The 57,671-nt window shown below is 41.9% G+C and carries 56 protein-coding genes and 1 pseudogene (2 of these 57 cut by a window edge); 18 read left to right on the top strand and 39 right to left on the bottom strand.

Annotation, left to right across the window (positions count from 1 at the left end; all coding sequences use genetic code 11):
* From M5F03_RS12050 to M5F03_RS12040, 3 genes are all read right to left on the bottom strand, one after another.
* On the bottom strand, positions 1 to 6 hold the start of the coding sequence (locus M5F03_RS12050) for a 2-oxo acid dehydrogenase subunit E2 (RefSeq protein WP_249708437.1). 1,986 nt of this gene lie to the left of the window's left edge; the window shows 6 of its 1,992 coding nt (coding positions 1-6); it begins with the start codon at positions 4 to 6; its stop codon lies beyond the left edge, outside the window.
* A gap of 2 nt (positions 7 to 8) precedes the next feature.
* Positions 9 to 2,711, bottom strand: coding sequence for a pyruvate dehydrogenase (acetyl-transferring), homodimeric type (gene aceE, locus M5F03_RS12045; protein ID WP_249680355.1), 2,703 nt, complete (start codon positions 2,709 to 2,711; stop codon positions 9 to 11).
* 281 nt (positions 2,712 to 2,992) lie between these two features.
* Complete coding sequence (locus tag M5F03_RS12040; protein ID WP_078193213.1) at positions 2,993 to 3,688, bottom strand: M23 family metallopeptidase; 696 nt, start codon at positions 3,686 to 3,688, stop codon at positions 2,993 to 2,995.
* Between the two features lie 106 nt (positions 3,689 to 3,794).
* On the opposite strand from M5F03_RS12040, the gene M5F03_RS12035 reads away from it, so the two are divergent.
* The gene (locus M5F03_RS12035) at positions 3,795 to 4,235 is read left to right on the top strand and encodes a DciA family protein (protein WP_111884464.1); all 441 of its coding nucleotides are present in this window, start codon (positions 3,795 to 3,797) and stop codon (positions 4,233 to 4,235) included.
* Between the two features lie 97 nt (positions 4,236 to 4,332).
* On the opposite strand, the gene lpxC is transcribed toward M5F03_RS12035, so the two are convergent.
* The 8 genes from lpxC to gshB form a co-directional block, all read right to left on the bottom strand.
* On the bottom strand, positions 4,333 to 5,235 hold the full coding sequence (gene lpxC / locus M5F03_RS12030) for a UDP-3-O-acyl-N-acetylglucosamine deacetylase (protein ID WP_078193215.1): 903 nt from the start codon (positions 5,233 to 5,235) through the stop codon (positions 4,333 to 4,335).
* A gap of 125 nt (positions 5,236 to 5,360) precedes the next feature.
* On the bottom strand, positions 5,361 to 6,551 hold the full coding sequence (ftsZ, locus tag M5F03_RS12025) for a cell division protein FtsZ (RefSeq protein ID WP_078193216.1): 1,191 nt from the start codon (positions 6,549 to 6,551) through the stop codon (positions 5,361 to 5,363).
* 159 nt (positions 6,552 to 6,710) lie between these two features.
* Positions 6,711 to 7,973, bottom strand: coding sequence for a cell division protein FtsA (gene ftsA, locus M5F03_RS12020; protein WP_111884462.1), 1,263 nt, complete (start codon positions 7,971 to 7,973; stop codon positions 6,711 to 6,713).
* A gap of 68 nt (positions 7,974 to 8,041) precedes the next feature.
* The gene (locus tag M5F03_RS12015; RefSeq protein WP_078193218.1) at positions 8,042 to 8,896 is read right to left on the bottom strand and encodes a cell division protein FtsQ/DivIB; all 855 of its coding nucleotides are present in this window, start codon (positions 8,894 to 8,896) and stop codon (positions 8,042 to 8,044) included.
* Positions 8,897 to 8,899: 3 nt separating this feature from the next.
* Positions 8,900 to 9,829, bottom strand: coding sequence for a D-alanine--D-alanine ligase (locus tag M5F03_RS12010; RefSeq protein WP_249708436.1), 930 nt, complete (start codon positions 9,827 to 9,829; stop codon positions 8,900 to 8,902).
* Between the two features lie 59 nt (positions 9,830 to 9,888).
* The gene (murC, locus tag M5F03_RS12005; RefSeq protein ID WP_078190576.1) at positions 9,889 to 11,337 is read right to left on the bottom strand and encodes a UDP-N-acetylmuramate--L-alanine ligase; all 1,449 of its coding nucleotides are present in this window, start codon (positions 11,335 to 11,337) and stop codon (positions 9,889 to 9,891) included.
* Positions 11,338 to 11,351: 14 nt separating this feature from the next.
* Positions 11,352 to 12,449 carry an undecaprenyldiphospho-muramoylpentapeptide beta-N-acetylglucosaminyltransferase gene (murG, locus tag M5F03_RS12000; RefSeq protein ID WP_249708435.1) on the bottom strand — a complete coding sequence of 366 codons (1,098 nt, stop codon included), beginning with the start codon at positions 12,447 to 12,449 and terminating at the stop codon, positions 11,352 to 11,354.
* A gap of 301 nt (positions 12,450 to 12,750) precedes the next feature.
* Entirely contained in the window at positions 12,751 to 13,695 is a 945-nt protein-coding gene (gene gshB, locus M5F03_RS11995) for a glutathione synthase (RefSeq protein WP_078190578.1), read from the bottom strand.
* Positions 13,696 to 14,021: 326 nt separating this feature from the next.
* Between gshB and M5F03_RS11990 the strand changes: the two genes are divergently transcribed.
* Entirely contained in the window at positions 14,022 to 14,924 is a 903-nt protein-coding gene (locus M5F03_RS11990; RefSeq protein WP_249708434.1) for a GGDEF domain-containing protein, read from the top strand.
* Between the two features lie 125 nt (positions 14,925 to 15,049).
* A complete protein-coding gene (locus tag M5F03_RS11985; protein WP_180022337.1) occupies positions 15,050 to 15,247 on the top strand; it encodes a DUF3565 domain-containing protein in 198 nt (65 codons plus the stop codon).
* Positions 15,248 to 15,288: 41 nt separating this feature from the next.
* Here the strand turns inward: M5F03_RS11985 and M5F03_RS11980 are convergent, their stop codons facing one another.
* The 3 genes and pseudogenes from M5F03_RS11980 to M5F03_RS11970 form a co-directional block, all read right to left on the bottom strand.
* Positions 15,289 to 15,753 (bottom strand): SMI1/KNR4 family protein, encoded by a 465-nt coding sequence (locus tag M5F03_RS11980; protein WP_076753373.1) that lies wholly within the window; start codon positions 15,751 to 15,753, stop codon positions 15,289 to 15,291.
* 85 nt (positions 15,754 to 15,838) lie between these two features.
* Positions 15,839 to 16,561 (bottom strand): Hint domain-containing protein, encoded by a 723-nt coding sequence (locus tag M5F03_RS11975; protein ID WP_249708433.1) that lies wholly within the window; start codon positions 16,559 to 16,561, stop codon positions 15,839 to 15,841.
* Between the two features lie 420 nt (positions 16,562 to 16,981).
* A pseudogene (locus M5F03_RS11970) lies at positions 16,982 to 17,914 on the bottom strand (IS5 family transposase).
* A gap of 155 nt (positions 17,915 to 18,069) precedes the next feature.
* On the opposite strand from M5F03_RS11970, the gene M5F03_RS11965 reads away from it, so the two are divergent.
* The gene (locus M5F03_RS11965; protein WP_180025034.1) at positions 18,070 to 18,426 is read left to right on the top strand and encodes a hypothetical protein; all 357 of its coding nucleotides are present in this window, start codon (positions 18,070 to 18,072) and stop codon (positions 18,424 to 18,426) included.
* Between the two features lie 517 nt (positions 18,427 to 18,943).
* Here M5F03_RS11965 and pyrE read toward each other — a convergent pair.
* Positions 18,944 to 19,594: an orotate phosphoribosyltransferase gene (gene pyrE, locus M5F03_RS11960; RefSeq protein WP_111885133.1), complete on the bottom strand. Its 651-nt coding sequence runs from the start codon at positions 19,592 to 19,594 to the stop codon at positions 18,944 to 18,946.
* A gap of 40 nt (positions 19,595 to 19,634) precedes the next feature.
* On the opposite strand from pyrE, the gene M5F03_RS11955 reads away from it, so the two are divergent.
* Together M5F03_RS11955 and M5F03_RS11950 are read left to right on the top strand one after the other, a co-directional pair.
* Entirely contained in the window at positions 19,635 to 20,453 is an 819-nt protein-coding gene (locus M5F03_RS11955; protein WP_249708432.1) for an exodeoxyribonuclease III, read from the top strand.
* Between the two features lie 629 nt (positions 20,454 to 21,082).
* Positions 21,083 to 21,430, top strand: a complete 348-nt coding sequence (locus M5F03_RS11950) for a Spx/MgsR family RNA polymerase-binding regulatory protein (protein ID WP_249708431.1) — start codon at positions 21,083 to 21,085, stop codon at positions 21,428 to 21,430.
* Between the two features lie 104 nt (positions 21,431 to 21,534).
* On the opposite strand, the gene M5F03_RS11945 is transcribed toward M5F03_RS11950, so the two are convergent.
* Positions 21,535 to 21,972 (bottom strand): DUF2147 domain-containing protein, encoded by a 438-nt coding sequence (locus tag M5F03_RS11945; protein WP_078193227.1) that lies wholly within the window; start codon positions 21,970 to 21,972, stop codon positions 21,535 to 21,537.
* Positions 21,973 to 22,127: 155 nt separating this feature from the next.
* On the opposite strand from M5F03_RS11945, the gene M5F03_RS11940 reads away from it, so the two are divergent.
* Complete coding sequence (locus M5F03_RS11940; protein ID WP_249708430.1) at positions 22,128 to 23,039, top strand: alpha/beta hydrolase; 912 nt, start codon at positions 22,128 to 22,130, stop codon at positions 23,037 to 23,039.
* 85 nt (positions 23,040 to 23,124) lie between these two features.
* Here the strand turns inward: M5F03_RS11940 and M5F03_RS11935 are convergent, their stop codons facing one another.
* Positions 23,125 to 23,694, bottom strand: a complete 570-nt coding sequence (locus M5F03_RS11935) for an FMN-dependent NADH-azoreductase (RefSeq protein WP_180078552.1) — start codon at positions 23,692 to 23,694, stop codon at positions 23,125 to 23,127.
* A gap of 281 nt (positions 23,695 to 23,975) precedes the next feature.
* Here M5F03_RS11935 and M5F03_RS11930 point away from each other — a divergent pair, with 281 nt between their 5' ends.
* Positions 23,976 to 25,142, top strand: coding sequence for a GGDEF domain-containing protein (locus M5F03_RS11930; protein WP_372491144.1), 1,167 nt, complete (start codon positions 23,976 to 23,978; stop codon positions 25,140 to 25,142).
* Positions 25,143 to 25,176: 34 nt separating this feature from the next.
* On the opposite strand, the gene M5F03_RS11925 is transcribed toward M5F03_RS11930, so the two are convergent.
* The 5 genes from M5F03_RS11925 to M5F03_RS11905 all read right to left on the bottom strand — a co-directional run bounded on the left by M5F03_RS11925 (position 25,177) and on the right by M5F03_RS11905 (position 29,520).
* Positions 25,177 to 25,845 (bottom strand): glutathione S-transferase family protein, encoded by a 669-nt coding sequence (locus tag M5F03_RS11925; protein ID WP_249708428.1) that lies wholly within the window; start codon positions 25,843 to 25,845, stop codon positions 25,177 to 25,179.
* A 2-nt stretch (positions 25,846 to 25,847) separates the two neighbouring features.
* Positions 25,848 to 27,644, bottom strand: coding sequence for a protein-disulfide reductase DsbD (dsbD, locus tag M5F03_RS11920; protein WP_249708426.1), 1,797 nt, complete (start codon positions 27,642 to 27,644; stop codon positions 25,848 to 25,850).
* Positions 27,645 to 27,698: 54 nt separating this feature from the next.
* On the bottom strand, positions 27,699 to 28,469 hold the full coding sequence (locus M5F03_RS11915; RefSeq protein ID WP_249708424.1) for a transporter: 771 nt from the start codon (positions 28,467 to 28,469) through the stop codon (positions 27,699 to 27,701).
* Positions 28,470 to 28,483: 14 nt separating this feature from the next.
* On the bottom strand, positions 28,484 to 29,026 hold the full coding sequence (locus M5F03_RS11910) for an ankyrin repeat domain-containing protein (RefSeq protein WP_111885128.1): 543 nt from the start codon (positions 29,024 to 29,026) through the stop codon (positions 28,484 to 28,486).
* Between the two features lie 128 nt (positions 29,027 to 29,154).
* Entirely contained in the window at positions 29,155 to 29,520 is a 366-nt protein-coding gene (locus M5F03_RS11905) for an HPF/RaiA family ribosome-associated protein (RefSeq protein WP_111885127.1), read from the bottom strand.
* Between the two features lie 496 nt (positions 29,521 to 30,016).
* Here M5F03_RS11905 and M5F03_RS11900 point away from each other — a divergent pair, with 496 nt between their 5' ends.
* Both M5F03_RS11900 and M5F03_RS11895 read left to right on the top strand, forming a co-directional pair.
* Positions 30,017 to 30,754: an outer membrane protein OmpK gene (locus M5F03_RS11900; RefSeq protein ID WP_078190594.1), complete on the top strand. Its 738-nt coding sequence runs from the start codon at positions 30,017 to 30,019 to the stop codon at positions 30,752 to 30,754.
* A 101-nt stretch (positions 30,755 to 30,855) separates the two neighbouring features.
* Positions 30,856 to 31,356, top strand: coding sequence for a GNAT family N-acetyltransferase (locus M5F03_RS11895; protein ID WP_249708422.1), 501 nt, complete (start codon positions 30,856 to 30,858; stop codon positions 31,354 to 31,356).
* Between the two features lie 17 nt (positions 31,357 to 31,373).
* Here M5F03_RS11895 and M5F03_RS11890 read toward each other — a convergent pair whose 3' ends face one another.
* The 8 genes from M5F03_RS11890 to M5F03_RS11855 form a co-directional block, all read right to left on the bottom strand.
* On the bottom strand, positions 31,374 to 31,856 hold the full coding sequence (locus M5F03_RS11890) for a DUF1877 family protein (protein ID WP_249708420.1): 483 nt from the start codon (positions 31,854 to 31,856) through the stop codon (positions 31,374 to 31,376).
* A gap of 356 nt (positions 31,857 to 32,212) precedes the next feature.
* Positions 32,213 to 32,911, bottom strand: a complete 699-nt coding sequence (gene urtE, locus M5F03_RS11885; protein ID WP_068532840.1) for an urea ABC transporter ATP-binding subunit UrtE — start codon at positions 32,909 to 32,911, stop codon at positions 32,213 to 32,215.
* A 10-nt stretch (positions 32,912 to 32,921) separates the two neighbouring features.
* A complete protein-coding gene (gene urtD / locus M5F03_RS11880; RefSeq protein ID WP_180174003.1) occupies positions 32,922 to 33,743 on the bottom strand; it encodes an urea ABC transporter ATP-binding protein UrtD in 822 nt (273 codons plus the stop codon).
* The gene (urtC, locus tag M5F03_RS11875; protein WP_249708419.1) at positions 33,740 to 34,813 is read right to left on the bottom strand and encodes an urea ABC transporter permease subunit UrtC; all 1,074 of its coding nucleotides are present in this window, start codon (positions 34,811 to 34,813) and stop codon (positions 33,740 to 33,742) included. Before urtC ends, urtD begins: the two co-directional genes overlap by 4 nt.
* 4 nt (positions 34,814 to 34,817) lie before the next feature.
* Positions 34,818 to 36,452 (bottom strand): urea ABC transporter permease subunit UrtB, encoded by a 1,635-nt coding sequence (gene urtB / locus M5F03_RS11870; RefSeq protein ID WP_249708418.1) that lies wholly within the window; start codon positions 36,450 to 36,452, stop codon positions 34,818 to 34,820.
* 95 nt (positions 36,453 to 36,547) lie between these two features.
* Entirely contained in the window at positions 36,548 to 37,834 is a 1,287-nt protein-coding gene (urtA, locus tag M5F03_RS11865; RefSeq protein ID WP_249708417.1) for an urea ABC transporter substrate-binding protein, read from the bottom strand.
* A 374-nt stretch (positions 37,835 to 38,208) separates the two neighbouring features.
* Positions 38,209 to 40,089 carry a DNA topoisomerase IV subunit B gene (parE, locus tag M5F03_RS11860; RefSeq protein ID WP_111885120.1) on the bottom strand — a complete coding sequence of 627 codons (1,881 nt, stop codon included), beginning with the start codon at positions 40,087 to 40,089 and terminating at the stop codon, positions 38,209 to 38,211.
* A gap of 172 nt (positions 40,090 to 40,261) precedes the next feature.
* Positions 40,262 to 40,861, bottom strand: coding sequence for a YqiA/YcfP family alpha/beta fold hydrolase (locus M5F03_RS11855; protein ID WP_249708488.1), 600 nt, complete (start codon positions 40,859 to 40,861; stop codon positions 40,262 to 40,264).
* Between the two features lie 243 nt (positions 40,862 to 41,104).
* Here M5F03_RS11855 and M5F03_RS11850 point away from each other — a divergent pair, with 243 nt between their 5' ends.
* A complete protein-coding gene (locus tag M5F03_RS11850; RefSeq protein WP_078193243.1) occupies positions 41,105 to 42,436 on the top strand; it encodes a PGAP1-like alpha/beta domain-containing protein in 1,332 nt (443 codons plus the stop codon).
* A gap of 69 nt (positions 42,437 to 42,505) precedes the next feature.
* On the opposite strand, the gene M5F03_RS11845 is transcribed toward M5F03_RS11850, so the two are convergent.
* On the bottom strand, positions 42,506 to 43,033 hold the full coding sequence (locus M5F03_RS11845) for a disulfide bond formation protein B (protein ID WP_078190602.1): 528 nt from the start codon (positions 43,031 to 43,033) through the stop codon (positions 42,506 to 42,508).
* 20 nt (positions 43,034 to 43,053) lie between these two features.
* Positions 43,054 to 44,631 carry a glutamate--cysteine ligase gene (gene gshA, locus M5F03_RS11840; RefSeq protein WP_249708416.1) on the bottom strand — a complete coding sequence of 526 codons (1,578 nt, stop codon included), beginning with the start codon at positions 44,629 to 44,631 and terminating at the stop codon, positions 43,054 to 43,056.
* A 210-nt stretch (positions 44,632 to 44,841) separates the two neighbouring features.
* Between gshA and M5F03_RS11835 the strand changes: the two genes are divergently transcribed.
* The 4 genes from M5F03_RS11835 (at position 44,842) to M5F03_RS11820 (ending at position 48,035) form a co-directional block, all read left to right on the top strand.
* The gene (locus M5F03_RS11835; protein ID WP_180008629.1) at positions 44,842 to 45,381 is read left to right on the top strand and encodes a DUF924 family protein; all 540 of its coding nucleotides are present in this window, start codon (positions 44,842 to 44,844) and stop codon (positions 45,379 to 45,381) included.
* 59 nt (positions 45,382 to 45,440) lie between these two features.
* Positions 45,441 to 45,998: a CC0125/CC1285 family lipoprotein gene (locus tag M5F03_RS11830; protein ID WP_249708415.1), complete on the top strand. Its 558-nt coding sequence runs from the start codon at positions 45,441 to 45,443 to the stop codon at positions 45,996 to 45,998.
* A 26-nt stretch (positions 45,999 to 46,024) separates the two neighbouring features.
* Positions 46,025 to 47,335 carry a DUF445 domain-containing protein gene (locus M5F03_RS11825; protein WP_249708414.1) on the top strand — a complete coding sequence of 437 codons (1,311 nt, stop codon included), beginning with the start codon at positions 46,025 to 46,027 and terminating at the stop codon, positions 47,333 to 47,335.
* A 106-nt stretch (positions 47,336 to 47,441) separates the two neighbouring features.
* Positions 47,442 to 48,035: a YfjT/YkfB family phage-associated protein gene (locus M5F03_RS11820; protein WP_111885114.1), complete on the top strand. Its 594-nt coding sequence runs from the start codon at positions 47,442 to 47,444 to the stop codon at positions 48,033 to 48,035.
* Positions 48,036 to 48,094: 59 nt separating this feature from the next.
* On the opposite strand, the gene M5F03_RS11815 is transcribed toward M5F03_RS11820, so the two are convergent.
* Positions 48,095 to 48,382: a DUF2798 domain-containing protein gene (locus M5F03_RS11815; RefSeq protein WP_372491143.1), complete on the bottom strand. Its 288-nt coding sequence runs from the start codon at positions 48,380 to 48,382 to the stop codon at positions 48,095 to 48,097.
* Positions 48,383 to 48,559: 177 nt separating this feature from the next.
* On the opposite strand from M5F03_RS11815, the gene argS reads away from it, so the two are divergent.
* Positions 48,560 to 50,350 (top strand): arginine--tRNA ligase, encoded by a 1,791-nt coding sequence (gene argS, locus M5F03_RS11810; protein ID WP_180092675.1) that lies wholly within the window; start codon positions 48,560 to 48,562, stop codon positions 50,348 to 50,350.
* 244 nt (positions 50,351 to 50,594) lie between these two features.
* The gene (locus M5F03_RS11805; protein ID WP_078193250.1) at positions 50,595 to 51,194 is read left to right on the top strand and encodes an SPOR domain-containing protein; all 600 of its coding nucleotides are present in this window, start codon (positions 50,595 to 50,597) and stop codon (positions 51,192 to 51,194) included.
* A 145-nt stretch (positions 51,195 to 51,339) separates the two neighbouring features.
* On the opposite strand, the gene asd is transcribed toward M5F03_RS11805, so the two are convergent.
* From asd to M5F03_RS11780, 5 genes are all read right to left on the bottom strand, one after another.
* Entirely contained in the window at positions 51,340 to 52,191 is an 852-nt protein-coding gene (gene asd / locus M5F03_RS11800) for an archaetidylserine decarboxylase (protein ID WP_180022320.1), read from the bottom strand.
* Positions 52,188 to 53,036: a sulfurtransferase gene (locus M5F03_RS11795; protein ID WP_180008663.1), complete on the bottom strand. Its 849-nt coding sequence runs from the start codon at positions 53,034 to 53,036 to the stop codon at positions 52,188 to 52,190. Before M5F03_RS11795 ends, asd begins: the two co-directional genes overlap by 4 nt.
* 153 nt (positions 53,037 to 53,189) lie before the next feature.
* The gene (pncB, locus tag M5F03_RS11790) at positions 53,190 to 54,398 is read right to left on the bottom strand and encodes a nicotinate phosphoribosyltransferase (RefSeq protein ID WP_180036025.1); all 1,209 of its coding nucleotides are present in this window, start codon (positions 54,396 to 54,398) and stop codon (positions 53,190 to 53,192) included.
* Positions 54,399 to 54,544: 146 nt separating this feature from the next.
* Complete coding sequence (locus tag M5F03_RS11785; RefSeq protein WP_249708413.1) at positions 54,545 to 55,045, bottom strand: ankyrin repeat domain-containing protein; 501 nt, start codon at positions 55,043 to 55,045, stop codon at positions 54,545 to 54,547.
* A gap of 181 nt (positions 55,046 to 55,226) precedes the next feature.
* The gene (locus M5F03_RS11780) at positions 55,227 to 56,744 is read right to left on the bottom strand and encodes a catalase (protein ID WP_180121105.1); all 1,518 of its coding nucleotides are present in this window, start codon (positions 56,742 to 56,744) and stop codon (positions 55,227 to 55,229) included.
* Positions 56,745 to 56,973: 229 nt separating this feature from the next.
* Here M5F03_RS11780 and dtd point away from each other — a divergent pair, with 229 nt between their 5' ends.
* The gene (gene dtd, locus M5F03_RS11775; RefSeq protein WP_180036027.1) at positions 56,974 to 57,414 is read left to right on the top strand and encodes a D-aminoacyl-tRNA deacylase; all 441 of its coding nucleotides are present in this window, start codon (positions 56,974 to 56,976) and stop codon (positions 57,412 to 57,414) included.
* A 61-nt stretch (positions 57,415 to 57,475) separates the two neighbouring features.
* On the opposite strand, the gene M5F03_RS11770 is transcribed toward dtd, so the two are convergent.
* Positions 57,476 to 57,671 carry the end of a hypothetical protein gene (locus tag M5F03_RS11770; protein ID WP_249708412.1) on the bottom strand. The gene runs 269 nt beyond the window's last position, so the window shows 196 of its 465 coding nt (coding positions 270-465); its start codon lies beyond the right edge, outside the window — the gene reads right to left on this strand; the stop codon is at positions 57,476 to 57,478.

The raw sequence follows: 57,671 nt of genomic DNA, 5'->3' as shown, positions 1-57,671 counted from the left end.
TTGCATGATTAGTTCTCCTCTTTGTAGTCAGCCACAGCATGCAGTTCCGGCGTTTCCTGCGGAGCCCATGCCACTGGACGGTCAGTATCTAGTTCAAAGCTTGAGATGGCATCTTTAACTAAACGTGCATCAACTTCGCCTTCATCCGCGAGTTTTTTCAATGTTGCTACCACAATATGTGCGGCATCGACACCAAAGTAGCTACGTAAGTTGCCACGTGTATCTGAACGACCATAACCATCTGTACCTAATGCAACGAATGGACGATTGTCTGGAAGATAAGCACGGATTTGTTCGCTATATGCACGCATGTGATCGGTTGCCGACACCACAATACCGTCTTTTTCACGAAGTAATTGAGAGACCCAAGCTTCTTTCGTATCTTCAGCTAACGGATGTAAGCGGTTGTATTCTTCACACGCCATACCATCACGAGCTAATTCGTTAAAGCTAGTGACGCTCCACACGTTTGAATGAATTTGATATTCATCACGAAGGATTTTCGCTGCTTTAATCACTTCGCGCAGAATCACACCTGAACCCATCAACTGAACCGTTGCTTTCTCATCTTCTTCGAAGAGATACATACCACGTTTAATGCCTTCTTCAGCACCTTCAGGAATAGCTGGGTGTTCGTAGTTTTCATTCATTACTGTTAAGTAATAGAACACGCGCTCTTGGTTCACGTACATACGTTTTAAACCATCATGTACGATCACTGCCAGCTCATAACCAAAACATGGGTCATAAGAGATACAGTTTGGAATCGTATTTGCCAAGATATGTGAATGACCATCTTGGTGCTGTAAACCTTCACCGTTCAGTGTTGTACGACCCGCAGTTGCACCGAGCAAGAAACCTTGCGCCTGCGCATCACCTGCAGCCCATGCAATATCACCAATACGTTGGAAACCGAACATCGAGTAGTACATATACATCGGAATCATTGGCAAGTTATTGGTCGAATAACTGGTCCCTAACGCAGCCCAAGCACTCATCGCACCTGCTTCGTTAATCCCTTCTTGTAACATGTGACCATCTTTGGCTTCACGGTAATGCATCAACTGTTCTTGGTCTTCAGGGGTATATTTTTGACCATGCGCAGCATAGATCCCCAACTGACGGAACATACCTTCCAAACCGAAAGTACGCGCTTCATCTGGCACAATTGGTACGACACGATCTTTAATGGCTTTTTCTTTCAATAATGATGAAATCAAACGTACCATCAACATGGTCGTCGATTGCTCTTTACCGCCACTGCCTTTGAGTACCGCATCAAACACAGACAATTCAGGAATCGCCAGCTGTTCACTTTCTTTACGACGTGCAGGTAAATAACCACCCAATGCCTCACGACGCGCCTTCATGTATTTCAATTCAGGCGAGTTTTCACTCGGACGATAGAATGGCACTTCTTCAAGCTGTTCATCGGTAAATGGCAAGTTGAAACGGTTACGCACGTATTTCAACGACTCAAGCTGCATTTTCTTGATTTGATGCGTCTTATTGACTGCTTCAATCTCTTCCGACAAACCATAACCTTTGACTGTTTTTGCCAAGATAACTGTTGGCTGACCTGTTTCCTTCATCGCTTCGGCATAAGCCGCATACACTTTGAATGGGTCATGACCACCGCGGTTCAGGTTATCAATATCTTCATCGCTTAAGTTGCGCACCAACTCTTCAGCTTCAGGATACTTACCAAAGAAATGTGCACGCGTATACGCACCGCCTTTCACTTGATAGCGTTGGAAGTCACCATCAACCGCTTCTTCCATCACCGCTTTTAAGGCACCTGAATCATCTTTTGCCAGTAACGGATCCCAATGACGACCCCATACCACCTTAATCACGCGCCAGCCTGCACCACGGAACAATGATTCAAGTTCTTGAATAATTTTACCATTACCACGAACTGGGCCATCTAGACGCTGTAAGTTACAGTTCACGACCCAAATCAGATTGTCGAGCTTTTCACGACCTGCAAGTGAAATGGCACCTGTACTTTCAGGTTCATCCATTTCACCATCACCTAGGTAAGCCCAAACTTTACGGTTTTCTTCTTTGATCAGGCCACGATTCATCAAGTACTTTTGGATGTGTGCTTGATAGATCGACATGATTGGACCTAGACCCATCGATACGGTTGGGAACTGCCAATAATCTGGCATCAAATATGGATGTGGGTATGAAGGCAAACCTTTACCGCCAACTTCACGACGGAAATTATTTAAGTGCTCTTCAGTCAAACGACCTTCTAAGAACGAACGTGCATAGATACCCGGTGCACAGTGACCTTGATAATAGATCAAGTCACCGCCAAAGCTGTCGCTATTGGCACGGAAGAAGTGGTTAAAGCCCACGTCATATAAAGTTGCAGATGATGCAAAACTTGCCAAGTGACCACCTAAGTCATCACCTGTTTTATTGGCACGCAGTACCATCGCTAAGGCATTCCAGCGGATCAGCGCACGAATACGGCGCTCCATATCCGAATCACCCGGCATAGGCGGTTGTTCTTCAACTGAAATGGTATTTAAGTAAGGAGTATTTAGTCGCTGAATGGGGACGTGCTTAGCAATCGCTTGTTGATAGAGTTTTTCAAGCAAAAATGCAGCGCGGTCAGTTCCCATGTGCTGTAAAACTGAATCAAATGCGTCCTGCCATTCTTGGGTTTCTTGCGCATCTGTATCGCCATAAAACGCCATACTTCACCTATCCTATGTGCTAAATATATGGCTCTATTAGTACCATATTTTGGCTAGGCTCAGTTATCGCCACAGATGAATACGAAATAGCTCTGTTATTTATTTACTAAATACTTATTGATTAACAATTACACAAATTTACATTTTTGGGTCAATTTTCGCCATTTTTCATACAGACAATATTTTTTAGAATGATAATTTTATAGTTATTAGCGATAAATAAAAAAGCCATTGTCTGTAGAGGTTCAGACAATGGCTTCGTATATAGATGTTATATGTGCTTATGGTAACATCGCTAAATACGTTGATGGATTTTTACGTTGACCATCTTTCACTACTTCGTAATGTAAATGTGGGCCAGTACAACGACCAGTACAACCAACGTTAGCAATATGCTCACCCGCAGCAACACGGTCGCCTACACGTGCAATTAAGCGTGATGCATGTGCATAACGTGTCAGGTAACCATTACCATGGTTAATTTCAACATATTGACCATAACCTGTGCCCCAACCTGACTTTGTTACAATGCCTGGACCCGTTGCATAAATAGGTGTGCCACTAGCCGCAGAAAGATCTAAACCTGAATGATTTTCTGCACGGCCACCCATGGTACGACCACCATAGTTTGAACTTACACGCTTCATGTCTGGAAGTGGGTGGGCAATTAACCATGAATATGGATTATTTGAACTTGCTGAATAGTTTTTAGAGGAATTGCTTGAACCGTATTTTTTTGCGATTGTCGCATTGTTGAGTTCAATTGATTTTTCACGAATTTTAACATTCAACTTTGTTTCTGCTGGAATATCAATATCATTGCTTTCAGAGTAAGCACCTTGAGACAAAGTGCGAGTTAACTGTTCAATACGATCTGATGATGAATCTGCTTGATTTAATTCAACTAAATCTGCAAAAGCGACTGAAGCGGCCGAAGCAGCCAATGAAAACGCCAATAAAATACGTCGTAAATGCATAAAAAACCTCTATAAACTGTTCTCTTTTGTTCCTTGTGTGATTTCGTCCTTGATATCAGCCAAAAGGAGCGCATAAGATTAAGACATAAACATGTAGGAAATATGTATGTCAGAACCTGTCAACGTCTTTCAACCAACAAGAAAACACATAAAAACAGGAAACTTTTCGTTTCTCTCAACGCAAGTTGCTGCATGGCAGAAGCTTACGAAAATTGTCCAACCGCTATTACCCCAACCGGATCAATGGCAAGTCGTTTGTTATATAAACGGTGTACTTATATTAACTGGTGAAAATCAGGCACTGATAAGTCAGTTGGCCTATTTACAAAAGCAATATATTGCACAGTTATCACAAATATACGAATTCAAGGATTTACACAAGATTCAAGTTCGTCTGAGAACTCCGTCTCCAACGCCCCATTCCCCTGAAAAAATTTCAAGAACCCTCAGTACAGAAACTCAGGATTTACTCCGTAATGCTGCTGACTTTGTGAGCGACCCTAAGCTTAGCCAAGCAATGCTGCGTTTGGCAAGCAATAAAAAGTAACCACCGAGTTGTAACAGATAAATTTGAATATTCAGAATGTGACAGACTTAACACTTACAAATGATACAATATAACATCACTATTATAAGACAATGACTTATGTCACATTCACATAACTAATTGGGCAATCTTTAATGTCATCAAATGTTACAATTTCATAGCTGTCTGGATCACTTTTGACATTGCGTAATAACTGATTATTTAATGCATGACCTGACTTATAGGCATCATATTTCGCAATAATTTGATGACCGAGCAAATATAAATCACCCACGGCATCTAATATTTTGTGACGAACAAACTCATCTGAGAAGCGTAAACCTTCTTCATTGACCACACCATTATCATCTACGCCAATGGCATTTTCGAGACTTGCCCCTAAAGCCAAATTATTGGCTTTGAGGTAATCCAAATCTTTCATAAAGCCAAAAGTCCGCGCTTCACTGACTTCATAAACAAAAGTTTCGGTTGAAAAGTCGATAGTTGCCGACTGAAATTCTTTCTTAAATGCAGGATGGTCAAAATCAATCGTAAAATTTAATTGGAAACCATCATGCGGTTGAAAGGCAGCACGTTTATCATCGATCAGTGCTTCGACAGGTTTGCGTATTTTTATGAATTTTTTAGGTGCATTTTGTTCTTGTAGTTCACCTTGCATAAGCAAATAAATGAACGGGCCGGCACTCCCATCCATAATGGGCACTTCAGACGCCGACACTTCCACGATCAGGTTATCAATCCCTAAACCAGCAATCGCACTCATAATGTGCTCAATTGTGCCCACCTTGGCATTTTCTTGCACCAAGTTAGAACACATGAATGCTTCTTGAATCAGCATAGCATCGGCTGGAATATCAATCGGTGGATTTAAGTCGATACGACGAAACACAATCCCCCCATCGGCATGATGTGGCACAAAGTTTATCATCACTTTTTGCCCACTATGCAGTCCGATGCCACTCGCTTTCACGATGCGTTTCAGGGTACGTTGTTTCAACATGTGTCTTCTATCATCAGTTCACAAAACCGCTATACGTTAGCATATTTAGCCATTGATAAAAAACAAAAAGGTAGCTGATCAGCTACCTTTTGTAATCAACAGACACTTAAGTCATTGAATTTATGTTATTTACGTTGCTGATTTTTCAAATAGTCTTGAATACTCATTGGCGTAGGGCGTGAATTGGATGCTGACGCCGCTGCCGCAGCTGGAGCTGCTGCTTCATTGTGCTGACGTTGAATCGCTGGCACATCATCTTCATCTACAGGTACTTGTGCAGAAGCGACTGTACGCGTTGCTTGTGCGACAGGGCGTTTCACTGGCTCAGCAGAATCGGCAGAATTACGAGTTAAACCCGTTGCGATCACCGTTACGCTAATTTCATCACGTGCATCTGGATCAAATACCGTACCGTAGAATACTTGACCTTCATCAAGATCCACAATTTGGTTCACCACATCAGTGATTTCTTCAATTTCACCGAAGGTTACGTCATCGCCACCTGTAACGTTAATCAAAATGCCTTTTGCATTCATGATCGTCACGTTATCTAACAATGGGCTACGGATCGCTTGTTCAGCTGCTTGACGTGCACGGTTTTCACCACGACCAGAACCTGCGCCCATCATTGCATAACCACGAGTACTCATTGCAGTTTTCAAATCGGCGAAGTCAAGGTTGATATGACCTGGACGCACAACAAGATCAAAGATACTACGTACAGCATTTAACAGTACGTCGTCTGCTTTTTTGTAAGCATCTTTCATTGAAATATCGCGGAATACTTTAAGTAGACGTTGGTTCGGAATAATAATCAGAGAATCAACATGTTGCTCAAGTGCTTCAATACCTTTCTCAGCAGACTGCTGACGACGTTTACCTTCAAAGTTAAACGGAGTCGTCACCACACCTACAGTTAAGATACCCATTTCTTTGGCAATTTCAGCAACAACTGGCGCAGCACCGGTACCTGTACCACCACCCATACCTGCAGTCACAAACACCATGTCCGTACCTTCAAGGTGTTGGCGAATCAACTCACGGCTTTCTTCAGCAGCAGTTTGACCCACTTGTGGATTTGCACCTGCACCCAAACCACGGGTACTTTGCTCACCGAGTTGGATTTTAAATTGTGCATTCATGCGGTCGAGTGCCTGTTTGTCTGTATTGGCACAAACAAATTTTACACCTTCGATATCTGATTCCAACATGTGTTGCACAGCGTTACCGCCAGCACCACCTACACCGAATACTGTGAAACGGGCTTGACCGTTGCTGTCGCTTTGATCATCTTCTAAAAATTCAAATGAGGCCATGCCTAAAAAATTCCTAATCCATAATTGGCAGACACTTCAGCCCGTATACTGCCTTGATCTTAATAAAAATTGTTTTTTAGAATGCTGTCCAAGTTCCAGCTTGTCAAGTACAAGCAATAATCCGTACAACTTCCCAACAATATTCCCAAATATTTCAACTTAAAAGATCGACTTCAAGGTGTCATTGAAGCCCGACCATGCACGTTTTACCCGATTTAATACTGAAAGTTTTTCCGTATCTTCTGGTTCAACGATCGTATCTTGTGTTTCACTTTGACTGAAAATTAACAGACCTGCGGCAGTCGCGTATTGTGAACGACGTAAAGCGGCTTGCTGTTGATCATCAGCATACACTTGCATAGGTGGATTACCTAAATGTGCAGAAACACCTAACATCCGACGCGCAAATGTCACCATCCCTTCAATTTGGCAGGCATCACCTGTGAGTACAACACCATGGTATAAACCATGAATCGCACCATGATCCACCAACTCATTACGCACTTGATTAAAGATTTCTTCATAGCGCGCAATAATGATTTCGGTCAGTTCAATACGGCTAATGGTTTGTGGACCATCAATACCTTGGAACTGAATCATACTTTCAGGTTTAACCACTTTCAGATCAACACAACCATACAACAGCTTAATACGTTCAGCTTCTTCTGTTGTGGTTTGCAATACAGCAGCAATATCACGCGTTACATGCTCACCGCCACGTTGCAAAGTGTGTGTCATCGCCAAGCGACCATCTAAATACACCGCAATATTGGTCGTACCAGCTCCAATATCAACCAAGCACACACCATATTCTTTTTCATCTTTAAGCAAACTGGCTTCAGCAGTTGCTAATGATGAAATGACCATGCGTTCAACACCAATATTGGCACCTTTTAATGCACGATCCAAATTCTGCATGGTGCTGATTGGCAACATCATCAAATGATAATGTCCTGTCATACTCCGTGCTGACATGCGAATCGGGTTCAACACCCATTCAGGTTCATCATCTAGTTCAAAACCTAAAGGTACAGCACTCACCAAATAATGGTCAGACGTTAAATGACTGGCTTTGGCAAGTTCTAAAGCACGCACCACTTCATTGGTGGTAATCGCATGGTCATTATTTTCAATTGGAGTGCGACCAGAGGCATAAAAACTTTTTAGTTCAGCACTGGGAATGGAAATCCACGCAGAATGTACACGACATTCCGCCATATCTTCCGCTTCCTGCACTGCATTTTTAATTGCGGTAACAACTTTATCGAGACTGACAATTTTCCCTTTATTCATGCCGCGGTTACGAGCGGTCGCCATCCCTACCACTTGGATATTGTCTGGCGCGTGTACCTTACCAATCAAAACTGAAACTTTGTGTGTCCCAATGTCAATCGCAACAACCGAGGGAACAGCTTCATTCATTATTTACTACTACCATTCACATGTTTGTTTAATTTATGGCTTAAAGCCTCTACTTATAAAACCTATCATTATGGCTTTACAGGCGCTGCATTCGCAATGCCTATGTCATCACTGGTTACAACAAACTGACCATTTACCGACTTTGCTGGCACAGAGTTTTTCCATTGAATCGCTAAACCATTTCGGTAGCGCAAATCGATGGCAGAAATTCGTGGCCATACAGGTTTTAAGTCACTGTGTGCGAGATAACTTAAACGCTGCAACTTACTCATGGTCTGATCTTGATCGACAATCACGCGTAAGCCTGAATCAAACTGCATAAACCAAGTCATTCGTTCGGTTAAATATAATTCTTTTAAACGAATGCCAACAGGTATAAATAGTTGATTAATTTCATTATAGCGACGCATCATCATTTTGGACTGACTCGTCGGCCCATGCAATAACGGTAAATTCTGATGATTGGTCGGGGTTAATTCGGCAAATACATCACCACTGTCGCTTAACAGTCGCCCAGTTCCCCAACGTGCAATCGCTTGACGCGGCATCACCCGTACACGAATTGCATTTGGCCAAGCACGCGATACCACCACGCGATCGACCCAAGAGATTTCTAAAGTACGGTCACGAATGACACGTAAATCAGAGGTAAAATAGTTTTCAGTCATCATCGGTGAAACGTATGATATGACTTGTTGTTTTTCTTGGGCGCTCCGCACACCCACCACATCAAGTTCAGCCACACGTGCATCCGTCATGACTTTATATAGCCCCCAAATTCCGGCAATCAAAACCACACATGCAATAAACAACAACAGCCATCCACCCACATTGGTAAGTTTTTCCTTACGTGTCGGTGGTTTGTCATGTATCGATGTCGTTGCTGCACGTTTACGGCGCATAGACGCAGGAAGTTGAGCCATAATTTAGTGTGCCGCACCTGTCAGGGTTTGTTCCAAAATCGCGACACAAAGATCATCAAAACTATAGCCTACAGCATTGGCAGCTTTTGGCACTAGAGAATGACTAGTCATACCCGGAACAGTATTTACCTCAAGTAACCAGAAGTTTCCTTCTGCATCTTGCATCGCGTCAATACGGCCCCAACCACTCGCACCTACCGCTTGGAAAGCGCGTAAAGATAAAGCTTGTAGACGCTTTTCTTCATCTTCAGTCAAGCCACATGGAATACCATATTGCACATCGTTACGGTTATATTTCGCTTCGTAATCGTAAAAAGCCACATCTGCAGGTGGTTCCAAACGGATCACCGGTAATGCCTGACCATTTAAAATCACAATGGTAAATTCACGTCCGGTAATCCATTTTTCAGCCATCACGACTGCATCATGCTGGGTCGCTTTTGCAATTGCGGTTGCAAAGTCTTCAATTTTTTCAACTTTGCTCATACCAATGCTTGAACCTTCATGCACAGGCTTGATGATAAATGGCAAACCAATTGAATCTACAATTTCTTGTAAATTTGAATCTTTGCTGACAATACGATAAGGTGCTGTCGGTAGTTCTGAACCTTGCCAAACTTGTTTAGTTTTGACTTTATCCATACCAATCGCCGAGCCTTGAACGCCCGTTCCAGTGTACGGAATGTTTAACCATTCCAAAGTACCCTGAATTTGACCATCTTCACCACCACGACCATGAAGTACGATAAATGCACGGTCATAAGCCACCAACTCAGTCACACTGCGTTGCTGCGGATCAAATGCTTCGGCATTTACACCCGAACGCACCAATGCTTCAAGTACAGCTTTACCACTATCGAGAGAAACCTCACGTTCGGCAGATTTCCCACCTAATAACACGGCAACTTTGCCGAATTTTGAAGCATTTGACACGTTTATATCCTTAAACTTTTATCTACGGTTTAAACAAACTTTGGATCACCAAGCGGTAATCATTTTACATAGAGATTGTTTTGAGCAAGTTCGATTGAGATTGCTCCAACATTACCTGCGCCCTGTGTTAATAACAAGTCATTTGCTTGTAACACTTTTTTCATTACTGCTTGTAAGTTGCCTTCTACTGGATCGATGAGAATCGGCTCAACTTCACCACGTAGACGAATGCTTCGAGCCAATGCACGACTATCCGCACCCACAATTGGCTTTTCACCCGCTGGATAAACTTCTAATAACAACAGTTGATCGACTTGTGACAAGACATCGACGAAGTCATCAAAACAGTCACGCGTACGGCTAAAACGGTGCGGTTGGAACATCATCACCAAACGACGATCTGGATGACTTGCACGTGCCGCTTTAATGGTCGCTTCCACTTCTTTTGGATGGTGACCATAGTCATCGACCAATTTCACCAAGCCATCTTCAACTTCAAATTCGCCTTGTACTTGGAAACGACGACCTACACCACTGAAGCTTTCTAAGGCACGCGCAATCGCAGCATCAGAAACACCTTCATCCGTTGCAATACCAATCGCTGCCAAGGCATTTAAGATATTATGAAGACCCGGCAAGTTAATGGTTAAACGTAACGGCTCACGGTCTTTACGCAAAACGGTAAAGTGTGATTGCATGCCTTCTTGAGCCACATCAACAGCACGAATGTCATTGTCTTCATTGAAACCATACGTCACGACAGGACGACCAATACGCGGCATAATTTCACGGATGTTGGCATCATCACCACACATCACAGCTAAACCGTAAAATGGAAGGCGCTGTAAGAATTGTACGAAGGTATCTTTCAATACATCGAAACTACCGCCATAGGTATCCATATGGTCAGCGTCGATATTGGTGACAATCGTTGCCATCGGCTGTAAATGCAGGAATGACGCATCTGATTCGTCCGCTTCAGCCACGATATAACGGCTTGCACCCAATGCAGCATTCACACCAGTACGATTTAACAAACCACCAATGACATAAGTTGGGTCCAGATTTTCTTCTGCCAACATGCAGGTCACAAGACTGGTAGTCGTGGTTTTACCATGCGTCCCCGCAACGGCAATACCATGACGGTAACGCATTAATTCACCCAACATTTCTGCACGACGCACGACAGGTGTACGGGTTTCAATCGCCGCTTTCACTTCCGGGTTTTCAGAATCAATGGCTGTTGATACCACGATTACATTAGCGCCTTGAATATTTTCAGCAGCATGACCAATGAAAACTTGAATGCCATTTTCTTCAAGCTGAGCCGTGGTTTTCGACGCTTTAATATCTGAACCTGAAACTTTATAGCCTTGGTTTTTCAATACTTCGGCAATACCGCACATGCCCGCACCACCAATCCCAATAAAATGGATGTGTTTAATACGGCGCATTTCTGGCACTTTAATGAGCTTTTTCGCTTGATCGGCAGGCGTTGATGGAGACATAGATTACTCGAATTTTACAAATCTTGAATTAAACCAACCACGTGCTGTGTCGCATCGGGTTGTGCCTGTTGTCGAGCCTTAACCGCCATTTCCATAAGTCGTTGGCGATTCATCAGCGGCTTCAACAACGCTGTTAAACTTTCTGCGGTCATGTCCGCTTGTGGGCAAATTTTTGCAGCATTGATATTGGCCAAGAACCCTGCATTTGCAGTTTGATGGTCATCCACTGCACTTGGCAGAGGAACAAAGACGGCTGCTACACCCGCTGTCGCAATTTCAGTGACGGTTAGTGCACCAGCACGGCAGATAATCAAATCCGCTGCAGAATAGGCTGCTGCCATATCTTCAATAAACGGCTGAACTTCAACTTGTATATGTTCAGGTGCGTTTGCATAACGAGCCAATGTGCTTTCAGCATTATTTTGACCACACTGATGATATACACTCAGGGGCTGTTCTAATTGCTGCAAAGCAGCCGGCACACATTCATTTAAGGCACGTGCCCCCAGTGAGCCCCCTACAATTAAAACCCGTAATGGCAACCCAGCTTTTTCACGCTCTTGGTAACGCCATGACGGATTTAAAATTTCTGTAATTTCCTTACGTACAGGATTACCTGTGGTTACGATTTTATCTTGTGCAGGAAAGGTATTTGGAAATGCCTGACAGACAATTTTAGCCACACGTGACAACTGCGTATTGGTAAAACCTGCTACAGCATTTTGTTCATGGATAATGACTGGTATGCCCAATGCACGAGCTGCCAAGCCACCTGGCCCAGCCACGTAACCCCCAAAGCCTGCAACTGCATCAACTTTGAGTTGTTTCATATAACGCATGGCACTCAAAGTAGCTTTGAGAATTTTAAACGGTGCCATCAGCTTACGCACGACTCCATTGCCGCGCACGCCTTGGATATCAATTTGATAAATTGGAATATGATGATTTTTAAGCAGGCGATTTTCCATCCCTGTTGGCGTTGCAAGCCAAGAAACTTCACAACCTTGTTGTTGCAACTCTTTGGCAACAGCGAGCGCTGGAAAGACGTGACCACCGGTTCCGGCAGCCATCATCATGACATGTTTCGGCTTTACTTGCGTTACTTCGGTCACTGTCTAATTCTTCATTTCTAAAAAGAGGCTAATGATATTCGATTTTAAGCAAACAATTGTAATCACAAACGCATGACCGTGAAAGGTAATTTACTTTTTTTCAACAGGCGTATGATTGTTTTTTTCTACTATTTTAAAAGTTTAAACTAGTTTTATTATTAATCTATGAGAATTGAAAAAAAATCAGACAATTTTCACTTTAATTGCATTCACTTACAGTTTTTTGCTTTTTAAGCTCCCCTCCCCTTAGCGCAGGACAATAAAAGAGCCCGTGGAGGACTCTTTTAAATCTAGTGCAAAATTAAGCTTTTAAACCTGCCTCAAGGACATCAAATAAATCATCGGCAATCGAGGTGCCAAATTGCGCATCAATTTCACGTACGCAAGTTGGACTGGTGACATTGATTTCAGTCACGTAATTACCAATCACATCCAGACCAACAAAGACTAAACCTTTTTCACGAAGGAATGGCCCGACTTTGGCTGCAATGGCTTTATCATTTTCGGTCAATGGACGCGCCTCGCCCAAACCACCTGCCGCCAAGTTACCACGCACTTCACCATTTTGCGGAATACGCGCCAAACAATACGGCACTGGCTCTCCATTGATCATCAAAATGCGTTTGTCACCATCCACAATTTCGGGGATGTATCGCTGCGCCATAATCGGCTGTGTGCCGTTATTGGTCAGGATTTCAATGGTTGAACCAATGTTTACGCCATCTTGGTATAAACGAAAAATGCCCATACCACCCATGCCGTCTAATGGTTTCACGATCACATCGCCATGTTCTTGTAAAAATTCACGAATCAGACTTTGCTGTGAAGTCACCAAGGTTGGTACTTGAAGTTCAGGGAATTGTGTCGCAAACAATTTTTCATTGCAGTCACGTAGGCTTTGTGGCTTGTTAATAATCCATGCACCTTCGCGTTCAGCCTGTTCCAAAATATAGGTGGTGTAGACAAAGTTCATGTCAAACGGCGGATCTTTACGCATCAAAACCACATCATAAGCAGCAATCGATTCTTTTTGTTTTTCGCCGAGTTCGTAATAGTGGTTGTAGTCTTCAAAAACTTTTAGCGGAGAAATCAAACCAAAGGCTTTGCCTTGATCGATATATAAATCTTGCTGTAATGCATAGCCTAGCTCATGTCCACGACGTGCTGCTGCCCATAGCATCGCCATTGAGGTATCTTTTTTTAGGTTTACATTTTCGATGGGATCCATCACAACAAGTACACGCATTATTCAGTGCTCTGTTCATTATCAATTTATGAACGAGTATAGCCGAGATTTTTCTTTTGTTTATTCTGATTTTGCATGTGTATGTATGGATTCGTGTGATGCAGGCGATAATTCAAAACATTTCTATCATCTGCCTTATCTCTATAACGGAAATAAGCCGTGAAAGCATTATGGTGTTAGGCCTGCGTAAATAGATGCCAAACAATTGAGACAGATATTCATCACACCTACATCTCACTCATCACTATTTTTGGTGAAAAAACACGTGCTTTTTATTTTTTTAGCTATTGTGTTAATTATTGTAAATAAAGAAATAGAATTAATTAATGATTAACATTGGGCAGATGGCTATCATTCTTGATGCTTTGCCAGACCCTGCTTTTGTCATATCGCGTAGTGGAAAATACGTTGCGGTTTTTGGTGGGCGCGATAATCGCTATTACCACGATGGTTCCGGTCTTGTTGGTACCTATATTTCAGATGTGATCAAGCCAGATAAAGCCAACTTGTTTATGCAACTGATCGACCAAGCTCTAGCGTCAGGAAATCTACTCATCGAAGAGTACGAATTGAGCAATAAGGATGTAAAAGGTCTGCCCGATTATGGTCCTGAAGAGCCCATTTGGTTTGAGGTGCGCATCCAAGCCCTTAGTTTTTCAGTAGATGAAGAAGACGTTGTACTTTGGGTCGCAAGTAATATTTCAACGCGTCACAACTTGGAAATCAAGCTGAAGGAACTCAGCCATACGGATCAGTTAACCGGTCTTTTCAACCGAAGAAAATTAGAGCATGACTTAGCATTACATTATGAGTCATACCTACGGCATTCCATACAGACCTCGATCTTGATGTTCGATCTTGATAACCTCAAAAAAATCAACGACAGTAAAGGTCATCATGTTGGTGATGAGGCAATCCGAGCAGTCGCAGATATTCTTCGTTTAACGCTGCGTAAGACCGATTGCGCCTGCCGCTTAGGTGGAGATGAGTTTGTGGTCGCCTTGCCCAACACGGGCTGCGAGCAGGCCATCCAGTTTGCCAAACGGATTCATGAACATTCCAGAAAAGAATTAAGTCGGTTTTCAATAGATAACGCGCATGTCACCGTGAGCATAGGAGTGACAACCATCATGCCTGAAGATTGCACCTACGAAGATACAATTCAACGTGCTGATCTAGCGCTGTATAAAGCTAAACATGGCGGGAAAAATAGAATTGTCGCGGCCTAAGCGTGCGGCAGAAATAAACCAAATTTCACAGTCTATTTTGCAATTCGATATTCAAGCCGTTGTGATTGCTCAACATGAACTCTTTTCCCTTTTCAGCATCATTTTAATTTAGATAGGTGTTTAATATGCAGCAAGCCATTGTTGATTTTGCCTTGGATGATGAAAATCATTGGTATGCCATTTTAGCTTGTGGTCATACACAGCATGTCCGCCATGATCCTCCATGGCAAAACCGTCCTTGGGTTATCACTGAGCAAGGACGGAAAGAAAAGTTAGGGGTAATGTTGGAATGTAAGAAGTGTGATGAAGAGAGTTTCGCATAAGAGATTTTATGTTAAATATAGTCTCAGGCTAATAATTTAAGCTATCTTAGTAAGTTCAAAAAATTATCAAAACTATCACATACTTCTATCAATTCTAATTTAGGCTGTCCATGTTGATCCTTGATATATTGATCATGGTACATAAGAACTACTTTCGGATTATTAACGTCAGATCTGTAGTCAAATCCGATATAGTCACCACAACCATTTAGTCCAAAGACGACTATCTTATCATGGCCATATATATCCTGATCTTGACAGTTTTCAATATGATCACCTCCTACCCCTTGTCCAAAACAACAAAAGGCTATGCTAGATTCTCCAACTTCATTGTTAGAATCAGAATATTCAAAGCTATTCTCAATAAATTGCACCCCATTGTGGGAAGCAATCAGCTTTTTATAACTTAAAGGAAAATTAATTTTATTATCTTGCTCAAAAATTTCTATGACCTTTACGTCGATTGGTCCGAAGTCATACATAATATTTAAGTTCTGATAAGGCATATGATTGTTTTACCTGCTAGGAATAACGAAATTTCGTATAATCGCCATTATGTTAAATAAGAAAATTAGTAATTTATTTCTTATATTATTTATAGGCAGTATTATTAACCCACAATCCTAGCTTCGTAATAAAGCAAGTATAATCATCCTCAACGTCAAAGCTGTAAGTTTTTAATCGGAATGCCTCTGAGAGAACGTGAACACTTTCACCATTAACACATATTGGACTAGGTACATTATCATCACCTATACATTCGATAGGTCCTTCTAAGCCATATTTGATAAAAGTAAAATATTCAACATTTTCAATATCAAAACCTTTTTTATCCGCATTAAATATATTGCTAGGATGGTAACTTCCAGCCACATTTTCCATACTTGTTTTTCGTAATGGATTCACCATAAAAACAAGACCAATGATTTCTTGATCAGATGTTTCTATAGCTTGAACGTTCTTCAACTCATCCAAGCGCGTCCATCCAATATTCTTAACCCAGAATGTCTGATTAGACCTCAGCATATTACTGACCATTTTTCCTTTGCGAGAAAGTTGCAATAATTTGCTTTTATTTAATTTTGATAAATCTGTATTTGCTTTAATTTGGAAATAGGTTAGCTCCCAAATCTCACTATTCTCACAAGTAGATATTCTTATAACAGGTTTATAGCATAACTCTCCGTCACCATTTTTTGGCTTTGACAGTACTAAATCTCCGACTTTAATGTTCTGAATGGCGATTAAACCTTTGTCTGTATTTATACGTGTTCCAGCAGGAAAACCAGCCCCTGAATTAAGATATGAGTCCATAAGTCTCTCTTATATTTTTAATTTGATGATTAGTGAGCTTTCCTAAAATTAACATAATACGGATTATACGAAATCATCAATGTATAGCTTTAATTTCCTGTTGGAAAGCCATGAAACATCCATTGTATTCCCCATAAGATTACTAAGATAAGGATCACCCAAACCATAATCTTTAAATTATACATTCTGTAAGTTTTCCTAAAATTAACATAACACATGTTATAGGAAATTGAAAAATTGAGTATATAGTATTAATTTTTATGTGTTTTTTGAATTTAATGCCTAGGCCAGTGCCTAGGTTTTTCATCTCCTATAACAGCCATTATGTTAAATCGAAACTATTTCTAAGGTATTTGATAGAATCAAAAGGCTTTGTTGCATAAATATTTGAGAGATTGAACTATCCCAAGTATTCCAAATTTAAGAGACAGCTTGGGTCTGAGGACGACCTAATTCCGTAAATCTGTTGAGGACTGCTATACGTGCATGAATTTCATTGACTTGGCTATCAAATTTTCTTGCACTGAGTTTATCCCCTAATAATTTGATGCAATGCATCTTAGTTTCGACCAAACTTCGGCAATGATAGCCGGACCATTTTTTCCATAGTGTCCTGCCTAAACGTTTAACTGTTCGAAGTAATTCATTTCGCTCTCGCGAGCTGATCTTTGTATCTTTCCAAGGCTTTGCATTTTTTCTTGGAGGAATCACAGCATGCGCTTACCGATCTGCAATGACCTGACGGCATTGCTTGGTGTCATAAGCTCCATCGGTATAAACGGAATCAATTTGCTCATCTTGTGGAATCTGATCAAGTAAATCTTCAAGCACTTGTGAATCACTCACATTATTTGTAGTGAGTTGAATAGTACGTATTTACAGGGTTTCAGCATCTTTACCAATATGAAGTTTACGCCATTTGCGACGATATTCTGGTTGGTGCTTCTTACGCTTCCATTCACCTTCGCCTAGAAACTTTAAGCCAGTAGAGTCAACGAACAGATGTAGCCCATCAGTACTTTTTTGATAGCTAATCGCAATATTGATATGCTTTTGTCGTCTGCAAAGGGTGGAATAATCTGGTGCTGTCCAGTCTAGACCACACAGTTTAATTAGACTTTGAACAAAACCTGTGACCATGCGTAAAGAGAGTCGAAATAAATATTTGATCATTAAGCAGCATTGTATAGCAGTATCAGAATAAGTTTGATTTCGACCTTGCTTGCCTTGTGATTGCGCATACCACTGAGTGTTTGGATCAAACCAAATGGCAATATTTCCACGATTAATGAGTGCTCGGTTGTATGTAGACCAATTGGTTGTACGATAGATTTTAGGTGTGGGCTTATTCATTTGGAAACTATATTACTAAACAAGCTTTTATGGATAGGTTTGTGCAACAAAGCCTTTATTTAGTGAAATTGAGAAAGTAAGGCCAAAAAAACTATTAATATACTAGTGGATTAAATATTCACTGATTTTTATTTTAGCAGGTATGAGAAATTAATATGAAATTGATTTTATCAACTTCTTTTTTGCTGTTATCGATGATCTTTTATACTGTTTTTTATAATAATCTTATTTTAAAAAATAAGATTAAAGATAAGGATAATATTATTGATGGGTGTATGGTTATTACTGGGAAATATCATACGAAATATGATGGTTTTAGGTATGTGGTTGAAGTTGATGGAAAGAGCTTTTATTTAATTAATTTGGTTAGTAGTGTCTTACCATTTGGTAGTAGGTATTATTATTTTAAAGATGAAATAAATGTAAGCAATAAGTGTTATAAGGTTAAATATGTAAAAGTTTATTTTTTATTTTATGAAAGAAGGTATATTTATGATCTTGTAGAAAAATAATATTTTTTAATTTTTATTTTAATATTTAAAATTGGGTGATTTATGACGCAAAAACAGAATCAGGGTCTTTAGCATATGAATTCAGAAAAAGAGAAGGTCTTAACCTAATACCATTTGCACGTTTATTGGATTGGACTGCATATTTTAATGGTGATGATATTGATGGTGATCCATCAGTTTTTGTTTTTGATCTAGGTGATATGCCACATCACGTAAAGTTTAAAAATTTCAAAGATTGGTTAGACAAAGCTCCTAGCTTTTAATTTTTCTAAAATTAACATAATACACGTTATACGAAATTCTATTTTTATTTATTATAAATCATAGTGTTATAAAATAGAGAAAAACCCAATCATCTCGGGTTGGGCTTTTTTAATGATTTTTCACGTTTCATGAATACCAACCAATCAATTTTTCCACATTTTTGATTAGCTAAATTCAACAATCCTAATCTCAAAACTACACAAAAAAAGGAAGCTTCCGCTTCCTTTTTTATAACCCTAAAATCTAAAAAATCTTAGATCCCATACTTCACACGGTACGCTTCCATTTTCGCTAAAGCTTCAGTTTCACCTTTAGCCTCTAAGAAAGTCATCAAATCTTTCATGGTAATTAAGGCATGAACTGGGATTTCGAGTTCTTTTTGTACTTCTTGAATCGCAGACAAATCGCCCTGACCTTTTTCTTGACGGTCTAGCGCCACCAATACGCCCGCAATTTGTGCACCGGCATTTTTCAGAATAGTCACTACTTCACGAATCGCTGTACCCGCAGTGATCACATCATCAATGATCCAGACTTTTTTACCTTCAACAGACGCACCAACCAATACACCGCCTTCGCCATGGTCTTTCGCTTCTTTACGGTTAAAGCCCCAAGGTACGCTCACACCATGGTTCTGTGACAGTGCGACAGCCGTTGCTGCTACAAATGGAATACCTTTATAAGCTGGGCCAAAGACCACTTCCACATTATCGCATTGTGTTAATTTAGCTGCATAGCCAGAAGCCAATAATGATAAGGCTTCGCCATCGTTTAGTAGACCTGCATTAAAAAAATAAGGACTCACACGACCTGATTTTAAAGTAAACTCACCAAATTTAAGCACACCACGTGATAATGCGAGTTCGATAAAAGCTTGTGGATTAAATGCCGCTTGCGCTGTCATGAGGTGCTCCATTTTTTTAAGTTTGAGGTTAAACCTGAGCATGATACCAAAGAGTAGCTATCCAAGTGATCAAAAAATTTTACGTGTCGTTTCAATTAATGTGAATGGTCTGCGTTCCGCTGAAAAAAAAGGTATTTTTGACTGGATGGCAACTTCAGATGCCGATGTCATCTGCATGCAAGAAAGCCGCATTACCCATGAACAATGGACCGATAAATTTAAACCCGAAGGTTGGTTTACACACCTTTTCCCTGCAGAACGCCCAGGCTATGCCGGTACTGCGATTTATAGCCGCCTACCTTTTGTTTCAGTGACAGATGGTTTAGGTTTTGAATTGGCAGACACTCAAGGCCGCTTTATTTCTGCTGAGTTCGATTTAGGACTTGTACAAACTGCACATATTTGCTCGCTCTACCTGCCTTCTGGTTCATCGGGTGAAGAAGCTCAGGCGCGCAAAGACCTATTTTTAGGCGAATATCAACAAATTTTGAAGCAATGGCGTGCTGAAAATAAGTCAGTGATTGTTTGCGGTGACTACAACATCGTGCATAAACGTATTGATATTAAAAATTGGTCTGGGAACCAAAAGGCTTCAGGCTGCTTACCACATGAACGTGCATGGCTCGATCATATTTATGATGAGCTTGGCTATGTCGACACCTTCCGTGAGGTACGTAAAGAAGCCGAGCTTTACTCTTGGTGGTCTAACCGAGGACAAGCGCGTGCCAAAAATGTGGGTTGGCGTATCGACTACCATGCATGTTCACCAGACTGGAAAGAACGTACAGTCAATGGTTGGATATTTAAAGATGAATGGTTTAGCGACCACGCCCCTGTGATTATTGATTATAAAATTTAAGCTGCCAACAATTAATTGAGTGAACGATTGTTTACTCAATTAGAGCTTATTTCTCACATTACATGACGAATTTGTGGATTTATCTCATAACTTGAACATAGCATTATGGTCGCACGGCAAAGGGACATGTCAGGATGACATAAAAGGATTGGACGCCGAAGGAAGTATAAAAACAAACTAAATGATTTAGCTTGTTTTCAAGGATGTGACAATGGACGTTGGATTGAGACCCGCATGATCAGGATGATTAAATGCGGGTTTTCTCTTATCTAGTCCCCACATCTATAGACTCAAACATCCCCCAAATAAAACAGCTAAAAATTCGATCTGCACAGCATTTTCTTATTCTCGCTTTCTTTCTACTTTTGACTGTGCAACCTTAAGCTGAATTTTCTTGTTATTGCATCGCTTTCTTTTCTGAGCATCGTTTTGTTCTGTAGGCTATTCTAAAAGACCAAAATGTCGTTTTGATGACAATACCCAATATTTATTACATGCGACTTTTACAGCAAAATATTTATTTCTCAATCCACATCACGATCGAGCTTTGAGCATTGATGAATTAGCCTGTAGGATAATGCTGAATTGTATTTTTATCTTATTGTTTGAATAATTGAGGACACCTGTTCATGCTTAAAATTTATGGCATCAAAAACTGTAATACCATGAAAAAAGCTTTCGACTTGCTCAACGAATTAGGCCTAAGCTACGAATTTCATGACTATAAAAAACAAGCGATTGATGCTAAAACCGTAAAAAAATGGCTTAATGCCAAAGGCGCTGATGTGATTCTCAACAAAAAAGGCACCACATGGAAAAAACTCAGTGAAGAAGAGCAACAAGCAGCCTTAGCCAGTGAAGAAAATTTGATTCAGTGTTTAACAGCGCATAGCAGCATGATTAAACGTCCTGTACTCGATACAGGTAGCGATTTATTGGTTGGCTTTGATGAAAGCGCTTACCGTGCATTGAAATAAATTTTTTTATCACACTCATGCACGGCTCTAGTTCAATTGTGGCTGAAAATAGGCTATAAAAAAGCCTGACATTGTCAGGCTTTTTTTGTTTGAATCATGTCAAATTAGTTGGCGCGAATCCATGTTTGGTTACGACCTAAAGCAGCAACGCCAATAAAGCCGCGAAGCTCTAGTTTTTTGCCACCATCAGCCAATTGACCTTTTAACTTGTAAGTTTTACCTGATTGAGGATCCAAAATTGAACCGTCTTCATAGCTTGTACCACCTACATTTTTAAGACCTGTCACAATACGTAAGCCTTTTAATGATTTATTGTGATATGGGCCTTCACATTTTTTACAAGCGTTCTCTTCACCTGGTGTCAAAACTGACTGAATGCTCGCAGAAAGCGTACCATTTTTTTGCTCAGTGAATTTTACAATCGCTTTTGGCTGCTTGGTTTTATCATCAATGGTTTTCCAAGTTGTACCATTTAGCGGATCTGCAGCATTTGCAAATGCGGCTAAACTCATCAATCCTAATGCTAGTGCAATTTTTTTCATTTTTGTTTATTTCCCTGGTCTGATATAGACGACATTAGTATCCAAAAGTCACAACAATTTATCAATTTTTGTATGTGACCGTTTAGTGTAACCTTGTAATTTGTGTTGGTAAATATGCTCACACGATTCCAAAAATAGAAAAAGATGGAAAGACAATGAAGATATCGCCACTGACGAAACAACTGATTACAGAAAGTATTTTAAAAACCACAATTCGTGGGCCGAGCCAATTCAATTTACCGCCCAATACTTTAAGGTTTGCTTTGGAACAAATGTGTCGTGCATTTCCCCAAAACCCGGATGTACAAATTCGTCCTATTCGCTTAGCCGGCTTAAAAGCCGAAGAAATCAAACCACAACAGGCATCGACCCAACTCATTTTTCATATTCATGGGGGCGCATTTTTCTTGGGTTCGATGAACACGCATCGGGCGTTTCTGACTCAAGTTGCGGCACGCACGCAAATGCAAGTGTTACATTTGGATTATCCTTTATCCCCTGAAGCACAGTTCCCTGAAGCACTCGATGCCCTTTTTGATGTGTATGCAGTGTTATTAGATCAAGGGGTTCAAGCCAAAGATATTATTTTGTCAGGCGACTCTTGTGGTGCAAACTTGGCGCTTGCCTTAGCCCTTAAAATTCAACAGGAACAACTTCCACAAGTCAGTGGTTTGGTGTTAATGTCACCGTTTTTAGACTTGACCCTGAGCAGTGAGTCCCTACGCTATAACCGTAAGCATGATGCGCTGTTAAGCATAGAAGCCCTCGAAACAGGTATTGATTATTATGTACCCCACTCGGTCGATCGAGCTGATCCATTGGTCTCGCCTTTTTTTGCAGAACTCAAAGGACTACCTCCGATTCATATTCAAGTGGGTTCTAAAGAAATTTTATTAGATGATGCGCAGCGTTTTAAAGTCAAAGCAGAAGAAGCCGGCCTAGATGTCGAATTTAAGCTGTACACTGGCATGTGGCATAACTTCCAGATGTTTAGCCCATGGTTTGAAGAAGGACAGCGTGCGCTGAGTGATTTAGCCGATTTTGCACATCGACTGGATCAGGATTAATCGCTGAAAAATAATCCCTGAAATGGATCAAAGTCACCATAAAAAAGGTCAGCATGTGCTGACCTAAGAGGGAAATGTTAATCCATTAAATGGCTTGAATTTGAGCCTGAGCTGTCGCCATTGCTTGTGCTTTCATATCTGGTCCCATATTGACACCTTCGGCACGAATCACATCAATATCGCTGACACCTGTAAAATTAAACACGGCTTTTAATAAACCTTCTTGATAATCTACAGGGCTGTTATCGCCATACACACCGCCACGACTGCTGGCAATATAGACTTTTTTGTCACCTGCCAAACCCACTGGACCTTGTTCTGTATATTTAAAGGTACGACCTGCAACACTGATACGGTCAATCCATGCTTTCAAAGTTGATGGCAAACCGAAGTTATACATAGCAGCACCAACCACAACCACATCGGCATCTAAATACTGTTGTAACAACTGCTCGCCTAAAGCCGATTGTTCTGCATTTTGACCCATCAAAATTTCACTGCTGAGATGTGGAATCTGCTGTACTGCTAAATCGAGATATTGAACCTGTGCCGCATCACCATGTTTTTGCTGTAGCTGTTGTACAATTTCAGCGCTGAGTTGACGTGAAACTGAAGCGTCGCCCATGATGCTTGAATCAATATGCAAAATTTTCATGACTAAAACCTAAAGCTGTTGTTATTAACTTGAGCCTAGTGTAATCACTTTTCATAAATAGAATAATCCCGATCCTTATGACAGTATGTTTTATTTTTAGAACAATCTTTTTGAACTCGTAAAAAATTTAAAATTACTGAGCGGTTCTTGACCGTTATCAAGTGTAAATTTTCATGCTAATGTAAGCCTATAAAATGATATCTATATAAACTTTAAGAAAAAAACTGATAACTCGAACAGGGCAATGACACAGGATGACGGTGAAATCAAGCATACGTGACATGATCCTTCGCAATAGAATCGCCCAGTATTTACTGGAAGATGAAGTGGTCATGAATTGGAGCATCCTGAAAAAGTGTATGCTCATGCTGATGCTTGGCTCAGCCATTCATCTGCTTTGGATCATTTGGAAATTTTATGTTTATGTCACGCCAGAACTTTGGCAGTGGGTTAACCTTGAGCTCATCCACTCTCAATTGTGGACTAATATCGTCTTTTTTTGCTTGATGGTCCTGCTGATTTGGCCTTGCTATGCTGGAAAAGAAAACCCAAAAATTCAGCTTGTTTTACCTTATCTTTCGGTCGGCTTATTCGTCATTTCTTTATGTCGTGATGGTTATTTAATTGGTGTCATGAGCCCAGCCACCATGATCTCCTATGTGAGCCTAGTGACCGTTGGATTAGTGCTATTTACACGAAAAATCGTCTATAGCATGCTGATTCCAGCCACGATTTTTTTATCTATTTGCATGTATTTGAGTATTCGCGGCATTATTCCCTATGCCCCGATTTTTCAACCTCATGCCTATGGCTATCAAAGTAGTTTTTGGCTCTTCTCAATGATCTTTTTCATTGTTCCTATTTTATTAACCTGTCTGGCTTTATTTGAAATCTTACTGAGCCAATGGCGTCACCGTGAGCATTTGATTCAAAAACTCAGTCAAGTCGACCCACTGACCAATTTATTTAATCGACGCAGTATCAATCAGTGTTTGGAACAGCTCGATAGTGCTAAAACAGATACATATGCACTGGTCTTGTTGGACTTAGACCATTTTAAACGCATCAATGATGAATACGGACACGATAAAGGCGATGAAACCTTGATTCTCGTCAGCCAAGTATTAAACCAACATTTACGCGGTAGTGATGTAGTTGGGCGTTTTGGCGGGGAAGAGTTTATTTTGGTGTTAAAAAATTCTAACTTAGAACAAGCGATTTTCATTGCAGAGCGCTGTCGAAAAGCCATTGAACAGCTTGAAATTTGGGGGCATGACGGTCAGTCAATTCATGTGACAGCTAGTTTTGGCATTGCGATTTCAACGCCAGAATTGGTACCGCAACAATTACTGACCCATGCAGATCAAGCGCTATATGCAGCTAAAGCTGGTGGTCGTAATATGGTGATGGCGTACACTGAGCAACAAAGCTTTAGCCATTTGGTTTAAAACTTTTATCTAGGTCAGACGTGACGTTGAGCTTTTAACGAAGATACTGTTCCATACGGCGGACTGGCTGTTCCAGTTGAGCAGCCGTGATCCATGCCACCACAGAAGGATGCTGCAAAATCTTTTGCATATAACGCTGTGTGTTGTCACTCACAGGTAGCTGGAAGGTCTGTAAACGTGTCACTACGGGTGCAAAAAATGCATCGGCAATACTAAATTCACCGCATAGAAAGCCATCCACCGCAGGACGACTCGACCAAATCTGCTCGATTCGAGTCACTTCAGCACGCAATTCAGCATGTTCAGACCATAATCTCTGACCATGACGACCATAATCCGCCTGCAGATTCATACTGCATAAGCTACGCAATTGCATAAAACTACTGTGCATTTCCGCGCAAATACTCCGTGCCCATGCACGTTGTGTAGCATCTTTTGGCCACAGTGGAAGCTCTTGAAACTGCTCTGCCAAATATTCACAAATCGCCAATGAGTCCCAAATCATCATACCGTCATGTTGCAGTAGGGGCACCTTGCCATTGGCATGTAGGGCTAACATTTGCTGCTTGAATGCTCCGCCATCTGCTTCTTCAGAAAAAGGAATCAAAATCTCTTGAAAGGGTAAATTAAACGCGTGTAACACCAACCACGGTCGCATAGACCACGTCGAATAGTTTTTATTGGCAATATATAATTGCATCATTTTTATTCTCCACGCGATTTAAATTTTTCCAATTGCGCTAGCAATTCTTTCTCGCTAAAAGCACCCGTCAAACGCAGTCCACGTATCTCTTGATGCGCTGTATCTAAAAATAAATAGGTCGGTGGCCCTAAAATATCCCATTGATTGAGCAGTACTTGATGGGTTGCATCATACTGACTCAAATCCAACTTAATTAAATAATACGGTGCCAAAGCCTGTTGTACTGCTGCCGATTTTAAAACTTTATGTTCAATCGGCTGACAGGCCACACACCAATCGGCATAGACATCAATAATTGCGGATTGACCTTGGGGAATTTCACTTAATAAACGTTGAAACTCTTCCGCTGTATGTGCCACATGCCAAGCACTTTGTTGTTGACTTTCTTCGACTAAAAAACGTTGGCTGTGTTGATATTGACTGTACACAATATAAGGTACAGCTGCACAGAACACCAAGATATATAACCATTTGAGCTGAGTACTGCGCCATAAAATGCGCCAAAGCACATAAGCGCTAAACACCAGCCCCAGAGCAAGGGATAACCACTGTAACCAAGCTTCACTGATCAATGGTCGAATAAAATACAAAGCCAATGCCAACATGATGAAAGCAAAAAGCACCTTGATTTGATTCATCCACAATCCCGCTTTAGGCAATACCCGTGAGCCAAGGACACTGGCCAACAATAGCGGGGTCCCCATGCCAAAGCCGAGGGTGAATAACAATAATGCACCTTGCCACTGACTTTGGGTTTGGGAAATGAATAATAATGCACCTGCCAACGGTGCTGTCATACAAGGACCGACCAGCAATGCTGAAATCATCCCCATGACTCCAGCGCCAACGAGACTACCGCCCTTTTGCATCGACTGCGCTTGGTCTAAGCGATTGACCCAACTGCGTGGCAATTTCAGTTCAAATAAACCAAATAAATTCAGGGCAAAAACTACAAAGAGCACGCTAAAGGCAATTAAAGTCGAGGGTTGTTGCAACCAACGCTGGAAATTCAAACCTGCAGACGATGCCACCAAGCCGAGAATGGCATACACCATCGCCATACTGGTGACAAAAGCCAGTGCAATCATCCATGCTTTTAAACCTCGGCTGTCGCGGACAATCAATGAGGTTAAAATCGGCAGCATCGGCAATGAACATGGGGTAAAAGCCAGCAAAAAACCCAGACCAAAAAACAGCAAAAGTCCATAAAATATAGAGCTTTGTGCTAATTTTTCAGACCACATTTGGTCACTTGCGGTATAGCGTTCAGAAGCCAATGCAGCATTCTCTGCCCGCTGCTGATCTAAACGATTCGCCATAGGCTGTTCGGCAGTATTTTCTGCTGCAAAGTCGAGTAAACGTTTGCTTGGAGTGGCTAGATTTTGCTGTGTGACTAAACCAGAAGCATCCGTTTTAAAGCTGATGCTCTGTGGTGGATAACACACCCGATCCTTGGCACAGCCTTGCCAACTGACTTGATAGGTCTGCAGTTTTTGAGTCGGAATTTTAAAACTCAACTGTTGGTAATACACCTGCGTATGACCATAGTTATCGTCTTTCAAATCCTCAGCAGCAGGCAAATCCAAAGCTAAAACTTGATTGCCCTGCTTCACCTCTATTTTGTGCTGATACAGATAATAATGCGCTGGAATATCCCAACTCAGCTCCGCCTGATCTGCACGCTCAGAGACGACCGAGAAAGGAAAAGCATCTTCAGCTGAAAGTAATGCATCCTGAGCAGAGACGCCCATACTGAACGACAGCACAGCCGCTGCAGCAACATAAGTCCATTGTTTCATTCAGCTGAATTCATCCTCAGTCTGTATTTATACGTTTTAAAATTTAGGGTTCTTTTAGAACAGGTAAGATACGCCTAAACCTGACTGATAATTTTTATGACCGCCCGTGAGTTCTAGACCGACGCTCGCATCCAACTGCATACGATCCGAAACGGCATACGTCAAACCTGATGCTAATGACACTTCCTGATCGGTACTCTCTGCTTTACGATAAACCAGCTCAGAAAAACCCGATAAATTACCCGAAATTTGATATTCCATTCCCGGAATAGCACTCACAGCCCAATCACCATCTTGAACTTCATAACGCATGGTCATTGAAGTCCCAATTGTATCGCTATAATCATAAGCCACGGCTGAAGTCAGACTATAAATGTCATCTTCAGCACTAAAGCCTTGATTGCCTGTTGCAATAATGGCTTCTGCAAGAATGGCCATCGATAATTTCTCATCATTCAAATCGATGGCTTTTTTCAGGCCAATGCTGACATCACCCAAACCATCTTCTTCAACTGAGCGACCCGCAACTTTGGTTTTAGACCATGCAGGACCTTGCCAACCCAATTGCAATTCCAAATCTTTTGCCAAACCAGTACGGAATAACATGTCTGCATTTAAAGTAATGTTTTTTACTTTTTCACCATTTTCATCACGACTTTCACTATAGCTCGCTGCCGGCAAACTTTGTTCCCACGCCAAACGACCTACAGGAGTAATGCCTGTGCCCATACCCGCGCCCGGACGGTCAAATGAAAAATCCGCCGCAAATGCAGACAGGCTCAAACCGGATAATGTTGCAATGCTTAAAACTTTAAATACAGTCATGTTTTTACTCACAATTATGCTAATTCTTTGCTCATTTTTGCGCCATGGCTACGCAAAAGCTCCAAGGTTTGTTTTTCTTCTTCCAATGCTTCCGACCAATTTACCGCGTCAAAATCACAGTCAAAAAATAATTCACTAATCGACGATAAAATGGTTAAACCATCGCTATCAATCATATTTGGATTCACTTTTTCATCCAATAAGCGCTGTACCGCAGGGACACATGCTGCACTCGCGGCGTCCCATAATGGACCATAAATTTCTTCAGCATCCCATAAATGCACATTGGCTTTGGCTTGAATCAGCGCTTCCAAGATTTGCATATGTACGTCTAAATGTTGTGTTTTCTGTTCAGCTGTTAAGGGTTGACCTGCTTCATACGCTTCGCAAACCATTTCCCACCATTTAAACAAACCATCAGACCATACAGAAACCGCAGGTCCTTTTTCAAAATCTATAAAATTTGGATTAAGACCATCTGCCAACAGGCGTTGCACCTGTGCAAGATCTTGTTCTTCTAACGCTTGCACAAAAAGCTGTTGTTGCGCTGTTAACATCGGGAAAGCTCACTTCAATTTATTTTGATCTATTATGCCGAATAAAGCTGCGTTTGTTTGAATTTCATGTAAAACAAAATACAAAACACACAAAAAAAGCCCCGCAGGGCTTTTTTAAATTTTGAGACTTATTCGTCGTCTACGCTGTCATCTGCTTCAGCAAAAGCAGGTTGTGTACTGCGTGGGTTCTCTTTCTTTTCGAACACATGTTCAAGACTACGTTTAAGTCGATCAATTGCACCGTGAATAGCTGTATCTACATTATGACCACGATGGTTGACCACGACAGGCTTCAAACCAGCAGGACGCGCTTCAATCATACATTTAATGTCGTCGCTACCGCCCTTGTCCCCATTTTCATCACTTAAATGCACCGAAAAGTGAGTAATGCGTTCACTATGGCGCTGAAATTCTTCATTAAGTTCTGCACGAACGTATGTAATTAATCGATCACTATTAGGAATGTTTTTATCTGTACGGATTTCTATGTTCATAATATCATCCTCATATCTATCTGTAATATCTATAAATATTTGTGCAAAACTTATTATCTTGGCACGTTACATTTGCTGTAAATGTTACAGCAATGACCATCTTCAACTTTGTATGGAACGTCGTCCTCCACATTGAATGATGAACACTTTAGAGTCTGCAGATCCGTGTCCTTATACTTCGAATATCGGTCTTAAGTTAGAATTTTGCAAGTGCTATTTTGATATTTTTTTAATATCCATACAAAAAGTAAGACTTTATTGTAGATTTGCATTGTTTTAATTGATTTGGGTCATATTTTTGTGCATTTCCTCGACGTCCCCCTTCTATTTGCACAATTCCATTCAAACTCAAAATCTCGCTTTTACCATCGTTGATCATTCACGGCATATTTCCCCTTCAAATTACAAAACAATTTGGCCGTTGAGTAAAATTTGGCTTTATTTTTGCTTAATAATCTGTATGCTTTCAGTGCTTCTCGGGGGGAGATATTTTTTAATGAAACTTACACAAATCGTTGCATCATGTGCATTAGCATCTGCTGCTGCTTTCACTCAAGCTTCACCTATCGTATGGCAAGATTTCAGCTTAACTGGCTTATATGGTGAAAACTATGAAGTTGGTACTGAAGACCGTACAACGATCACAGCCGAATATGCAGCGAAACTGAAATATTCAGATGTATTCTTCTTCGTTGACCAACAATTGGATGGTAACGATGATCAATCAACTTATGCAGAATTAGCGCCACGTCTAAGCTTAGGTGAAGTTTCTGGTAAAGACCTTTCTATGGGTCCAATCAAAGACGTTCTGATTGCAACGACTTGGGAACATAATGCCGGTTACGATCACCACAACTCTGAATTTAACAACTTCTTGTACGGTGTAGGTTTCTCTCTCGATATTCCATATACACAATATGCGAATGTGAACTTCTATAAAGCGGCTAATGACAAAACTAAAGATGATTATCAAATGACAATCACTTATGCAGTGCCGTTCAAATTAGGTTCAGAAGAGTTTTTAGCAGATGCCTTCCTAGACTGGTCTACTGCTGAAGCAGACCATGCAAGTGAATTAAACTGGACATCTCAGTACAAATGGAATGTGGGTAAACACATTTCACCAAAAACTAAATTATATGTTGGTATCGAACATTCAGTTTGGAACAACAAATTTGGTATTAAAGGCGTAGACCAAAACGATGTCAGCGCATTGGTGAAATACCACTTCTAAGTTCGAATCAGAACACTATGAAGAAAAAAGCAAGGTTCATCACCTTGCTTTTTTTATGCCTAAGTTTTTAAATTGACTTTATTTTTATCAGAAATTTGCGCATGTCTTTTCTCATTCGACCTGCAATTCCACAAGACTTAGCGGCCATTCTCGCAATCTATAATCATGAAGTTCTCAACGGCTTTGCGACATGGAATGATCAAGCTTATACCCTTGACTCTTTCCAACAGAAATTGCTGGATTTGCAAAAGCAAAATTTTCCATTTGTGGTGATTGAAGATCAGGATCAACAGCAAATCGCCGGTTATGCTGACTATGGTTCTTTCCGTCATTTTGCTGGCTATCGACATACTGTTGAGCATTCTGTCTATATTGACCCAAACTATGCTCGACTTGGTCTCGGTCAGCAATTATTAGAGCACCTAATTCAGCATGCCAAAACCCAAAATATGCATGTGATGATTGCAGGCATTGATCACGGCAATAGCGCCTCGATTGCCCTGCACAAAAAATTAGGCTTTAAGCAAACAGGTTATATGCCTGAAGTGGGACAAAAGTTTGGTGAATGGCGAGATCTGGTCCTGATGCAACTTCAGTTATAGCCCGTGTTAAGCTGTGTTTATGGTAATTTATCCAAACGAATACCATCTTGAATTACACTCAGCACTGATAAGTTATGACGCACCGCATCGCGATAAAGATCTTGTAACTGTAAAAAAAGCAGTTTTAATTCGGCCAATTTAAGCTCTTGCTCAGGTGCGTTTTCTGCAATCGTGACCAAATAACGTTTTTTGATTTCATCCACGCTTAACGGTTGTAATGCCTGATGGATTTCTGCAACGCGAACTACAGTATTGTAATGCACTGCAAGGCTCAGTCCCGGGCGTCGCTCTGACAATGGATGTTCTGCCTGAATGGCATAACTCAGTGCCGCAGCTGAATCACTGTTCAGGCTTAATAATGGATTCAACTCTTGCCACGCTTCCCCTAAAAATAAGGAGTGTTGTACAAAGGGTGAATCCAAGACATCTTGAGGGGTGTCTGCTTCTAAAATCAGAGTTTCCAAATCATTCGGTGGGATCAAATATAATATCGCATCCATATTCTTATCTTCTTGTTATGTCGTACATTTAGATTAATGTAATCCACACAAAAATAAAGCAGATATTTTGTATATTCGGCCGCATTTGATCGAATACTGATGGATGCACATTCGCCCTTTACCAAAGTCTGAGTACTGCGTTTAGCATCACTTAAGCACGACATGCTGAAACTTCAAATGACTATACTGAGAACAACGCAAGCTTATGGCTTAAAACAAAAAAAAAATTTATGCCACTCGTTTTTTTGATTCAACTGCCATGACCAGCAACGATTTTTTTGATCGTAGTAAATTGAATTAAAAGAGTAACGAGCTTGATTGATACAAGCCCGCCACACATCGCAGTCAACTAAATGTTAAATCGCCACCAGTTCCCGAATGCCTTTTTCAGGCATTTCACTACCGACACCTTGTGCAATCACTTGCCCCCGCGCCATCACGGTATATTCATCTGCCAGTTCTTCTGCAAAATCGTAAAACTGCTCAACCAAAACAATCGCCATTTCTCCACCATCGGCTAACTGACGAATCACACGGCCAATATCTTTAATAATCGAGGGCTGAATGCCTTCGGTCGGTTCATCTAAAATCAATACCCGTGGTTCGGAAGCGAGCGCACGGGCAATCGCCAATTGTTGCTGCTGACCACCAGATAAATCTCCACCTCGTCGATGTTTCATTTCATCCAATACGGGGAAAATTTCATAGAGATGTTCTGGCACTTTTCGGGTCTTAGCCCCTTTAAATTTTGCCATCCCAATCAAAATATTTTCTTCAACGGTCAAGGTTGAAAAAATGTCCCGTCCTTGCGGTACATAAGCCAATCCTTCGCGTACACGTTGCTCTGGACTCAGTTTAGAAATGTCTTTGCCATCCAGTAAGATCTGCCCAGACTTGATCGGTAAAATGCCCATTAAACATTTTAAGAGGGTGGTTTTACCCACACCATTTCGCCCGAGCACCACCGAACATGCGCCTACGGGAGCGGCAAATGTCACATCTCTTAAAATATGACTGCCGCCATAAAACTGATTGACGTCTTTGACTTCTAACATGGTCTGCTCCTTAACGTCCGAGATATTTTTCAATGACATCTTCATTGGCTTGGACTTCGGCCAATGTACCCTCGGCCAAAATCGCACCTTGCGCCAACACGGTGACTTTTTCACTGATGGTGTCAATAAAGCTCATGTCATGTTCAACCACGATAAGGGTATGGTTCTTTTTCAACTCTAAACACAGCTCTGCAGTGCGCTCTGTTTCAGCATCGGTCATCCCTGCTACAGGTTCATCCAGCAAAATCAACTTTGGACGCTGCATCAGTAGCATGCCTATTTCTAACCACTGCTTTTGACCATGTGACAACAGCCCTGCCGGTTTATGGATCAATTCTTCTAAGCGGATTTGTGCTAAAGATTCGTCCAAGGCATTTTGCGCATCTGGATCAAGCTTGCTGAAAAAACTCTTTTTCACCCGTTTATCTTTAGGTGCAGCCAATAACAGGTTTTCCATCACAGTAAAATTTTCAAATACGGTTGGCTTTTGAAACTTACGACCGATCCCGGCTTCTGCAATTTGCTCTGTGCTCATTTTTGCCAAATCATAGGTTTGCCCAAAAAAAGCCGAACCTTCTGTTGGGCGAGTTTTCCCCGTAATCACATCCATCAGCGTGGTTTTTCCTGCACCATTGGGACCAATGATGCAGCGCAGCTCACCTTCTTTGATATATAACGACAAATCATTTAATGCACGGAAAGAATCAAACCAAACGCTGACTTTTTCTAAATACAAGGCAATCCCGTGACTGAAATCCGCACCCTGCTCCTTTGGTCGTCCATAACCTTCAACAGCATGACCGCCATGCGGTTGAACCCATTGATCATTCATTCGCTGCTCTCCTTTTTAAACCGCTCTAATAACCCAATCACACCTTTTGGCAGAAATATCGTTACCACAATAAACAGCGCACCTAAAATCAATAGCCATGCCTCTGGATAAGCCACCGTAAAATAGGTCTTCACCCCATTGATTAAACCTGCACCTAAAATTGGGCCAATCAGCGTACCGCGCCCCCCTGCAGCCACCCACACCGCCATTTCAATCGAATTGACAGGGTTCATTTCACTTGGGTTAATAATACCGACTTGAGGGACATACAGAGCGCCTGCAATCCCTGCGATCACAGCGGACAAAACCCATGCAGAGAGCTTGTACCATAAGGTGCGATAACCTAAATATTGCAAACGGTTTTCACTGTCACGAATTGCACCAAGTACGCGACCATAGGGTTTATTCATCAGGTGGCGTAAACCGACAAAACAGACCAGCAAAGTCAGTGCCGTGAGGAAACACAAGGTTGCTCGCATTGGTGCAGAGGTAATATCTAGACCTAAGATGGTTTTAAAACCGGTAAAGCCGTTGTTACCGCCAAAGCCTGTTTCATTGCGGAAAAATAGTAGCGCAGCGGCAAAAGTCATGGCTTGGGTAATAATTGAAAAATACACGCCTTTAATTTTGGAGCGGAAGGCAAAGAAGCCAAAAATGAAGGCAATCAATCCCGGAACTAAAACCACCAAAGCCAATGCCCACACGATATGTTCAGTACCCATCCAGTACCACGGTAGCTCAGTCCAACTCAAAAAGCGCATAAAGTCGGGTAAGCCATCTCCTGCCGCCTCACGCATGAGATACATACCGAAGGCATAGCCGCCCAAGGCAAAGTACAGACCATGTCCCAAACTTAAAATGCCGGCATAGCCCCAAACCAAATCTAAGGCCAATGCCACCAAGGCGAGACACATAATCTTGCCAATGAGCGTGACCCAATACGCTGATAAATGCAGTGCTGAATCGGCTGGCAATACATGTAACCAAGGCAAAATCAGCAAAATGGCAAAGCACACGGCAATCGCCATACCGCTATAGGGTTTATCCGATAATAACGAAGTGATTTTCATGCGCTTACTCCACAAAACGGCCTTTGATGGCAAACAAACCTTGTGGACGTTTTTGAATAAACAAAATCACAAGAACCAGTAGAATAATTTTCGCTAAGACCGCACCCATGCCGATTTCCAGCACTGTGCCACTGACACCTAGACCTAAGGCCGCCAGTACTGCACCCCATACTTGACCAACACCGCCCACCACAACCACCAAAAACGCATCAATAATATAGTTTTGTCCTAAATCAGGACCGACATTGCCGACTTGTGCTAAGGCACAACCTGCCAGACCTGCAAGCCCTGAACCTAAACCAAAAGCCATCATGTCAATGCGGCTAGAACGGATACCCACAGCCTGTGCCATTTGACGGTTTTGCGTCACGGCACGAACAAATAAACCAAAGCGGGTCTTATTCAGCAAGTAAACCAGTAATAGGAGTACAGCAACGGTAAAGCCAATAATGGCAATACGGTTATAAGGCAGCATCAGGCTCGGTGTCACAGCGATGCCCCCTGACAGCCATGAAATATTCGACACCTCAACGTTCTGCGCACCAAAAACCATGCGCACCAATTGCATCAAAATTAAGCTCACACCAAAGGTGGCTAATAGTGTTTCCAATTGACGGCCATACAAGGGACGAATAACGGCACGTTCAATCAACATGCCAATCAAAGCGCTAACAAAAAACGCAGCAGGAATCGCGGCAATCAAGTACCAATCGACATAGCTACTGAGATAACTCTTAAACAGGCTTTGCACCACATAAGTGGTGTAGGCCCCGATCATGATCAGTTCACCATGCGCCATGTTAATCACGCCTAGCAGACCATACGTAATGGCTAGTCCCAACGCTGCAAGCAGTAAAATACTGGCCGTGCTGAGACCTGAAAAGACATGTCCAGTCCATTCACTGGCTTGAATCCGAGTTTTAATATTGCTCTTGGCTTCTGTCAGTGCGGCTTTTAACTCGGGATGCAGATTGGCTTGTTGTAATTCCTGCTCCACCATTGCCAACACATCGGGACGGTTAGAATCTTGCAGCACTTTAGCCGCCTGTATTTTTTGTAAAACATCAGGGTTTCGATAGTCCAAGCGTGCTTTGAGCTGCGCTAAACGGGCTTTAACTTTGTTATTTTTTTCATTTAAATACAATTGATTAATATTTTTAACATCCAACTCAGCCAAGTTATTTTCTAAAATATCGATCGCATCTAAACGCTGGTTTAGATCATCCGATTGCAGCTTTTCTTTCGCTTGAGCAAACGTTAAGGCTTTACGAAGGGTATTCACCAAAGTCACTTGAGATAAATCGGCAGGCCAATCCGTCACGGTTTGCAAATCAGGATAGCTCAATAATTTTTCGTCAGTTTCTAAAATATAGGTTTGACCGCTTTGACCACTATATAACTGGTCTTTTTCGACCAATGCGGCCAACTGATCTAAGGATTCAAGATCGCCCGGCCATTGATTCAGTAAACTACGTCGCTCGGTAAAACTCCCGCGAACAAATTGCTGAATGGCGTCACCTTGCTGCACAGATTGCACCGTAGACACCACATCCGCTGCAGTTTCTGCATGCACGATTTGCAGACAGAATAATTGGCTTAGGAATAGAAAAAGGATCGGGAAATTGCGTAATTTTTTCATCTTATAAGCATCCCTATTGAGTAATAGAACAACCCCATACAGGGATCACATCAAAAAAGGCCTGCTACACAATAGCAACAGGCATTCGAATTGAATTATTTAGGGATGTACGGACTCCATGGCTCTGCAGCAATGGTTTTTGCCGTTTTGTGTACCACATCAAACTGACCATCGGCACGGATCTGACCAATCATGACTGGTTTATGCAAATGATGGTTCGACGCATCCATTTGCAAGGTATAGCCCGATGGCGCTTTAAATTCTTGGCCGGCCATAGCTTCACGCACTTTATCGACATCTGTGCTTCCTACTTTTTCTACCGCTTGTTTCCACATATTGATACCGACATAGGTAGCTTCCATCGGGTCATTGGTCACAAATTTATCGGCATTTGGCAGTTTGTATTCCACGGCATACTGCTTCATTTTATTGGTGAATTCAGTATTCACTGGATTTTTCACCGACATGAAGTAGTTCCACGATGCCAAGTGTCCGACCAGCGGCTTGGTGTCGATACCGCGTAATTCCTCTTCACCTACAGAGAACGCCATCACTGGAATATCCGCAGCTTTGATGCCTTGGTTACCCAATTCACGATAGAACGGCACATTTGAATCGCCGTTAATGGTCGAGATCACAGCCGTCTTTTTCCCTGCCGCAAACTTCTTCACATTGCCCACAATGGTTTGATAGTTGCTATGACCAAATGGGGTATATTCTTCCATGATGTCTGCATCGGCAATGCCTTTCGACTTCAAGAATGCACGTAAGATTTTGTTGGTAGTGCGTGGGTAAACATAGTCCGTGCCCAACAGTACAAAGCGTTCTGCCTTTCCACCCTCTTCACTCATCAGGTATTCAACAGCAGGAATCGCTTGCTGATTCGGTGCTGCACCCGTGTAGAAAATATTTTTAGACTGTTCCTGACCTTCATACTGAACAGGGTAGAACAATAAGCCATTTAATTCTTCAACCACTGGTAGAACCGACTTACGAGATACCGACGTCCAGCAACCAAAAATCACGGCTACTTTGTCTTGGGTAATCAACTGACGGGTTTTTTCCGCAAATAATGGCCAGTCCGATGCCGGATCAACCACCACAGGTTCTAGTTTTTTGCCCAATACCCCGCCATTGGCATTAATTTCATTAATCGCCATCAAGGCGGTATCTTTAAGAGAAGTTTCTGAGATCGCCATCGTGCCTGACAGCGAATGTAAGATCCCGACTTTAATAGTATCGCCACTTGCTGCGGCCGCTTTTGGTTCAGATGCAGCACTTTCTGTTTTTTCTTCTGCAGGTTTTGAACAGCCCGTTAAAGCAATCGCCCCAGTCATCGTTGCCGCTAAAATACTTTTAGCAAATACATTGCGTTGAAACATTATTCACACTCCCAACCTAAGCTTGTAAGTCACATTTTTAAAATGCATTTGTTGTCTTTCATCACAACAGAGCAATTCAATAACTGTGCCAAGCCTTATTTTTTATTTTGATTGAGTGCTGTTATTTATTTTTAAATATTATTTTTCATATAGTTATAATAAAAAACTTTGCTTGTAATTTTTTATGGTTCGATCCAAACACCGTAAAATCACCGCAAAGATGCATACAAACTTGTATCCAACATTTGACCTATAATTGAACAATTTTGCGACGTTTTTCAAAAAATACGGTGTTTTAGCACACAAATCATGCAGCTTTTCCTACATTTGAAGCAAAAAAAAACCACTTGCGTGGTTTTTTTCTTATTGCCCTTTTAAACCGCCAAATCGGCCAAATTACCCTTCTGTTCCAACCAATGCTTACGGTCTGAAGAGCGTTTTTTCGCCAATAATTTGTCGAGTAAACCTGAAGTAAACTGTACGTCATCCAAGTCCAGTTGCACTAAACGACGTGTATTGGGATCCATAGTCGTTTCACGCAGCTGACTCGCGTTCATCTCACCCAATCCTTTAAATCGAGTGATTTGAGGATTTTTGGTTTTACATTTCTTTAAGATGCTTTCCAGTTCATCTTCATCCAAGGCATAGTGCACATCTTTATTGTCATCTATACGGAACAGCGGTGGCATCGCCACAAATAGATGTCCTTCCTCAACCAAAGTATGGAAATGTTTGACGAACAGTGCGCAAAGTAAAGTTGCAATGTGCAAACCATCCGAGTCGGCATCGGCCAAAATACAAATTTTGCCATAACGTAATTCAGATAAGTCATCACTACCCGGATCTACACCAATCGCAATCGCAATATCATGTACTTCTTGCGATGCTAAAACTTCATCAGAAGACACTTCCCAAGTATTTAAAATCTTACCTCGGATCGGCATGATCGCTTGGAAGTTCTTATCACGTGCTTGTTTGGCAGAACCACCTGCAGAATCCCCTTCCACAATAAACAGTTCAGATTCTTCGAGGGTATGCCCCACACAGTCAGCCAATTTACCTGGTAAAGCTGGACCTGAAACAATCTTTTTACGTTCAACTTTTTTCGCAGCTTTTAAACGGCGACCGGCCTTGGCAATCACCATTTCTGCCAGTTGCATAGCAATATCGGAATTTTGATTCAGCCACAGTGCAAAGGCATCTTTAGCAATATTTAACACCACACTAGAGGCTTCACGGCTTGAAAGTCGCTCTTTAGTTTGACCCGAAAATTGTGGCTCTTGGAATTTTAAAGACAGAATAAAGTTGACACCATCCCACACATCTTCGGCAGACAGCTTCATATTACGCGGCAACAAGTTACGTAATTCACAGAACTCACGAATCGCATCTGTCACACCTGAACGTAAACCGTTGACATGTGTACCGCCTTGCGCAGTTGGAATCAAATTGACATAACTTTCTTGAATCTGTTCGCCGCCTTCAACGTTCCAGCAAATGGCAAATTCAGCACTAGCACGTTCAGCTTCACCAGTCGCAACAAATGCAGGAACAGGAACGATGTCACGGTCTTGTAGCTCATCCATCAAATAGTCGACTAGACCATTTTCAAATTGCCATTCGATCTTTTCGTTGTTGATTTGATCGATATAAATAATCTGCAAGCCTGCCGCCAAAACAGCCTTGGCTTTTAAGTTGTGTTTTAAGGCTTTCAGCGCAAATTTAGGCGAATCAAAATATTTGGCTTCAGGCCAAAAATGCACGGTAGTACCCGTTGCACGTTTAGCGCATTTACCTTCCAACACCTCAAGCGGTGCCACAGGAACGCCATGTTCAAAGGCCATTTTATATAGATTGCCTTGACGCTGAACTTCCACTTCAACACGATCTGACAGTGCGTTCACCACCGAAATACCCACACCGTGTAAACCACCTGAGAATTGGTAGTTATCAGTACTGAACTTACCACCGGCATGTAATTTGGTCAGAATAATTTCAATCCCGCTTTGACCATACTCAGGATGAATATCAACAGGCATACCGCGTCCATTGTCTTCTACCGACAAAGAACCATCTTTATAAACCGTCACAGTAATTTTGTTGGCATGACCTGCAAGCGCTTCATCGACGGAGTTATCTATCACTTCCTGTGCTAAATGGTTCGGTCGTGTAGTGTCTGTATACATACCCGGACGACGACGTACCGGATCTAGACCAGATAAAACTTCAAGTGATTGAGCCGTATATTGCGTCACGTTGCAAAATTCCCTGCTTTTTTGGTTAAAACATTTCTTCAAGCGCTACAGTATATGCTTTTTTATTAAAATGCATATCTCTTGCGATCAGCCGCCATTTTCTTAGTCAATTTATGCGTCAATTCATGTCGTAAAGCTACTTTTTTGTATGATTAAACTGATTTCGCTTTTCTTATGCCCGCTTATTTTTTACAGCATCTGCCAAAAACTGCAAGAGCATGGGTATTTTTTCTGCAAAGTTATCCATGCCATGCGTTCCACCCACCTCAGTGATCAGCATAGCCGTGCCGGCTTGAACCGCACTATAAAACCTAGTGGCATCACGAAAATCCAAGGTTTCATCACCTTGTTGGAGCAAGACCAACAGTTGATCTGCATTTTCAACCTTAGATACAGCCAAAGCCTGCATTTGATTGAGCTGTGCATCATCCAAGCACCACGTTTCAGTCACCTGATAAGGCAATGCCGTCTCACCAAATAAATCACGAAATAATTGCCATGGATAGACCGCAGGATTGATGAGCACCGCAGGAATGTGATGGCGTGCCATCAACTGCGTCGCATAAAAGCCACCTAAACTGCTACCGACCAAAACCACATTATCCAAACCTTCAATCAGCTCTGACATCTGCTGCATTACCTGTAGTGGTGGCATATTCAAATCTGGCAAATGCACGTGCACACCATTTAAGTCTGCGCAATAGTGCCGCAATATCTGCCCTTTCACCGAATTTGAGTTACTTTGAAAACCATGCAAATACACAATATTCATCATTTTGATTCCAAATTGATCTTTAAATTGCTTTAAAAGTGGCATATAAGTGCTAACTGCGTCACATTTTCTAAATTTGAATTTTTAGTAAAATTGTCAGACAAAAGGCATTCACCGACAGGTCTGTTATCGGTATTGTAAAAGCTGTTCGTGAGAATTTTATAAAATAAACAATGAAACTTCAGGCTATTCCAGTAATAAATACAATCGAGGGATAGCATTGAATGTAAGGATAGGAACATTATGCCTAGCTTAACACCATTGCATGAAACCTATTGTAAATGGGACCGCACGCCACCCAGTCAAGCAGATGTGCTGGAAGGTTTGGCACAACTCGTGACAATGCGTTTTAGTGATGTCGTGCATGACTTAATCAAAAACATTCAACGTGAAATTTTAATCAGTATTTTTGGAATGAGCGAACAAGGCTCGAAAGCCTTTCATAAGCAGCCGACCATTGCACGGATTTATGAATTTTCTTACAACACTTTTTTCAATTATGGCAATTATTTACTTGCACCAACGCTGCGTAGCATTATAGAAAAATTCCCACGCTTACACGACAAACCCCTCACCCCGTCTTTACATTTTTTAGTGGGCGCACTGAATGGGGTCTTAGGCGACTATTTACTGAAATATCACAACCCGATGGCCTTACCGATGGTGGTTTACGACCATTATGGTGCGGTACAAAAAGGCGAATTAAACGGTCGTATTACCCTATTGATTCATGGGCTGTGCATGAATCATCTGTCATGGTCGACAGCCAAATATGGCGGCATTGGTGAAAAATTACTTTCTCAACGTGACCACAACACCATGCTGTATTTAAATTACAACACGGGTCGTCGTATCTCGACCAATGGTCGCAGCCTTGCCAATACATTAGAAGATTTGGTCCGTCGCAACCCGGGTATTACCAGTATCGACTTAATTGGTCATAGTATGGGGGGCTTAGTGTCCCGTAGTGCCATTTTTTATGGCAAACAAAATATGTATCAATGGATTCATCAAGTCGAAAATCTAGTCTGCTTAGGCTCACCGCATCATGGTGCTGTGCTTGAACGTATCGGATTTCATCTGCAAGATCAATTGGGGCGTTTCCCCTTGGTCAAAATCGTAGGTCACGTGGTGAATATTCGCAGTAACGGCATTTTAGATTTGCGCTATGGCAGCGTGCGTGATGATGATTGGGAACATAATGATGTTCGCATTGGGCTCATGGACGACAACCGTAAACCTGCCCCGATTCCTTCACATATCAATACCTACCTCGTGGCAGGGACCATCGAATATGAACATCGTCGCAATAAAACTCGACATGTGATTGGAGATTACTTGGTCAGTGTAAAAAGTGCATTGGGGGAACACCCAAATGCACGGTATCAACTGAAAGTGCCAGATTCACATAAAGCGATTTTTTATGGCTTGAACCATTTCGAAATTCAGCATCATCCGCAAGTGGCTGAGCAAATCGTGCATTGGTTCTATCCAAACAATGACGATAAAGCTTGTGATCATATCTATGAATTTATGATGGACTTGGAAAGTGTGGAAGGCATTGCCCTAACCTAAGGTAAACTTCCCCCATTCAGACTCATAAAAAAAAGCCCTCAACTGAGGGCTTTTTTATGTATCACTAAATTAAAATTTATCACGTAAACGTGGGACTGGTTTGCTTGGATATTTACGCAATAACTGCCAAAGACTGAGCAAGGTTAAAACTGCAAAAAACACCAATGACCAAACCGGTAATGATTGTCCCAAGAACGTCCAATCCACTTTGGCACATTCACCAGAGCCGGTTAGTACTTGTTCAAAGACTGATTTTAACGGCAGCGTTTCTACCCAATAATCCAGTCCTGGGCCACAGCTAGGCACTTTGTCTGGCGGTAAGTTTTGCAGCCAAATATGACGCGCAGCCACCCCAGCAGACCAAAGAATTGATAGTGTCCCCAACAATGCGTAAATGCGTTTACCCCAATTCGATGCTGGATTGTGAATCAACGCAATCAATGAAATGATGCCGAGTCCAATCAAACCAATACGTTGGAATACGCACAACGGACAAGGTTCTAAGCCTTGTACATGTTCTAAAAACAGCGCAAAAGACATACCGATCACGCTGGCTAAAAACAACAAACCACTCACGAAGCGGAAACTCCATTTCATGGTAAATCCTCTTAAATTTTTTATCTAAAGTTTTTCAAATATTCTTCAAAACTCAAGGTGCAGTCTTGCTCAAGTTGAGCCTGTTTTTCTAAAGACTGCTCAGCAGCTTGTGCAAAGTATGCTGCAGTTTCAGGGTTCAAGACATGCTGCTCATACACTTCAGCATGTTGTAAGGCCATAAAGCTACCAAAGCCCCAAGTTCCACCTTGTTCTAAAGTATCGCTAATCATACGTGCCGACAATGTTTCATCGACTTCATCGATGCGTGATTGCATCACAGCCATTGCCTGAGTGTAAATATCTGTATTGTAAGAATCATCCAGCAATTCAGCCAACGGTTGCATCGCTGCAACATGTGTACGACACCATGTTTCAATTGGAACCGCTTGACCTTGCTGTAAAATCACTGCGTTTGGCGCACGACCACGGTTTACTACTTCAGCCTGATTTTTCTCAATTTCATTTTGTTCGGCATCTAACAATGCTGGGCTGTCTTGCAATAAACAGTATAAAGCCACCACTTCGAGCAAGCCTGCCGTGTCTTCATTGATCCCAATCGGGCTATAAGGATTGACGTCTACCGCACGTAATTCAACATAACCTACGCCACGATTTTGCAGGGCTTCAGATGGTGTTTCACCATCCTGTGGCACTTGTTTCGGACGAACCAAACTGTAGTATTCATTTTCAATTTGCAACACATGGTCATTAATTTGAATCGGTTCACCCTGTTCATCATTTAAACCTAAATGACTAAATGCGGCATACGGGGTATGCACCGCTTTTTGCAAACCTTCCAAATATGCCTGAATGTCGTTGTAGTGAATCCCTAACTGTTTTTGTGCTGAATTTTGATAGCCAAAATTTCCCATACGCAGCGCCGTTGCATAGGGTAAAAATAGCGTGCCTTTTAAGAGCGGTAACAACTGATGTTCACGTCCAGTCATAAAACATTTACACACCGACGGGCTCGCTCCAACCAAAAACATCACCAATGGCGTTAAACGAATAAAATTACGGATCAGGCCGAAATAACGATGACTGCGATAATCCTGTAAGCTCAATGCCTTGAGGGCGTCGTCAGTTTCGTGTTGTTGCAGTGCTTCAAAGAAATGATCTGGGAAGGATAAATTATAATGCACCCCTGAAATGGTCTGCATCCGGCGACCATAGCGCACCCCTAAACCACGACGGTACAAGGTTTTAAAACGTCCTATATTCGAGCTGCCATATTGCGCTAAACGAATACTGTCTTCGTCTTTATCCAACATGCACGGCATCGACAACGGCCAAAGTTTTTCACCATGTTCCAAATGCGTATGCGCAACAGCATGTATATCTTGCAGATAGTTTAACGCCTCTGTAATGGTTTCTTTTGGCGGCGTGATAAATTCCATTAAAGCTTCAGAATAGTCTGTCGTGATATGCGGATGAGTCAAAGCCGCACCCAAAGCTTGGGGATGGTCGGCCTGAGACAAGAAACCGTTGCTTTGCATACGCAAGCTTTCACGCTCAATACCGCGCAACATTCCTTTAATCAGCGAAGAATCTACCCAAGTCGGTAAAATGTCTTGAGAGGTCGATTCGGGTTGACTCATTGCTATCTCGCTTAAATGGAAGAAACTACTAAAATAAAATCATCAGTTTATATCAGTATAACGCGATTTGAAGTGGGCAAATGACCCACTGTATAGTTTTGAGACAAACCGTGATTTTATTTTGGCAATTTTTTATCACAAACTTACTCTATATGACATTTGAAATTTGTGATTTTATAAACAAATATATGCTAATAATGCTTAAAACTTATGAATTATCAAGATATTCTCGAATTTTGGTTTAACCCAGAAAATCAGCCCAATTGGTTCGCTAAAAGCAATAATTTTGATGTTTTAATCGAAAAAAAGTTTAAAGACATCCATCTTGCGGCGAGTAAAGTAGAACTGTGGCAATGGCGTACTACTGCCGAAGGTCGTTTGGCTGAAATTATTGTTTTAGATCAATTTTCTAGAAATTTATTCCGTGACTCTGGCTTGGCTTTTGCCCAAGATGCACTGGCTTTGGCGCTTGCACAAGAAGCCATCGCGCAGGGTTTAGATCTACAATTAAGCCCTGAACAGCGCTCATTTTTATATATGCCCTTTATGCATAGCGAATCGACAAAAATCCATCAAAGCGCGTTAAAATTATTTGAGCAACTGGGCAATCCGATCAACTTAGAATTTGAAAAAAAGCATAAAGTGATTATCGATCGATTTGGACGTTACCCGCATCGCAATGCGGTATTGGGCAGAACATCTACAGCAGAGGAATTGGAATTTTTAACCCAGCCCAATTCTAGCTTTTAATTGACGGCTTTTGGCCAGTATCTCCCCTTGCCATGAACCGACTAAACAGGAGTATGCGCATGAACAAACTCATTATCGCAGCAGCCATAACCGCAGCACTCGGTTTGACTGGCTGTGCCACAACCCCATCAAAACCTTTGACCTTTGAACAACTCGGTCAATATTCTGCGACACCATTAAATGCGCAAAGCTACCGGATTAGCTTTCAAGCTCGCCCCAATATGAGCTATGGTACTGCCGAAGAAATCACCTTGGTTAAAGCCGCTCAAACCACCCTACACAATGGCTTTCAATATTTTAAAGTCATGGATGATCCGAGTAATCGGAGTCAAAAACCACCGCGTCAAGCGGTGATTTACCCAGACCCTATGCCTTATCCATATGGCTATTATCGTCGCCATCCCGGATTTTGGCCAGGCCCGTTTTATGACGTTCCACAGGTGGTCACACTCGATCCGACTCAAGTTTCCTACAGTATTACTTGCTATAAAGATCGTGCCAAAGCCCCTCAGGATGCCTTTGATGCTCGCTTGATTTTGCAGTCACTCGGAGCTAAATATGGTTTAGACAGCCAAGGAAATCCTTTTCCTGTAGCCGCTGAGCCCACCTCTAAATAAGTCAACCCATAGAGACCCGATCATTGATGAGCCCAACTGAACAGCCCGCTGTTTCACCTAGTCTGCAACGCAGTAAACGCTTCGCCACCATTGCTTTGGTGGTGGCGGTGCTGGCGTGGATTGCATTGATGATCGCAGCTAAATTGCTGCCTGAATACGTCTGGCTCATTCATATTTTAATGCTTTCAGCGGAAGCTGGAGTGGTTGGTGGTTTGGCAGACTGGTATGCGATAACCGTTTTATTTCGCAATCCCTTTGGTCGGATTCCGATTCCTAAATTTTTACGTGACCACACAGAAATTATTCCTCGTAATAAAGCACGCATTGCCGAGTCAATGGGCCGCTTTGTTCAGGAGAATTTTCTTTCACCACAAGTGGTTGAAAAAAGCTTAGCGGAGACGGATCTCTCTCTTGCCGTCGGGAAATGGTTGGCCAATCCGCACAATAATGCGCAAGTGACCCAAGTCATTCAGCAAACGGTACCGAAAATTTTCGAATTTGTCGGTCAGGAACAAATTGGACAATTTATCCAAAATAACAGCGTGCAATGGGTACGCAATACGCAAGTCAACCATCTTGCCAGTGAAATGCTACGGGCAGTTTTAGAAAATGACTTCCATCAAGATGTTTTACAGCGCGGGCTCGATTTAGCCCATGATTGGGTCACACAGCATCCAGAACAAACCCGCGACCTTTCACGCCAGTTGTTTAAAGAACTTGGGGTATGGAAGTTAGCTAAAGGCGCCAGCTGGATCGGCATTGATGTACAACAACGCACCATTGATTCATTGGTGAGCCGTGTCGAATCTATGTTGGCCGATCCAGAACATCCTTGGCGTCGAAAAATTGAAGAAATGGCACAGCAACTCATGCATGAGTTGGCAGACAATCAAAGTGTAGCCAGCCAACGTTTGAATAGCACCAAGGACGCTTTATTAGACAGCCCACAAATGCTTAACTTTTTAAGCGGCGCTGTTGTGATTTTATGTGATGCGATTAAATCTGATCTACAAAAGCCGGACTCAGGTATTGCACAAAACCTACGCGTCGCCATTCAACAAGTGGGCGAAAATATTGTCTCTAACGTTGCTGTACGCCAATTGCTGAATGAAAAAATGAGTGATATTGCCATCAATCTCTCCGATCAATATAGCGAAAAAGTCATTCGGTTTATCAGTGAACGTATACATGAATGGGATTCACGTGAAATGATCGATAAGATCGAAAACGAAGTCGGTGGCGACTTGCATATGATTCGAGTCAATGGTGTCGTGGTCGGTGGTTTTATTGGCCTCGCACTGGGGATTATTCGTGCCTGTGTAGAATGGCTGCTTTAGCCGCCTGCAGCAGTCCTCCTCGAAGGAGATTGGCCGCAGGTTTGAGCTTTATGCGTAGAACCGTTAAACTTTGCCGATCCGAAAATTTAATAGAACAATAAAATCTATGCATTTACCTGCCATCTATACACTACCATTCATTCTAATCATCAGTAGCTTAAGCGCTTGCCAGACCATTTCCAAAACCAGTAGCACAGTCAGCGACAAAGTGATGGGCATGCTCGGTAAAGAAAAAGCCCCTGAAATCGATAAAAAAGGCACTGTCGATATCAGCAAAAGTACCCAACAACAGTTAGAAACTCTGCTGACCAATATGCCGAAAAATCAGTGGGTCTATATTGAAAATGATCAACAAGGCACATCTACCCTCAAAAATAAATCGGCAGACAATTTCACCTTGAGCCTCAAATTGAATTGCAAAATCAGCACTCAGCGCCCAACTTTCAGTATAAGCAACGCGGATGGCCAAGAGATCCTAAAAGCACATGATACAAATGTGGGGCAAATTCAAATTCTGCTCGACAATAAAAACTTTGGAAATCCGTTTGAGACAGCCCATCAGCAAAAGTTCCAAAGCTTTAAAACCGCTGTCGCTCAGGCCAAAGTCATTAAAGTGTTTAATGCCTCAAAACTCTATACCTTCCAAAACAACAAAGCCGAATTACTCTCTAAAGCAGTAAGTTGTCGCGATAGCCTATAAATATTTAAAGCGAAATGCAGTAAGTCACCGTTTTACTCAACTGTGACTTACATGCAGGCTTATTTTGCAGGTGGCTGTGGCCCTGACATATCAACCAGCAGGCCTGTAAACTTTCGAACAAATGGCAATAAAATCAGTACAATGGGAAAAGCAATTGCCCAAGAAATCATCCAATTATGCAGCCATAGAGTCAGAAATCCCTCAAACCACCCTAAATTTCTGAGCATATTAATAAACGAAATAATGCCGCTCATGAGACAAGACAAAATAAACGGCACGATAATCAGCGCCCAGCGTGCAGCTAACTTCGGCACATTGCCAAAAATTTTAGGGGTGGGTTGTGACATGTCCATATACTCAAGCAGTGATCCTGAATCGCTAAACCACTTATATCGTTTTACTTCGATATAAGCAATGCTTCACTTTTATCGAATATTTTTTATTCGCAACAAATGGGTTCACCTAAAGAGTCTGAAATTTGCTATATTTACCGTTTTTCTGCGACATTTATTTTTCGACTGATTATGAATACGGCAATACAAGCAGCGCTCGATCATGCAGTGCAATCCCTTCAAGCTGAAGGTGTACTCCCAACTGACTGGAACAATACTAGCAATTTGACCCGAACCAAAGACCGAAGCCACGGTGACTTTGCGTCAAACATTGCCATGATTGCCTCTAAAGCTGCAGGTATGAAGCCGCGTGATTTAGCCGAAAAAATTCTGGCAAATCTTCCAGAAGTCGCAGATATCAGCAAAGCAGAAATTGCAGGTCCTGGCTTTATTAACTTCTTTTTAAATGCTGACCAACGTTTTGCTGTCTTAGACCAAATTCAAGCTCAGAAAGATCAGTTCGGTCGCACTCAGGCCAATGCTGAAAAACGTGTTCAAGTGGAATTCGTTTCAGCCAACCCAACGTCTAGCCTACACGTTGGTCATGGTCGTGGCGCAGCTTACGGTATGACCGTTGCCAATCTTCTTGAAGCAACAGGTGCCAAAGTTGACCGTGAATACTATGTCAACGATGCTGGCCGTCAAATGGATATCTTGGCGACATCAACTTACTTGCGTTATTTAGAATTGACCGGTCAACAACTGGTCTTCCCTAAAAATGCATACCAAGGCGACTACGTTAAAGAAATCGCACAAAGCATTATCGACAAAGATGGCGATGCTTATGTACGCCCTGTTGCCGACATCTACAAAGATGTTCCTGAAGATGTGCAATATGCTGCTGAACTCGATAGCGAAGGCAATAAAGTCGTTGTTTCAGGCGATAAAGAAAAACACATTGATGGTTTGATTCATAATTCACAAAACCATTTGGCTGTGGGTTACCGTGTGTTCCATCAAGCTGCGCTGAAAGCCATTCTTGATGACATTAAAGATGACCTCGGTGAATTTGGCGTGACTTTCAATCAATGGTTCAGCGAAGCAACCTTGACTGAAAAAATTGATGAAGCATTACAAATGCTCGATCAACGTGGTTTCTTATACGAAAAAGATGGCAACATCTGGTTCAAATCAACTGATTTTGGTGATGAAAAAGACCGTGTTGTGAAACGTCGTAATGGTCAAACTACATACTTCGCATCCGACATTGCTTATCACTTAAATAAACTACAACGCGGCTATACCGATATCATTGATATTTGGGGTTCAGACCACCACGGTTATATTGCACGTGTGAAAGCAGCGATTGATGCGCTTGGCTATGATTCTAAAAAATTGACGGTGCTTTTGGTTCAATTTGTGAGCCTATGGCGTGGCGGCGAGATGGTTCAAATGTCATCTCGTTCAGGTCAATTCGTGACTTTACGCGACTTACGTAAAGAAGTAGGCAACGATGCTGCTCGTTTCTACTATGTCATGCGTAAATCAGAACAACACATTGACTTCGACTTAGACCTTGCTGTGTCTCAAAGCAAAGACAATGCGGTGTACTACATCCAATACGCACACGCACGTATCTGCCGTATGCTCGAAAAAGCCGCTGCGACAGACGTTCAATTCTCTGCTGAAGCTGCACGTCAATTTGCAGCTAAACTTGAGTTAGAAGCTGAAACTGAAGTTCTTGCTAAACTTGCGGCTTACCCTGAAATTGTGGTTCGTGCAGCAAACAGCTATGAACCACACCAAGTGGGTAACTACTTGAAAGAATTAGCGGCATTGTTCCATGGTTGGTACAACGAAAATAAAGTCTTGGGTGATGATGCAGAACTGACTCAAGCGCGCTTATTACTGTCTGTAAACGTACAGCAAGTTTTACGCAATGGTCTTGAATTATTGGGTGTGAGTGCGCCTGAATCAATGTAAGCCATTCTTAGTATACGTTAGAATCCGTCCATGTATGACCATATACATTGACGCCTATACAGGCTCTTTATGAGCCTGTATTTTCATGGATATTCAGTCATCTTTTTATGAAAAATTGAAGATGTTGAAATTGTGAAAATTAAACATAAACAGCATGACAGTCATGTAATATATAATAATCAGAACTTGGTTTTGGGTCAGTTCCCACTAGGTTCGTAACAATTACAATTAAAGAGGTTTCCTCGTGTTTGGAAAAACGCAACGCGGTGTATCAGAGCGGCCAAATCAGCCTAAAAAACCATTGATTCCTGCATGGTTAGGTACACTTGTGATCATTTTAATCGTGTTGAGTTTCTTGGTGGCCTTGATGTTATGGAAACCATGGGAGCCGGTAAAACCGAAAGGTCAAATTACCTCTGAACACTACCAAGAAGAAACCAATAAAGATTACCGTTTTTATGATCTGTTGCCTCAGCAACAAGTCACCCCGATTCCAGATCAAGCTGTGCCTGAAACAGATACCAAAGAAACCGTGGTGATCGTTGAAGCACCTGAAACGGATACCACTACACCGACTGAGCCGGGTATTGAAGCCACAGAAACAACACCTGCCCCTGCAAGCTATATTTTGCAAGTGCGTAGCTATGATGACCCTGACCAAGCCGATGCCCGTCGTGCAGAAATTATTTTAAATGGCTTATCTGCCGATGTGATCCAAAGTAATGAAAATGGCAAAGTTTGGTATCGCGTCGTGTCTGGCCCCTATGATTCACAAGAAGCTGCTGTGATTGCACAACAAACTTTACGTCATAGCAGTATCGACTCGATTGTCGTAAAACGCTAAATTTTGAATTTAAAAAAAGCGCCTGATGGCGCTTTTTTTTATTCATTCCTTTAATAAAGGGAGGTTAGAAGGGATTCTTTTTTGAATAAATCAGCTTAGCTCAAAAACCTCTCCCTAACCCTCTCCTAAAAGGAGAGGGAATTCATTAAATGGTATGCCCTATAGCTTCGCCCATCACCACAGTCGAGTTGGCTTTAAAGGTCGCATCCCATTGCATTTTGTTTTCTTCAAACAACACAACCGCTGTTGAACCTAAATAGAAACGGCCCAATTCTGCACCTTTTTCTAAGAATAAATCGTGTTGATTCAGTTCCAAACGCCCTGTCGGTTTAACTTTACCTGTAGCCACGGTTTCAATACCTGCCACGATCATTGCACCCACCAGTACGACCGCCATACGACCAACTTCTGTATCAAATAAGCAGACCATGCGTTCATTACGAGCGAATAAACCCGGAATATTTTCAGCAGTGGTCTGGTTTACTGAGAACAATTCACCCGGTACATACAGGGTTTCTGTCAATGTTCCTGCAAATGGCATATGTACACGGTGGTAGTCTTTTGGAGACAAATAAACCGTAGCAAACTGCCCATTTTTAAACGGCTCAGCCAATTGTGGATCGGCAATCAGGTTTTCAACGGTGAACTTCTGCCCTTTGGCCTGAAATACGTCACCATTTTCAATTTTACCTAGTTGTGAAATCGCACCATCTGCGGGTGAAACAACACTGTTGGCATTTGCATCAACTACACGTACGCCTTCTTTTAAAGAACGAGTGAAAAATTCATTGAATGATTTAAATTTCAGGGCATTGCTTTGCTCAGCAATCGACATGTCGATGCCATACTGTGCTTTAAATGCGGTAATCACAGCATTTTTCACCACAGGGTTTTCACTCGCAGCCAATTTACCGACGATACGTGATAATTTGTGCTGTGGAACAACACGCTGAGCTTGAATAAAAATTTGTTTTTTTAACTGAGATGTAAGGCTCAAGACGGCAACTCTCCGGTGATCACAGGACTATCGAGTCGGTTGCCCCACTCGCTCCACGCACCATCATAAGCTCGAATATTCCAACCGAGTAAACGTCCCAGTATATAAGCTAGGCCCGACCGATGATGGGACTGACAATATACCACCACAGGTTCGTTTAAATTGAATCCCAATTGTTCTAAGCGTTGTTGTGTGCGTTCTAAAGGATGCAATTTTAAATGATTTTCCCGGTTAAGGGCAGTACTCCATTCGAAATGTCGTGCCCCCGGAATGTGACCGCCGCGTCGCGCAGCCAAACGTAGGCCTGTATATTCATCTTCGGTACGGCAGTCCCATACTTGGATCTGCTCCTGCTGCACACGAGCCAATAGCTCATCATAATCTGTTTGATACTGAGCACGCGCCTCCGCACTTACTTCTACCAATGGGCTCACGGGTTCAAATTGCTCAATTTCAGACGAGGTCGGTAAGCCTGCCCCAAGCCAAGCATGGATGCCACCATTGAGGAGACTGGTATTTTCAAAACCGAGGCAATGCAAGTTCCAAATCAGTCGGCCTGCCCATGCCCCACCTTCATCGTCATACACTACTACATGATGTTCTGGACTGATATTCAGATAGCTGATGAGCTGTTCTAAACCGGCTTGGTCAGGTAAAAGCCCCATCGCTTGTTCTTCTTGGCGCACTAACAGTTTCGGCTGAACATGCAGTGCATGTGGAATATGCAATTGGTCATAAACCGAACGACGACTCAAATCGACGATCCGTAGTTTTTCATTGCCCAGATGTGGAACCAATTCTTCCGCTTCAATCAGCAGACCAAAATTCAGTGTAGATGCTGTCATCGTTGTTCGTGTTGTATTTTGTGCGATTAAATTCGATCTTAGCATAAGTCATTTTCACTATTATTCTGAATTTTTGCATTCCTTTAGCAATATTTTAGATATAAAAAAGCCGAATCATTGATTCGGCTTTTTTAGTTTTATCTAATGCTGTGTTTAAGCGCTAACTTCAGAGATGTCAAACACCTGACGTAGATACGCTAAGAAAGTATCATTATCCGTCATGGTTTTACCCGGACTATCTGAAATTTTTGCCACAGATTGACCATTACATTCAACCAGTTTCAGTACGATATTCAGCGCAGTTTGTCCCATATCATTGGTCAAGTTGGTGCCAATACCAAAACTCACTTGGAAACGGTCTTTAAAGTAATTGTGTAAATCCCAAGCTTTTTCAATGTTCAAGCCATCACTGAAAGTCAGCATTTTGGTTTTACTGTCAATTTTAAGCTTTTTGTAATGTGCATAGGCTTTATCGCCCCATTCATACGGGTCGCCACTGTCATGACGTAAACCGTCGAATAGTTTGGCAAAGTACAAATCGAAGTCACGTAGGAACGCATCCATACCGACAACGTCCGTTAAGGCTATTCCTAAGTCACCGCGGTATTCCTGCACCCATGTTTCTAGCGCAGACTTCTGGAAGTTACGTAGACGAACATCAAGCGCTTGGAATGCTTGTAGGAACTCATGCGCCATCGTACCAATTGGAGTAATGTTCAAGTCTTTGGCAATCAGAACATTACTTGTACCGCGGAAAATATACGGTGAAGCCTGATTTAATTCTTCAATTACATGCTTTTGCCATGCATAACTATAACGACGACGCGTGCCAAAATCAGAGACCAAGAATGGTGGATCATTTGGATTTTGCCGTGCTTCATACTGCTTCAGCAAGGCAACCTTATGTTGTAAACGGCGCTCACCTTCGGCTAAAACTTCGGGTGTACGAATACGTTGGAAATATAATTCATTGACGATGGCTAAAACAAAGATTTCAAACATCATCGCTTGAACCATTGGGCCTTCTACCCAAATGTCGAGTCGACCTTCATCATCAATACCCGCTTTAATAAAACGGCGTTTAAGCTGAAATAATTCAAGATAATCAACAAAATCGCTTTTAATAAAACGTAAACTGCGTAAATACTGCAATTCATCTTCTTTAAACTTCAACTGACAAAGCATGTCGAGCTGCATGTTTAAATCATCCAAAATTTCAACCAGTGGATAGGCTGTATCGTCCAAGTTACGGCAGCGAAAGTGATACACACTATGGGTTTGCGGAAATTTGTGTAACACCACCTGAAGCATGGTGAATTTATACAGATCTGTGTCTAATAAGGATTGGATGATTGGAGACATAAAGACTTTCAGTTTTTATCAACTCTTTGCATTAAAGCATACTTTATTGATAAAAAGCCGATTGATTTAGTGGAATAACTTATAAATCACCGCGATTCATCGACTTTTTTCAATTTTTTTGCTGAAGCTGAGCGCGATCAAGCTCACTATTTTTTGAGTAACTGTCGATATTTTTCTTCTTGACCAAATTCACGCGCAAACTGTTCTGCAGTCTTTCGCCCCGTTTTTTTGGCATTTGCATCGCAATCCACTTGGCGTAATTGCTTTGCAATCGCCCATTCTAATTTAAACATGGCACCCATCAATGCGGTGTTGCCTCTATTGTCACGTGCGCAGCGGTCTGCACCGTGTTCCAGCAAACGAGTCACAATATTTTGATGACCATAATAGGTCGCCATCATCAGTGGTGTAAAACCCGAAGCATTGCGCACATCGACCGGAAAACTGTGCTTAAGAAATTCATTGATGACTTCTTCATTGCCAGTTTTGGCTGCAGCAAAGAAAATTGCGATCAATTCCTGTTGTGAGGTCATCTGATCGCTTGCAGTTGCTTTAGCGGGGGAGATATCTTCCGCGATTGCTACGTTTGCGAATGCGGAACCAAACGCTAGAAGACTGGCTAAAGTCAAATGTTGCATAACTTTCATGATGAACTCCAACAGAAATCGAATGTAGAATTGAATTAGAAATAATTCATTTCATAAAAATGAATATTTAAGGAGTGCCTATGAAACTCCCCCTAGGGTGCAGGAAAGGTATGGAGCTTCATAGGACTTTTTTGAGGTAACGTTCTAGACCCTAGTTACCAATCCTTCAGACTGATCGAAATTAGTCTTTCAGTTGTGCTGCTTTAGCTTTTACAGTTGCAAGGTTACCGTTTACTGCTTTAGTCATACGTGTACCGTAGTCTGCATCTGCTTTATAGAAGTAAGACAACATGATGTGTTTCGTTTCCGAATCTTTCACGTTGCCAAGGTCAGCCGCCAAGTTCATGATTAAGTTTTCTTTCTCTTTCGCAGAGTATGAACGATAAAGTTCACCCGCCTGCTTGAAGTTTTGCTCTTTCACGCCTTTTTGCTGAACTGTTCCAGAAAGCGGCGTTTCAACCGCACGCGCTTTCGCAGTCGCTGGTTTTGGCTCAATACGGCTTGGCTCGTAGTTCACATTTGATGAAGTGCCACCAACATTCATGTAACCATCTTGATTGTTGTTGTTTACAGCAACTAATGGACGGTTGACTGGAATTTGTTGGTGGTTCGCACCTAAACGGTACATTTGTGTATCTGAGTAAGAGAAGATACGACCTTGTAATAGACGGTCTTCTGAAGGCTCGATACCTGGAACTAAGTTACCTGGAGCCAATGCCACTTGTTCCGTTTCCTGGAAGAAGTTTTTCGGCATACGATTCAGCGTCAATGTACCCACTTTAGTTTCTGGAACTAAGTTCGTTGGCCAGATTTTAGTTGGATCTAGCGGATCAAAATCAAAGCTGTTTAAATCTTTAGGATCTAACACTTGGATGTAAAGATCCCATTTCGGGAAGTTGCCCGCGTTGATGTTTTTGTAAAGATCGTTGGTTAAGTGGTTGAAGTCTTTACCTTGCAGCTCCATCGCTTCTTTAACGTTCAGACCTTTCACGCCTTGTTTAGAGCGGAAGTTGAACTTCACGTATTTATATTCGCCTTTGTCGTTGTACAGTTTGAATGCGTGTACACCGAAACCATCTTGCTCACGGTAGCTGGTAGGCACGCCTTGGTTACCATACACATAAGTCAACATGTTGGTTGCCCATGGTTGGCTAGACAAGAAGTCAAATACGCGGTTCGCGTCTTGAACGTTGTCAATTGGGCTTGGCTTCATTGCGTGAATGAAGTCAGGGAATTTAATTGCATCACGAATGAAGAAGACTGGAGTTTGGTTACCCACTAAATCCCAGTTGCCTTCTTGCGTATAGAACTTGATCGCGAAACCGTGCGGGTCACGTAGAGTTTCTGGAGAATGTTTACCGTGAATTACAGTCGAGAAACGTAAGAAAACTGGAGTCTTAGTACCTGCTTTGAACAATGAAGCAATGGTGAGATCAGATAAATCTTTAGTTGCAACGAATTCACCATACGCACCTGTACCACGGGCATGTACCACACGCTCAGGAATACGCTCACGACCAAAACGTTGTAATTTTTGAACCAATTGTACGTCTTGAAGTAGAACTGAACCATTTGGACCCGCAGTAATCGAGTTTTGGTTATCGCCTACTGGTGCACCATTGTCTTTTGTTAATGGCGCTGCTTGAGTCGCCACTGTTGCTGTTGCTAACATCGCAACCAATAAAGAACGCTTAAACATCGTCTTAATCTCTCTGTTAAATACCTTTCCTGCCCCGCAAAGATACTGATACTTAATAAATAGATAAAACAGATTATTTTTATATATTCAATCGTATTATTAGATTTATAAAAAATATACATTTCATTTTCAAATGTTTGAGCCCAAAATTTTCTAAACATCGCTTCGAAAGAATGCTGTCTTTGCTACAATCCCTGCCCTATGTTCAATTTTCTACTCGGAAGAATTTATGCGGGCCTTGTTACAACGTGTTTTGGAAGCCAAAGTGGTGGTCGATGGTGAGATCACGGGTGAAATCAATCACGGTATTTTAGTGTTTTTAGGACTTGGTAAAGCTGACGATTTAGAAAAGGGCAAAAAACTGATCGATAAGATCTTGAAATACCGTTTTTTTGATGATGAACAAGGCAAGATGGGCTGGAATGTCAGTCAAGCTGGCGGCGGTATCCTCTTGGTGTCTCAATTTACTCTGATGGCACAAACGCAAAAAGGCCTGCGCCCTGATTTTGGCCCTGCCATGCCGCCAAGCGATGCCAAAGCACTGTATGAACAGTTGGTCGATTACACCAAGCGCCAATATGACCATGTACAAACAGGTATCTTTGCTGCCGACATGAAAGTGCATTTGGTCAATGACGGTCCAGTGACCTTTAATTTAGAAGTTGAATAACCACTGAAGCATTAAAAAAGCCCTCTTTTGAGGGCTTTTCACAAGCTAGAATAATACGGTCTTAAATGGTTGTAATCAGTTTTGCACGTTGCATTACTTCCACAGGGATATCTTTCACAAGCATGACTGTTAATGACTGATCATTTTTCTTTGACGTTGTTGTTTGATTTGCGTCTAGAACAGCATTTACATCAGCGGGATTCAATGTATACATTGCACCCGTTGCTGGATCAACAATTAACAGACCAATAAGTCCG

Origin of the sequence: Acinetobacter amyesii (assembly GCF_023499985.1) — a bacterium.
Taxonomy (GTDB): domain Bacteria; phylum Pseudomonadota; class Gammaproteobacteria; order Pseudomonadales; family Moraxellaceae; genus Acinetobacter; species Acinetobacter amyesii.
The sequence above is the reverse complement of the archived record's forward strand: the minus strand, read 5'-3'. Positions and strand labels throughout refer to the sequence as shown.

Excerpts from the sequence above, each read along its gene's own strand:
- M5F03_RS11945 (WP_078193227.1), bottom strand. The coding sequence starts at position 21,972 with ATGAAAAAAATTGCACTAGCATTAGGATTGATGAGTTTAGCCGCATTT.
- M5F03_RS11785 (WP_249708413.1), bottom strand. The coding sequence starts at position 55,045 with ATGAAAGTTATGCAACATTTGACTTTAGCCAGTCTTCTAGCGTTTGGT.
- gshB (WP_078190578.1), bottom strand. The coding sequence starts at position 13,695 with ATGCGTGTACTTGTTGTGATGGATCCCATCGAAAATGTAAACCTAAAA.
- urtB (WP_249708418.1), bottom strand. The coding sequence starts at position 36,452 with ATGAAAAAATTACGCAATTTCCCGATCCTTTTTCTATTCCTAAGCCAA.
- ftsA (WP_111884462.1), bottom strand. The coding sequence starts at position 7,973 with ATGAATGAAGCTGTTCCCTCGGTTGTTGCGATTGACATTGGGACACAC.
- M5F03_RS11940 (WP_249708430.1), top strand. The coding sequence starts at position 22,128 with ATGAAGATATCGCCACTGACGAAACAACTGATTACAGAAAGTATTTTA.
- M5F03_RS11830 (WP_249708415.1), top strand. The coding sequence starts at position 45,441 with ATGAACAAACTCATTATCGCAGCAGCCATAACCGCAGCACTCGGTTTG.
- M5F03_RS11850 (WP_078193243.1), top strand. The coding sequence starts at position 41,105 with ATGCCTAGCTTAACACCATTGCATGAAACCTATTGTAAATGGGACCGC.
- M5F03_RS11890 (WP_249708420.1), bottom strand. The coding sequence starts at position 31,856 with ATGGATGCGATATTATATTTGATCCCACCGAATGATTTGGAAACTCTG.
- urtE (WP_068532840.1), bottom strand. The coding sequence starts at position 32,911 with ATGTTAGAAGTCAAAGACGTCAATCAGTTTTATGGCGGCAGTCATATT.
- M5F03_RS11835 (WP_180008629.1), top strand. The coding sequence starts at position 44,842 with ATGAATTATCAAGATATTCTCGAATTTTGGTTTAACCCAGAAAATCAG.
- lpxC (WP_078193215.1), bottom strand. The coding sequence starts at position 5,235 with ATGTTGAAACAACGTACCCTGAAACGCATCGTGAAAGCGAGTGGCATC.
- M5F03_RS11935 (WP_180078552.1), bottom strand. The coding sequence starts at position 23,694 with ATGAAAATTTTGCATATTGATTCAAGCATCATGGGCGACGCTTCAGTT.
- aceE (WP_249680355.1), bottom strand. The coding sequence starts at position 2,711 with ATGGCGTTTTATGGCGATACAGATGCGCAAGAAACCCAAGAATGGCAG.
- M5F03_RS11915 (WP_249708424.1), bottom strand. The coding sequence starts at position 28,469 with ATGACTGTATTTAAAGTTTTAAGCATTGCAACATTATCCGGTTTGAGC.
- M5F03_RS11780 (WP_180121105.1), bottom strand. The coding sequence starts at position 56,744 with ATGTTTAAGCGTTCTTTATTGGTTGCGATGTTAGCAACAGCAACAGTG.
- M5F03_RS12040 (WP_078193213.1), bottom strand. The coding sequence starts at position 3,688 with ATGCATTTACGACGTATTTTATTGGCGTTTTCATTGGCTGCTTCGGCC.
- M5F03_RS11980 (WP_076753373.1), bottom strand. The coding sequence starts at position 15,753 with ATGCCTTATCAGAACTTAAATATTATGTATGACTTCGGACCAATCGAC.
- M5F03_RS11910 (WP_111885128.1), bottom strand. The coding sequence starts at position 29,026 with ATGTTAACAGCGCAACAACAGCTTTTTGTGCAAGCGTTAGAAGAACAA.
- M5F03_RS11795 (WP_180008663.1), bottom strand. The coding sequence starts at position 53,036 with ATGACAGCATCTACACTGAATTTTGGTCTGCTGATTGAAGCGGAAGAA.
- murC (WP_078190576.1), bottom strand. The coding sequence starts at position 11,337 with ATGTCTCCATCAACGCCTGCCGATCAAGCGAAAAAGCTCATTAAAGTG.
- dsbD (WP_249708426.1), bottom strand. The coding sequence starts at position 27,644 with ATGAAACAATGGACTTATGTTGCTGCAGCGGCTGTGCTGTCGTTCAGT.
- M5F03_RS11895 (WP_249708422.1), top strand. The coding sequence starts at position 30,856 with ATGTCTTTTCTCATTCGACCTGCAATTCCACAAGACTTAGCGGCCATT.
- M5F03_RS11845 (WP_078190602.1), bottom strand. The coding sequence starts at position 43,033 with ATGAAATGGAGTTTCCGCTTCGTGAGTGGTTTGTTGTTTTTAGCCAGC.
- pncB (WP_180036025.1), bottom strand. The coding sequence starts at position 54,398 with ATGTCTCCAATCATCCAATCCTTATTAGACACAGATCTGTATAAATTC.
- M5F03_RS11985 (WP_180022337.1), top strand. The coding sequence starts at position 15,050 with ATGCAGCAAGCCATTGTTGATTTTGCCTTGGATGATGAAAATCATTGG.
- M5F03_RS12015 (WP_078193218.1), bottom strand. The coding sequence starts at position 8,896 with ATGGCTCAACTTCCTGCGTCTATGCGCCGTAAACGTGCAGCAACGACA.
- M5F03_RS11950 (WP_249708431.1), top strand. The coding sequence starts at position 21,083 with ATGCTTAAAATTTATGGCATCAAAAACTGTAATACCATGAAAAAAGCT.
- pyrE (WP_111885133.1), bottom strand. The coding sequence starts at position 19,594 with ATGACAGCGCAAGCGGCATTTAATCCACAAGCTTTTATCGAACTCGCA.
- urtA (WP_249708417.1), bottom strand. The coding sequence starts at position 37,834 with ATGTTTCAACGCAATGTATTTGCTAAAAGTATTTTAGCGGCAACGATG.
- M5F03_RS11820 (WP_111885114.1), top strand. The coding sequence starts at position 47,442 with ATGCATTTACCTGCCATCTATACACTACCATTCATTCTAATCATCAGT.
- M5F03_RS12035 (WP_111884464.1), top strand. The coding sequence starts at position 3,795 with ATGTCAGAACCTGTCAACGTCTTTCAACCAACAAGAAAACACATAAAA.
- M5F03_RS11930 (WP_372491144.1), top strand. The coding sequence starts at position 23,976 with ATGATCCTTCGCAATAGAATCGCCCAGTATTTACTGGAAGATGAAGTG.
- M5F03_RS11975 (WP_249708433.1), bottom strand. The coding sequence starts at position 16,561 with ATGGACTCATATCTTAATTCAGGGGCTGGTTTTCCTGCTGGAACACGT.
- M5F03_RS11815 (WP_372491143.1), bottom strand. The coding sequence starts at position 48,382 with ATGTCACAACCCACCCCTAAAATTTTTGGCAATGTGCCGAAGTTAGCT.
- M5F03_RS11855 (WP_249708488.1), bottom strand. The coding sequence starts at position 40,861 with ATGAATATTGTGTATTTGCATGGTTTTCAAAGTAACTCAAATTCGGTG.
- M5F03_RS11905 (WP_111885127.1), bottom strand. The coding sequence starts at position 29,520 with ATGAACATAGAAATCCGTACAGATAAAAACATTCCTAATAGTGATCGA.
- gshA (WP_249708416.1), bottom strand. The coding sequence starts at position 44,631 with ATGAGTCAACCCGAATCGACCTCTCAAGACATTTTACCGACTTGGGTA.
- ftsZ (WP_078193216.1), bottom strand. The coding sequence starts at position 6,551 with ATGGCCTCATTTGAATTTTTAGAAGATGATCAAAGCGACAGCAACGGT.
- urtC (WP_249708419.1), bottom strand. The coding sequence starts at position 34,813 with ATGAAAATCACTTCGTTATTATCGGATAAACCCTATAGCGGTATGGCG.
- M5F03_RS11965 (WP_180025034.1), top strand. The coding sequence starts at position 18,070 with ATGAAATTGATTTTATCAACTTCTTTTTTGCTGTTATCGATGATCTTT.
- M5F03_RS11925 (WP_249708428.1), bottom strand. The coding sequence starts at position 25,845 with ATGATGCAATTATATATTGCCAATAAAAACTATTCGACGTGGTCTATG.
- urtD (WP_180174003.1), bottom strand. The coding sequence starts at position 33,743 with ATGAATGATCAATGGGTTCAACCGCATGGCGGTCATGCTGTTGAAGGT.
- M5F03_RS11990 (WP_249708434.1), top strand. The coding sequence starts at position 14,022 with ATGATTAACATTGGGCAGATGGCTATCATTCTTGATGCTTTGCCAGAC.
- M5F03_RS11900 (WP_078190594.1), top strand. The coding sequence starts at position 30,017 with ATGAAACTTACACAAATCGTTGCATCATGTGCATTAGCATCTGCTGCT.
- M5F03_RS11955 (WP_249708432.1), top strand. The coding sequence starts at position 19,635 with ATGATACCAAAGAGTAGCTATCCAAGTGATCAAAAAATTTTACGTGTC.
- argS (WP_180092675.1), top strand. The coding sequence starts at position 48,560 with ATGAATACGGCAATACAAGCAGCGCTCGATCATGCAGTGCAATCCCTT.
- M5F03_RS11825 (WP_249708414.1), top strand. The coding sequence starts at position 46,025 with ATGAGCCCAACTGAACAGCCCGCTGTTTCACCTAGTCTGCAACGCAGT.
- dtd (WP_180036027.1), top strand. The coding sequence starts at position 56,974 with ATGCGGGCCTTGTTACAACGTGTTTTGGAAGCCAAAGTGGTGGTCGAT.